General features: G+C 35.5%; 52 protein-coding genes, 1 tRNA gene, 1 pseudogene and 1 riboswitch (1 of these 55 running past the window's edge). Of the genes and pseudogenes, 51 read left to right on the top strand and 3 right to left on the bottom strand.

Translation table 11 applies throughout. The features are described from left to right. The 25 genes and pseudogenes from lpxK to DFR80_RS00145 form a co-directional block, all read left to right on the top strand. Window positions 1-354 carry the final stretch of a tetraacyldisaccharide 4'-kinase gene (gene lpxK, locus DFR80_RS00265; RefSeq protein ID WP_076546062.1) on the top strand. The gene continues 771 nt to the left of window position 1, outside the view, so 354 of the gene's 1,125 nt are visible here — the last part of the coding sequence; its start codon lies beyond the left edge, outside the window; its stop codon occupies window positions 352-354. 20 nt (window positions 355-374) lie between these two features. Further along, entirely contained in the window at window positions 375-1,127 is a 753-nt protein-coding gene (gene kdsB / locus DFR80_RS00260; protein WP_076546063.1) for a 3-deoxy-manno-octulosonate cytidylyltransferase, read from the top strand. 53 nt (window positions 1,128-1,180) lie between these two features. Then, entirely contained in the window at window positions 1,181-2,026 is an 846-nt protein-coding gene (kdsA, locus tag DFR80_RS00255; protein WP_114488866.1) for a 3-deoxy-8-phosphooctulonate synthase, read from the top strand. Between the two features lie 15 nt (window positions 2,027-2,041). Continuing rightward, window positions 2,042-3,031, top strand: coding sequence for an SIS domain-containing protein (locus tag DFR80_RS00250; protein ID WP_076546065.1), 990 nt, complete (start codon window positions 2,042-2,044; stop codon window positions 3,029-3,031). A 43-nt stretch (window positions 3,032-3,074) separates the two neighbouring features. Beyond that, window positions 3,075-3,944, top strand: a pseudogene (locus DFR80_RS00245) (lysophospholipid acyltransferase family protein); the annotation flags it as partial. A 40-nt stretch (window positions 3,945-3,984) separates the two neighbouring features. Next, window positions 3,985-5,304, top strand: a complete 1,320-nt coding sequence (locus DFR80_RS00240; protein WP_114488865.1) for a 3-deoxy-D-manno-octulosonic acid transferase — start codon at window positions 3,985-3,987, stop codon at window positions 5,302-5,304. Then, a complete protein-coding gene (gene waaF, locus DFR80_RS00235; protein ID WP_076546068.1) occupies window positions 5,291-6,346 on the top strand; it encodes a lipopolysaccharide heptosyltransferase II in 1,056 nt (351 codons plus the stop codon). The genes DFR80_RS00240 and waaF (DFR80_RS00235) overlap by 14 nt, the downstream gene beginning before the upstream one ends. 65 nt (window positions 6,347-6,411) lie before the next feature. Continuing rightward, the gene (gene waaF, locus DFR80_RS00230; RefSeq protein WP_114488864.1) at window positions 6,412-7,473 is read left to right on the top strand and encodes a lipopolysaccharide heptosyltransferase II; all 1,062 of its coding nucleotides are present in this window, start codon (window positions 6,412-6,414) and stop codon (window positions 7,471-7,473) included. Next, window positions 7,474-8,469 (top strand): glycosyltransferase, encoded by a 996-nt coding sequence (locus DFR80_RS00225; RefSeq protein WP_076546070.1) that lies wholly within the window; start codon window positions 7,474-7,476, stop codon window positions 8,467-8,469. Further along, the gene (locus DFR80_RS00220) at window positions 8,444-9,658 is read left to right on the top strand and encodes an O-antigen ligase (protein ID WP_076546071.1); all 1,215 of its coding nucleotides are present in this window, start codon (window positions 8,444-8,446) and stop codon (window positions 9,656-9,658) included. Before DFR80_RS00225 ends, DFR80_RS00220 begins: the two co-directional genes overlap by 26 nt. Further along, window positions 9,648-10,574, top strand: coding sequence for a glycosyltransferase (locus DFR80_RS00215; protein WP_114488863.1), 927 nt, complete (start codon window positions 9,648-9,650; stop codon window positions 10,572-10,574). The genes DFR80_RS00220 and DFR80_RS00215 overlap by 11 nt, the downstream gene beginning before the upstream one ends. Before the next feature lie 115 nt (window positions 10,575-10,689). Next, the gene (locus tag DFR80_RS00210; protein WP_199505738.1) at window positions 10,690-11,631 is read left to right on the top strand and encodes an NAD-dependent epimerase/dehydratase family protein; all 942 of its coding nucleotides are present in this window, start codon (window positions 10,690-10,692) and stop codon (window positions 11,629-11,631) included. 53 nt (window positions 11,632-11,684) lie between these two features. Then, complete coding sequence (locus tag DFR80_RS00205) at window positions 11,685-13,277, top strand: glycosyltransferase family 39 protein (protein ID WP_114488862.1); 1,593 nt, start codon at window positions 11,685-11,687, stop codon at window positions 13,275-13,277. 226 nt (window positions 13,278-13,503) lie between these two features. Next, window positions 13,504-15,114 carry a glycosyltransferase family 39 protein gene (locus DFR80_RS00200; protein WP_084566228.1) on the top strand — a complete coding sequence of 537 codons (1,611 nt, stop codon included), beginning with the start codon at window positions 13,504-13,506 and terminating at the stop codon, window positions 15,112-15,114. Between the two features lie 40 nt (window positions 15,115-15,154). Further along, entirely contained in the window at window positions 15,155-15,874 is a 720-nt protein-coding gene (locus DFR80_RS00195) for a glycosyltransferase family 2 protein (protein ID WP_108138257.1), read from the top strand. A gap of 3 nt (window positions 15,875-15,877) precedes the next feature. Continuing rightward, window positions 15,878-16,144 (top strand): lipid-A-disaccharide synthase N-terminal domain-containing protein, encoded by a 267-nt coding sequence (locus tag DFR80_RS00190; protein ID WP_076545770.1) that lies wholly within the window; start codon window positions 15,878-15,880, stop codon window positions 16,142-16,144. A 42-nt stretch (window positions 16,145-16,186) separates the two neighbouring features. Next, the gene (locus DFR80_RS00185; protein ID WP_076545771.1) at window positions 16,187-16,870 is read left to right on the top strand and encodes a response regulator transcription factor; all 684 of its coding nucleotides are present in this window, start codon (window positions 16,187-16,189) and stop codon (window positions 16,868-16,870) included. Then, window positions 16,860-18,248, top strand: coding sequence for a cell wall metabolism sensor histidine kinase WalK (locus DFR80_RS00180; RefSeq protein WP_147270166.1), 1,389 nt, complete (start codon window positions 16,860-16,862; stop codon window positions 18,246-18,248). Before DFR80_RS00185 ends, DFR80_RS00180 begins: the two co-directional genes overlap by 11 nt. A gap of 130 nt (window positions 18,249-18,378) precedes the next feature. Continuing rightward, the gene (locus tag DFR80_RS00175; protein WP_076545772.1) at window positions 18,379-20,499 is read left to right on the top strand and encodes an LssY C-terminal domain-containing protein; all 2,121 of its coding nucleotides are present in this window, start codon (window positions 18,379-18,381) and stop codon (window positions 20,497-20,499) included. Window positions 20,500-20,738: 239 nt separating this feature from the next. Beyond that, window positions 20,739-21,488, top strand: a complete 750-nt coding sequence (locus tag DFR80_RS00170) for an ABC transporter ATP-binding protein (RefSeq protein ID WP_076545773.1) — start codon at window positions 20,739-20,741, stop codon at window positions 21,486-21,488. Continuing rightward, window positions 21,460-22,383, top strand: coding sequence for an ABC transporter permease (locus tag DFR80_RS00165; protein ID WP_076545774.1), 924 nt, complete (start codon window positions 21,460-21,462; stop codon window positions 22,381-22,383). Before DFR80_RS00170 ends, DFR80_RS00165 begins: the two co-directional genes overlap by 29 nt. Then, window positions 22,384-23,196, top strand: coding sequence for an NEW3 domain-containing protein (locus tag DFR80_RS00160; RefSeq protein WP_108138249.1), 813 nt, complete (start codon window positions 22,384-22,386; stop codon window positions 23,194-23,196). It begins immediately after the preceding gene. 24 nt (window positions 23,197-23,220) lie between these two features. Further along, window positions 23,221-24,180, top strand: coding sequence for an ABC transporter permease (locus DFR80_RS00155; RefSeq protein ID WP_158537660.1), 960 nt, complete (start codon window positions 23,221-23,223; stop codon window positions 24,178-24,180). Window positions 24,181-24,231: 51 nt separating this feature from the next. After that, window positions 24,232-24,882, top strand: a complete 651-nt coding sequence (locus tag DFR80_RS00150) for a hypothetical protein (RefSeq protein ID WP_076545777.1) — start codon at window positions 24,232-24,234, stop codon at window positions 24,880-24,882. Between the two features lie 114 nt (window positions 24,883-24,996). After that, window positions 24,997-25,446: a PepSY domain-containing protein gene (locus DFR80_RS00145; protein WP_076545778.1), complete on the top strand. Its 450-nt coding sequence runs from the start codon at window positions 24,997-24,999 to the stop codon at window positions 25,444-25,446. Window positions 25,447-25,496: 50 nt separating this feature from the next. On the opposite strand, the gene DFR80_RS00140 is transcribed toward DFR80_RS00145, so the two are convergent. From DFR80_RS00140 to DFR80_RS00130, 3 genes are all read right to left on the bottom strand, one after another. Next, window positions 25,497-26,804, bottom strand: a complete 1,308-nt coding sequence (locus tag DFR80_RS00140) for a 3-deoxy-D-manno-octulosonic acid transferase (protein ID WP_076545779.1) — start codon at window positions 26,802-26,804, stop codon at window positions 25,497-25,499. 151 nt (window positions 26,805-26,955) lie between these two features. Then, complete coding sequence (locus DFR80_RS00135; RefSeq protein ID WP_076545780.1) at window positions 26,956-27,855, bottom strand: acetamidase/formamidase family protein; 900 nt, start codon at window positions 27,853-27,855, stop codon at window positions 26,956-26,958. 184 nt (window positions 27,856-28,039) lie between these two features. Next, a tRNA-Glu gene (locus DFR80_RS00130) sits at window positions 28,040-28,115 on the bottom strand. A 332-nt stretch (window positions 28,116-28,447) separates the two neighbouring features. Here DFR80_RS00130 and DFR80_RS00125 point away from each other — a divergent pair. The 26 genes from DFR80_RS00125 to DFR80_RS15160 all read left to right on the top strand — a co-directional run bounded on the left by DFR80_RS00125 (window position 28,448) and on the right by DFR80_RS15160 (window position 57,299). Next, window positions 28,448-29,722, top strand: a complete 1,275-nt coding sequence (locus DFR80_RS00125; RefSeq protein ID WP_108138245.1) for an L-serine ammonia-lyase, iron-sulfur-dependent, subunit alpha — start codon at window positions 28,448-28,450, stop codon at window positions 29,720-29,722. A gap of 107 nt (window positions 29,723-29,829) precedes the next feature. Then, window positions 29,830-31,176 carry an FAD-dependent oxidoreductase gene (locus DFR80_RS00120; RefSeq protein WP_108138243.1) on the top strand — a complete coding sequence of 449 codons (1,347 nt, stop codon included), beginning with the start codon at window positions 29,830-29,832 and terminating at the stop codon, window positions 31,174-31,176. Between the two features lie 88 nt (window positions 31,177-31,264). Next, the gene (locus DFR80_RS00115; RefSeq protein WP_076545783.1) at window positions 31,265-31,672 is read left to right on the top strand and encodes a DUF134 domain-containing protein; all 408 of its coding nucleotides are present in this window, start codon (window positions 31,265-31,267) and stop codon (window positions 31,670-31,672) included. A gap of 109 nt (window positions 31,673-31,781) precedes the next feature. After that, window positions 31,782-32,195, top strand: a complete 414-nt coding sequence (locus tag DFR80_RS00110; RefSeq protein WP_076545784.1) for an OsmC family protein — start codon at window positions 31,782-31,784, stop codon at window positions 32,193-32,195. A 224-nt stretch (window positions 32,196-32,419) separates the two neighbouring features. Next, window positions 32,420-33,892, top strand: a complete 1,473-nt coding sequence (locus DFR80_RS00105; protein ID WP_114488859.1) for a pyridoxal-phosphate dependent enzyme — start codon at window positions 32,420-32,422, stop codon at window positions 33,890-33,892. Window positions 33,893-33,917: 25 nt separating this feature from the next. Beyond that, the gene (locus tag DFR80_RS00100; protein WP_114488858.1) at window positions 33,918-35,165 is read left to right on the top strand and encodes a threonine synthase; all 1,248 of its coding nucleotides are present in this window, start codon (window positions 33,918-33,920) and stop codon (window positions 35,163-35,165) included. 1 nt (window position 35,166) lies between these two features. After that, complete coding sequence (locus DFR80_RS00095; RefSeq protein ID WP_076545787.1) at window positions 35,167-35,718, top strand: helix-turn-helix domain-containing protein; 552 nt, start codon at window positions 35,167-35,169, stop codon at window positions 35,716-35,718. Window positions 35,719-35,811: 93 nt separating this feature from the next. Beyond that, a complete protein-coding gene (locus DFR80_RS00090) occupies window positions 35,812-37,053 on the top strand; it encodes a YgeY family selenium metabolism-linked hydrolase (RefSeq protein ID WP_199505737.1) in 1,242 nt (413 codons plus the stop codon). A 42-nt stretch (window positions 37,054-37,095) separates the two neighbouring features. Continuing rightward, on the top strand, window positions 37,096-38,079 hold the full coding sequence (locus DFR80_RS00085) for an ornithine carbamoyltransferase (protein WP_076545788.1): 984 nt from the start codon (window positions 37,096-37,098) through the stop codon (window positions 38,077-38,079). Between the two features lie 231 nt (window positions 38,080-38,310). Continuing rightward, window positions 38,311-39,354 (top strand): DctP family TRAP transporter solute-binding subunit, encoded by a 1,044-nt coding sequence (locus tag DFR80_RS00080; RefSeq protein ID WP_114488857.1) that lies wholly within the window; start codon window positions 38,311-38,313, stop codon window positions 39,352-39,354. A 59-nt stretch (window positions 39,355-39,413) separates the two neighbouring features. Then, on the top strand, window positions 39,414-39,998 hold the full coding sequence (locus DFR80_RS00075) for a TRAP transporter small permease (protein ID WP_076545790.1): 585 nt from the start codon (window positions 39,414-39,416) through the stop codon (window positions 39,996-39,998). Further along, the gene (locus tag DFR80_RS00070; protein WP_199505736.1) at window positions 39,973-41,286 is read left to right on the top strand and encodes a TRAP transporter large permease; all 1,314 of its coding nucleotides are present in this window, start codon (window positions 39,973-39,975) and stop codon (window positions 41,284-41,286) included. Before DFR80_RS00075 ends, DFR80_RS00070 begins: the two co-directional genes overlap by 26 nt. Before the next feature lie 253 nt (window positions 41,287-41,539). Beyond that, window positions 41,540-42,886 (top strand): uracil-xanthine permease family protein, encoded by a 1,347-nt coding sequence (locus tag DFR80_RS00065; RefSeq protein WP_076545792.1) that lies wholly within the window; start codon window positions 41,540-41,542, stop codon window positions 42,884-42,886. A 367-nt stretch (window positions 42,887-43,253) separates the two neighbouring features. Then, window positions 43,254-45,545: a xanthine dehydrogenase family protein molybdopterin-binding subunit gene (locus DFR80_RS00060; protein ID WP_114488856.1), complete on the top strand. Its 2,292-nt coding sequence runs from the start codon at window positions 43,254-43,256 to the stop codon at window positions 45,543-45,545. A gap of 2 nt (window positions 45,546-45,547) precedes the next feature. Further along, a complete protein-coding gene (locus DFR80_RS00055; RefSeq protein ID WP_076545794.1) occupies window positions 45,548-46,423 on the top strand; it encodes a xanthine dehydrogenase family protein subunit M in 876 nt (291 codons plus the stop codon). Next, complete coding sequence (locus tag DFR80_RS00050) at window positions 46,416-46,889, top strand: (2Fe-2S)-binding protein (RefSeq protein ID WP_076545795.1); 474 nt, start codon at window positions 46,416-46,418, stop codon at window positions 46,887-46,889. Before DFR80_RS00055 ends, DFR80_RS00050 begins: the two co-directional genes overlap by 8 nt. Before the next feature lies 1 nt (window position 46,890). Then, window positions 46,891-48,255, top strand: coding sequence for an 8-oxoguanine deaminase (locus DFR80_RS00045; RefSeq protein ID WP_076545796.1), 1,365 nt, complete (start codon window positions 46,891-46,893; stop codon window positions 48,253-48,255). A 15-nt stretch (window positions 48,256-48,270) separates the two neighbouring features. Further along, window positions 48,271-49,602, top strand: a complete 1,332-nt coding sequence (gene ssnA, locus DFR80_RS00040; protein WP_076545797.1) for a putative aminohydrolase SsnA — start codon at window positions 48,271-48,273, stop codon at window positions 49,600-49,602. After that, a complete protein-coding gene (locus DFR80_RS00035) occupies window positions 49,559-50,455 on the top strand; it encodes a xanthine dehydrogenase family protein subunit M (protein WP_233493631.1) in 897 nt (298 codons plus the stop codon). The genes ssnA and DFR80_RS00035 overlap by 44 nt, the downstream gene beginning before the upstream one ends. After that, window positions 50,455-50,940 carry a (2Fe-2S)-binding protein gene (locus tag DFR80_RS00030; RefSeq protein ID WP_076545798.1) on the top strand — a complete coding sequence of 162 codons (486 nt, stop codon included), beginning with the start codon at window positions 50,455-50,457 and terminating at the stop codon, window positions 50,938-50,940. The genes DFR80_RS00035 and DFR80_RS00030 overlap by 1 nt, the downstream gene beginning before the upstream one ends. Then, window positions 50,933-52,279, top strand: a complete 1,347-nt coding sequence (locus DFR80_RS15535; RefSeq protein ID WP_084566210.1) for a xanthine dehydrogenase family protein molybdopterin-binding subunit — start codon at window positions 50,933-50,935, stop codon at window positions 52,277-52,279. Before DFR80_RS00030 ends, DFR80_RS15535 begins: the two co-directional genes overlap by 8 nt. Then, entirely contained in the window at window positions 52,279-53,274 is a 996-nt protein-coding gene (locus tag DFR80_RS15530) for a xanthine dehydrogenase family protein molybdopterin-binding subunit (protein ID WP_076545799.1), read from the top strand. Before DFR80_RS15535 ends, DFR80_RS15530 begins: the two co-directional genes overlap by 1 nt. Continuing rightward, the gene (locus DFR80_RS00015) at window positions 53,274-53,981 is read left to right on the top strand and encodes a nucleoside-triphosphatase (protein WP_076545800.1); all 708 of its coding nucleotides are present in this window, start codon (window positions 53,274-53,276) and stop codon (window positions 53,979-53,981) included. Before DFR80_RS15530 ends, DFR80_RS00015 begins: the two co-directional genes overlap by 1 nt. A 33-nt stretch (window positions 53,982-54,014) precedes the next feature. Continuing rightward, window positions 54,015-55,100, top strand: a complete 1,086-nt coding sequence (locus DFR80_RS00010) for a 4Fe-4S dicluster domain-containing protein (protein ID WP_076545801.1) — start codon at window positions 54,015-54,017, stop codon at window positions 55,098-55,100. A gap of 28 nt (window positions 55,101-55,128) precedes the next feature. Beyond that, the gene (gene ade / locus DFR80_RS00005) at window positions 55,129-56,877 is read left to right on the top strand and encodes an adenine deaminase (RefSeq protein ID WP_233493629.1); all 1,749 of its coding nucleotides are present in this window, start codon (window positions 55,129-55,131) and stop codon (window positions 56,875-56,877) included. A 147-nt stretch (window positions 56,878-57,024) separates the two neighbouring features. Continuing rightward, a riboswitch (purine riboswitch) is annotated at window positions 57,025-57,124 on the top strand. A gap of 13 nt (window positions 57,125-57,137) precedes the next feature. Further along, a complete protein-coding gene (locus tag DFR80_RS15160) occupies window positions 57,138-57,299 on the top strand; it encodes a hypothetical protein (RefSeq protein ID WP_158537659.1) in 162 nt (53 codons plus the stop codon). Window positions 57,300-57,671: the final 372 nt, after the last annotated feature.

The raw sequence follows: 57,671 nt of genomic DNA, 5'->3' as shown, positions 1-57,671 counted from the left end.
GAAAATCTCGACTTTTTAAAGGAGAAAAAGGTTTTTGCTTTTTCTGGAATTGGTAGCCCGGAAGCTTTTAAAAAGAGTATCGAAAGTGCAGGAGCAAGGGTAGTAAGTTACAGGATTTTTAAGGACCATTATAATTATCAAAAAGAAGATCTTTTAACTCTACTTGATCAGTATTCAGCTTCCCAGGCGGATCTAATTTTGACTACAGAAAAGGATGCTGTTAAATTATTTGATTTTGCAGATATGATTGGAGAGCTTCCATTTTATTTTTTAAAAATCTCTCTGGCAATAGAAAACAGGGAAGAATTACTGGAGATCATTAGAGCCCAAATTAAAAATGGCAGGGCTAAATAATAATTTGAGGTGGATTTGAAATGTCAAAATTAAAAACTGCTGCTCTGATACCTGCTCGCTATGCCTCTACTCGTTTTCCTGGTAAGGCGCTGGCAAAGATCAAGGGTAAAGCTATGATTGTAAGGGTTTATCAGGCAGTTGAAAAGTGTGAAATGATAGATCAGGTTTATGTGGCAACAGATGATTTGCGCATTAAAAATGCAGTTGAAACAGCAGGAGGTAAAGTTATTATGACTTCTGCCCGGCATCAGAGTGGGACTGATAGAATTGCTGAGGCAGCTGCTGAAATTGAAGCAGATTTAATTGTGAATATTCAGGGGGATGAACCTCTAATTAAAGCTGAAAGTATTGCCCGGGCTGTAGAGCCTTTTACAAAAGAAGATCAACTTAAAATGAGTACTTTGAAACGAGAAATTAGTGCTGATGAAGCCGCAAATCCAGATCTGGTTAAAGTAATAACTGATAAAGATGATTATGCAGTATACTTTTCGCGATCTCCCATTCCTTTTTATCGTAATGCCGGTGTAGATGAGCAGATCTATTATCAGCATATAGGCCTTTATGTTTACCGCAGAGATTTTCTGCTGCAGTATGCAGAGATGGAGCAAACTTTTTTAGAAAAGGCGGAGTCATTAGAACAACTTCGTGCTTTAGAGAATGGATTTAAGATTAAAGTTCTGGAAACTGATGCCAGGCTAATTGGTGTAGACAGAAGAGAAGATATCGAATTGGTCGAAAAAGAAATTGAGACTCGAAATAAAATTGAAAATTAATTTGAAATTAAAAATAGAGAATTAAATTTTCTGTAAGCAGATGGAGGTAAAAAATGTTTAAAAAAGTAAAGTTAGATGATGAGATAATCTTTGGTGATCAGGAAAAACCGTTTGTGCTTTTAGCGGGCCCCTGTGCCATTGAAGAAGAGGAGAGAGTTTTAAGAATTGCCGAGGGAATTAAAGAGATCACAGATAGACTTGGTATTCCCTATGTTTTTAAATCTTCTTTTGACAAAGCTAACCGTTCTTCAATTGAATCCTACCGGGGTCCCGGCCTGGAGAAGGGGTTAAGAATTTTAGAAAAAGTTAAAAAGCAGTTTGATCTTCCTGTGATTTCAGATATTCATTTACCTGAGCAGGCAGCAGCGGCAGCTGAAGTTCTCGATATTATGCAGATTCCTGCTTTTTTGTCCAGACAGACAGACATGCTGACGGCAGCCGGGAAAACAGGGAGTATAATTAATGTTAAAAAGGGACAATTTTTGGCTCCCTGGGACATAGATCAGGTTGTGGCTAAAATCGAAAGTACCGGTAATGAGCGGATTCTGTTAACAGAAAGAGGAGTTTCTTTTGGTTATAATAACTTAGTTGTTGATATGCGATCACTGCCAAGAATGCGAAAAACAGGCTACCCAGTTGTTTTTGATGCAACTCATGCTGTACAGCTTCCGGGAGGTGCAGGAGACAGTTCTGATGGAGAAAAAGAATATGTTCCCTATTTAATGAGAGCTGCTCTGGCGGCCGGAATTGATTCTTTATTTATGGAAGTTCATGATGAACCTGCGGTGGCTAAAAGTGATGGAGCAAATATGATTCCATTAGATCAGCTGGAAGGAATTTTAAAACAGGGGCTGGCAATTGATTCAGCAATGAAAAATTGTGAAGAAATAAATTTTTAAGTTAGGGTGAATAAAATGACTGTAAGCAATAGAGAAGAGAAATTTAAAACTGGACTTGCTGAAGCAAAAAATGCACTGCAGATAGAGGCAGATGCAGTTTTAAAATTAAAAAAGGAGCTTGACGGCAGTTTTAGAAAAGCAATGGAGCTGATTATAGACTCTCAGGGGAGAGTTGTTTTTTCTGGAGTTGGGAAAACAGGCCTGGTGGCCAAGAAACTGGCTGCTACTTTTTCCAGCACCGGTACTTCTGCTTTTTTTGTTCACGCTGGTGAAGCTCTTCATGGTGATCTGGGAATGATTAGAGCAGGTGATGTAGTAATTGCTGTATCTAACAGTGGTGAAACAGAAGAGGTGCTCTCCTTACTGCCTTCACTGCGTCGAATTGGTGTTACACTTATTGCCCTGACTGGAGATAGCAGTTCCACTCTGGCTGAACATGCAGATTTAGTTTTGCTGGCAGATGTAATTACAGAAGCCTGTCCCCATAATCTAGCTCCAACTGCGAGTACAACAGCTGCTCTGGCACTGGGAGATGCACTGGCAATCGCTTTATCTTCTTATTATGGTTTTACTCCGGAAGATTTTGCTCTTTATCATCCAGGTGGTTCTCTGGGAAGAAAATTGTTAACCAAGGTTAAGGATGTAATCAAAATCAGAGAGCAGAATCCTGTGGTTAAAATTGAAACTACAGTCCGAGAAGCATTATTTAGAATGACCGAGAGCCGGATGGGTTCAACTTCCATTGTTGATCAGGATGGAAAGCTTAGAGGAATAATTACTGATGGTGATATTAGACGTCTGTTAGAGAAATCTGCTGATTTTATTGATCGACCGGTTAAAGATTATATGACAGTTGATCCGATTTCGATTTCACCGGATAAATTGGCAGCAGAGGCACTGCAGATTATGGAATCTAAAGAGATTAATGATCTGCCTGTTGTAGAAGCTGGAAAGCCAGTTGCTATGTTGAATTTCCAGGATCTTTTACGAGCAAAAGTTTTTTAAATTTGAATTCTGATCACAAAATTATAATGAACAAAAGAGGCTAAATATGAAGGATAAAATTAGTATTTTTTTCTACAATATTTTTAGATTTTTATTAAAAAAAATGCCACCTGCTTTCGGAAAATTTTTAGGGAAATTGATTGCCGGTCTGGCTTATTTAATTACTCCTGGTCGGCGGAAACATTCGCAGCAGAATTTGATAAGGGCACTGGGGTTGGATAAAGAGGAAGCCAGAAAAATGATTAAAAAAGTTTATAAAAATCTGGGTTATGATTTTGCTGAATTTTTGCTGGAAGATACTTTTAGCAATCAAGATGTTGAACAGATGGTTGATTTTGATGGGCTTGAGTATTTAGATCAGGCACTTGCTGAAGGAAATGGGGTTATTATTTATACAGCTCATTTAGGAAACTGGGAGCTGCTGGGAGCAGTACTGGCTCTTAAAGGTTATCAAGTGCATTCAATTGCTCAGGAACAAAATAATTCTCTTTTTAACGAAAGGATTAATCAAATTCGCCGCAATGTTGGAGTCGGAATTATTCCTAAAGGTCTGTCAATTAGAAAGGCATTTAAAGTTTTGAAAGCCAATGAGATATTGGCAATACTGGGAGATCAGCATGCACGAAGTGATGGCTGGGAACTTGAATTTTTTAATCGACCTGCTTTAACTTTTCCCGGGGCTGTTAAATTTTCTCAGAGAACGGGAGCACCAATTGTTCCTCTTTTTTTTCACCGCCAGGGATGGCTGAAACATAAACTTAAATGTTATCCACCACGCAAAATCAAGGCTGAAGCTTCGGAAGCAGAATTAAAGGCTGAACTAAAGTCGCTGCTCGAGTTGACTGAAGAAGAAATAAAAAAAGAGCCGGCTGACTGGATGTGGCTGCATAAACGCTGGAAAACATATAATTAAAATTTTGAGGCTAATTTTTAGCTCAATGAGGGGGAGAAATATGTATTTTATTTATAATTTATTATTGTCTGTACTGACAGTTTTTTTACTTCCCTATTATTATTTCAAAAGCAAAAAAAGTGGAGAAAAACTTAATTTAAGAGAGCGTTTTGCTTTTTATGATCAGAATTTGGATCTTTTATTTCCGGCTCCTCAAGTTATCTGGATTCAGGCTGCTTCAGCTGGAGAAACACTTGCGGCACAAAAGTTGACGGCTGAGATTAGAGAGGAATATCCAGAGGCAAGAATTATTTTTTCGACAATGACAGCCAGTGGCAAAAACCTGGCTAAAAAGAAAATCGAGGGAGCTGATTTAATTATTTATCTTCCCTTTGATTTAAACTGGGTTGTAAAAAAAGCAGTTGGAATTTTTAAACCTGATCTATTTATTATGATTGAAACAGAACTCTGGCCTAATTTAATTAGAGCTCTGGATGATGGTGGATGTCAGATTATGCTGGTAAGTGGTCGAATAAGTGATGATTCTTTTAGCCAGTATAAATATCTGGGAACTGTTTTAGATGATATGTTAAAAAGAGTTGATCTATTCAGCATGCAGCACCAGGAAGCTGCAGAAAAAATTAAAGAGCTGGGTGCAGCAGAAGACCATATTTGTATTAATGGTAATTTAAAATATGATATTGATTTAAATCCCCCTTCGAAAGAAGAATATTTTCAAAAAACGAAGATGTTTAATATAACTGATCAGACAAAAGTTCTTATTGCAGGTAGTACCCATCAGGGAGAGGAAGAGATAATTCTCGATCTTTATCAGCAGCTTAAAACAGATTTTAAACATTTAAAGCTCTTACTGGCACCTCGCTATGTCGAAAGAAGAGAAGAAATTCTGGAGCTCTGTCGGAAAAGAGAAATAGCTGCAGCTTTATATTCGGATCTCAAACGAAATGTGATCCAGCTGTCAGAAGACACGGATATTATTATTGTTGATACTATGGGCGAACTGGCACAGCTTTATTTTTATGCAGATTTAGTTTTTATTGGAGGTTCTCTAATTGACAGGGGAGGACATAATGTAATCGAAGCAGCTGCCAGGGCTAAAGTTGTGTTATTTGGTCAGAGCATGTATAATTTCAAAGAAGAAAGAGACTTTCTTTTAGAAAATGAAGTTGGATTTGAAATTGAGGATGCAGCAGATTTTTTTGAAAAGACTTACCAGCTGCTGGCCAATGACCAGTACCGAAAACAGAGAGCAGAAAAAGCAGCGGAATTAATTGATCAAAATCGTGGTGCGGTAAAAAAACAACTGCAGCTGGTGGATGTGCTGTTAAAGCAGGGAGAAGATTATTATGATAGAAAATAGGGTAGAAAAGATTTTGATTGTCAGATTGAGTGCGATCGGAGATGTTATTCATTCTTTGCCTACAGCTTATGCTTTAAGGCAAAAACATCCTAATGCTCAGATAGACTGGCTTGTTGAAGAGCAATCATATCCACTGGTTAAATTAAATCCGTATCTAGATAATGTAATTATTTTACCACGCAAACGCTGGAAAAAATTAATTAACAAAGATTTCATAAAAGGAGTCAGATCATTCTTTTCTTTTTTTAAAAAATTAAGGGCTGAAAAATATGATATTACTTTAGATTTACAGGGCCTTTTTAAGAGTGCAATAAGTTCTTTTCTTGTAAATCCCAATTTGCGTATGGGGCCATCTGATGGGAGAGAATTAAGTACTTTATTTTATCAGGCAAAGATAGATCTTCCAGAAAAAAAGGGGCATCGTATTTATAAATATCTTCATTTTGCTGGAGCTCTTGAGGCAGAAATGAATGAGATAAACTATGGACTTAAGTTAACTCCGGTTATAAAAAGTAGAGTAAGTCGACTTTTTGAAGAAAATAAAATTGATGCTAAAAATAAAATTGTAGTTCTTAATCCTTTTACTAACTGGGAGTCTAAAAATTGGTTTTTGGAAAGTTATTTTAAGCTGGCTAATGAACTTATTAAAAAAGGATATTATGTTATATTTACAGGCAGCAGAGATGATAAGGACGCTATAGATAGTTTTGGAGCAGTTGAGCAAGATAAATATAGTAATCTGGCTGGTAAAACTGATCTGCAGGAATTAGCAGAAGTCTACAGAAGAGCAGCTTTATATATAGGTGGAGATACGGGCCCAACCCATCTTGCAGCTGCGGTTGGAATACCGGTGATAGCACTGATGGGACCTACTGATCCGGAGACTAATGGTCCTTTTGGTGAAGGCCATACAGTTATTCAGGATAATAGTCTGGAATGCATTCGCTGTTGGGACAGGCACTGCAGTCGCAATATGCAGTGTATGAAATCAATTAGTGTAGAACAGGTTTTGAGGATTGCTAAAAAGAAATTAAGTGATTAACATTAAAATGATCTGTTCAATTCCACTTTAAAATTGGATTGTATATTATACGGGGAATGGTTATTATGAAAACTAGTAAAAGAATAATAGTTATGGATCTTTTATATCTGGGTGATCTATTATTTGCCCACCCTTTTTTTGAAGGTTTGAGGAAACTTTTTCCAGAGGCCAGGATTGATCTGGTGGCAAATAGTAATTTTTCTGAGTTAATGAGAGTTAATCCAAATCTTGACCATGTTTACAGTTATAATAAGAGCTGGAGAGCTGCCAGATCATATAAATTTGCTAAAAAATTGAGAATGAATAATTATCAGCTGGGAATTAACATTCAGGGTAACTGGAGAACTGCGCTGCTTTTAAAATTAATTTCACCTGAAAAAAGTATTGGCTATGGTGGCAGGGGTAGAGGATTATTTTTAGATGAGGTAGTAGAAAAAGATAATTCTTCTCACATGATAGAATTATATCTTAAATTTTTAAATCAAATGCAGCAGAGTCAATTGCTGGCGAAGAACTTTGAAATTCAGAAACATAAATTTGATTCTAAGGAAGATTATTTTCCGGTTTTGAGAATTGATGAAACTTATAATCAGAGTGCTGCTCGAAAAATAAAGAATATTGGTCTGAGTGATAAATTTATTGTTTTAAATACCGGAGGCAGCTGGAAAACAAAACGCTGGCCCGAAGAATATTTTGCAGAAGTTGCCAATCTGCTGATTGAAAGAGGCTATAAGATTCTTTTTGTTGGTGGCCCTTCTGATACTGAAAGAGTTAGTTATATAATAAATAAAATTGAAAATAGGAACATGATTTATAATTTAAGTGGGAAAACGTCTCTGCTTGAACTTGCTGCAATTTTAAAAAGAGCCTCGCTGGTGATCAGTGGTGATACCGGACCGGTTCATGTAGCAGCTGCAGTCGGAACCAATACAGCAGCAATTTTTGGCCCTTCTGATGAAACAAAATATGCTCCCCGTGGTAAAGCTAAGAATATATTAATTAAGAATGCCGGGCTCAACTGCCGTCCCTGTGGAGAACACGAATGTCCGCTGGATCATTTTAAATGTATGCGGGAACTGAGTCCAGATCTGGTAGTGGACAGAATTGAAAATGAAGGAATGATATAATTGGAGATAGTACAAATCTGTAATGGAGATATACCTCCTAGAAAGTATGGTGGAACCCAGAGAGTAGTTGCCTGGCTAACAAAGGGTTTATTAGAATTAGGACATAAAGTGACTTTATTAATTGATGGTAAAACTTCTATAGAACATGAAAATTTAAGAGTAATAAAGTTGCCTAAATCTATCAAAAAAATTTTGAAAAAGTCAGGAGAAAATGGTGTTTATAAATATTTACCAGAAGATTATGATATTGTTCATTTCCATTATAATCCAAGTGAAGAGCCAGAATTTCCTTACGTAATAACTTTTCATTGGTTGGGTAAATCTAGAGATAAGTTTGATGATGAAATTTTAGAAAATACTATTTTTGTTAGTAATAAACATGCTCTTAATAATAATCGTTTTACATATATTCATCATGGAGTTGACCCTTTAGAATTTGATTTTAAGGAAAAGAAAAGTGATCGATTTTTATTTTTATCTAAAGTAAGTTATCCTCCTAAAAATGTTAAACTTGCTATAAAACTTGCTAAGGATATGAAATTCAACTTAGATATTGCAGGTGGTTGGAGATTTAGTATTTCAAGATATCTAAAGTTTCATGGGATGGTAGGAGGAACAAAGAAATATAATTTGTTATCAAGGAGTAAAGCAATGATTTTTCCAACTTTATGTGAAGAACCATTCGGTTTGGTCACAATAGAAGCCTTAGCGAGTGGAACTCCAGTAATCACCAGTGAAAATGGAGCTATGCCAGAAATTATAAAAAATGGCATTAATGGTTTTAGATGCACCAATTATCAAGATTATAAAAAGGCTGTAAATAAAATCTCAAAAATTAATCCAGTAGACTGCCGAAAAATTGTTGAAGAAAAATTCAATTATTTGCTGATGGCTAAAAATTATCTTGAACAGTATGAATCTGTTCTTTCAAATAATGGATTAAAGAAAAATATTGGAGGAAAAAATAGAAATGAGTATCAAAAAAACTTTAGATAATACTATCTTTTTTTTATATACTACTTTATTATTTTTGTTTACATTTTCAATTGCAATTAGAAATCTACTAATTGGATTGTTATTTATTTTTTCAGTTATAAGAATATTGGTTTATAGAGAATTTAATCTAAAAAATAATGAATTTAATTTTTATGTTCTATTGTTTTTAACATTTACATTTTTATCTTTTTTTGTAGCCCGAGATATTAATTTGTCTTTAGATAGATTTGTCAGCCCGATTTTGAGATATTTATTTTTCTTTTATATTTCATTTATTATAGTTAATGATAGAGAAAAAATAGCAAAGAATTTAAATATTTTTATATATGGTAATTTAACTTTTGCAGTATTAGGAATCTTAATAAAGTTACTTAATGGGGGAAATCATATATCAGGTAATGGGACAGGTACTGTTGCAGCCTTTAATATTTTAATATTTTCAGCTCTATTATTCAATAATGAAAACAATAATTATAAAAAAATATTTTATTTAATCGGAATCGGTTCATTTACTTATATTTTGTTTCAAACAAATTCACGCGGAGCTGTTTTAGGATTTTTTGCTTCACTTTTTGTTTTCATAGGTTTTATGGTTTATTATAATATTAAATCAGCTAAAATTAAATATTTTATTACAATCTTATTAATTATTTTGGTAATGATAACTCCTTATTTATTACCTGATAAGCTAATAAATAAATTTGATAATTTAAAAAATATTAGTGCTAATAATAGTTTGAAAACGAGAGTTGTTATGTGGGAATCATCAATATATATGATAAAAAATAACCCAATTTTAGGGGTAGGTGTCGGTAATTTTCAGCCAAATTATTTAGATTATATAGATAATGTTTCCGATGAAAATTTAACTGCTGGTTCCAGAAAACATGACCATCCTCACAATATGTTTTTGTTTATTGCTGCAGAGCAGGGCATTCCATCTTTACTTTTATTTTTAATAATGATTTTTATTTCATTAAAGATTAGTTTATATAATATTTATAGATATCCAAAGTTTTCATTTGAGAATTTAATTGGGATAACTTCACTGTCAGTATTTATAGTTTTTATAGTACATAGTATGGTTGATAGTACAGCAAGATATGGACATGTAGGCTTTTATATTTTATTTATATTAATTGTAAATTATATTATATTTGAGGAGATGAGTAAGACAAGTGAAAATTAGCGGTTTTTCTATGGTTCGGAATGCAACAAAATTATATTATCCGATTCAAAAGGCTATTGAATCAATTTTACCTATTTGTGATGAATTTGTAATTGCAATTGGTGAAGGGGATAAAGATGATAATACACGAGAATTAGTCTCAAATATTGGCAGTGATAAGATTAGGATAATAGATACTGTCTGGGATATTGAAAATCAGAGAAACGGAATGGTACATTCTGAACAATCTAATATAGCTTTAGATGCTTGTTCCGGTGACTGGTGTTTTTATATTCAGGCTGATGAGGTTGTTCATGAAAAATATTTACCAGTAATAAAAGATCGATGTTTAGAATTAAAAGATGATAATGAGGTTGAAGGTTTAGTTTTTGATTATCGACATTTTTGGGGGGATTATGATCATTATCAAATTAGTCATGGATGGTATAAAAGGGAAGTTAGAGTAATAAAAAATAATATTGGTGTTAGGTCTAATAAAAGTGCCCAGGGCTTTAAGAGATATGGAGAAAGAGTTAAAGCAGCTCATTCAAATGCAGAAATTTTTCATTATGGCTGGGTTAGACCACCTAAATATATGGAAAACAAAAGAAGAGCTTTCCATACTATTCACTGGGGGAAAGATCAATCTAATAACTTTCATGATCAGGAACCACAGGAGTTTGATTATGGCCCTTTAGATCGGCTTCCAGTTTATAACGGAACTCATCCAGAAGTTATGCAGGACTGGATTGCTAAAATGAACTGGCAGGATAAATTACAGTATTCTGGTGAGCCAAAAAATAATCGAGTTAAACATAAACACGAAAAAATAAAAAATCGTATTCTAACTTCAATTGAACAAAAACTGGAAAGAAAATTTGGAGGTAAAATTTATTTAAGTGGACACAGAAATTACCAATTACTTGGTAATAAATAAGCATTTATATTTAATTATATAAATGACTAAATTAAAAATTTTAATTATTATCAATAACAAGTATTTAATTGACTAATTATAAACGTTTTCAGATGGAATAATGAGGTGATCAATTTTGAAACATTTAATAACTGGATCAGCAGGATTTATAGGTTCAAATTTAGCTAAAAAATTACTAGCAGAAGGCGAAGAGGTAATAGGGATAGATTGTTTTACAGATTATTATGCAAGAGAATTAAAGGAAAATAATATAAAAGAAATTTTAAATAATCCTAATTATACTTTTCTAGAAAAAGATCTTTTAAAAACAGATTTAAAAGAATTAATAAAAGATGTGGATTATATTTATCATCAGGCAGCTCAGGCTGGAGTTCGTTCTAGCTGGGGTGAGGATTTTGAAATATATAACCAGAATAACATTCTTTTAACTCAAAAACTTTTAGAGGCAGCAAAAGAGAGCAGACAATTAAAGAAATTTGTCTATGCTTCTTCATCTTCGGTTTATGGAGATACTGATCAGATACCTATGACAGAAAAACAGAGGCTGCAGCCGGTTTCACCTTATGGCGTCTCAAAACTTGCTGGAGAAAATCTCTGCTATTTATATTATAAAAATTTTAATGTACCTACAGTATCATTAAGATATTTTACTGTTTTTGGTGAAGGCCAGAGACCTGATATGGCTTTTCATATATTTATTAAGGCTTTTCTGCAGGGAGAAATCATTAATGTTTTCGGTGATGGTGAGCAAAGTCGAAATTTTACCTATGTAGGTGATATTGCTCGAGCTAATATTTTGGCAGCTCAAAATTCTCCGGCTGGTGAAATTATAAATGTTGGAGGAACTAATACTGTTAAATTAAATCAGAGTCTTGAATTAATGAAACAGATAATTGGCAGTGACACCAAAATTATTTATTCGAAAAAAGTTAAAGGAGATGTAAAACATACTGCTGCAGATATTAGTAAAGCCGATCAACTATTAGGTTATTCTCCCGAAGTCACCTTTAAAGAAGCTTTAGAAAGGGAGGTTAACTGGCTTAAGAAAATTTATTAATTTAAAAGTTATCTCTAAATTAAACCAGGTATTTAAAGAAAGGGGGAAATTAGATGTCTTTATTTAACAATGATTTAAGAAATACTTATATTTATCTGCTAATATTAATTATTTTCAGTATTCTGCTGTTTGTTCCCTCAACTTTAAATCGTGATCTTCATTATCGTGATGAATTAAGATATACAGAGGTTGCTAGAGAGATGGAGAATAGTGGTAATTATTTTGTTCCCCGGCTTGGTGGCAGAATTTATACAGATAAACCTCCTTTTTATTTCTGGTTTTTAATTTTTTCTAAAGAAATTTTTGGTGAGTATTCTGCCCCGGCAATGGTCAGTCCCAGTATTATTTCTGCTGTAATAATACTATTGTTAACTTTTTTGTTTGCTAGATCTATATTGGACGAAAAATATGCTTTTTTAGCAAGTATAATTTTAGCTACAACTGTACTTTTTTTTAGTTTATCTATATTTGTCAGAATGGATTTATTAATGATGGTTTTTATAACTGCTGCTTTGGTTACCTTTTTTATGGCATATCAAAATCAGAATAATTATTTTTATCTTTTTGCTTATTTGTTTATCGCTATTGCAACTGCGATCAAAGGACCAGCTGGATTTTTGATTCCCTTAGCAACTATTTTCGGGTTTGTTATCTGGGATCAAAGCTTAGAAAAATTGCAGGAAATGAAATTGATGCAGGGATTAGGTATCTTTTTTTCTGTAATTTTATTATGGTTAATACCTGCCTTTATTTTTGGCGGCAAAGAGTATATTTATGAATTGTTAGTTCTGCAGACTTTTGGTAGAGCGGTTAATTCTTTTGCTCACAGTGAACCTTTTTATTATTATTTTACCACACTTCCATTAACCCTCTTACCCTGGACCTTTATGTTAATTTCAAGTCTCTTTTATATAATTAAACATTATAGAAATATTAATACAGAACTTAAATTTATATTAAGCTGGTTTTTCTGGCCCCTGCTATTATTTTCTTTTTTTAGTGGTAAATTAGTATTTTATCTGCTGCCAATTTATCCCGCAGCTGCAATTTTGATTGCCTACTTATGTCGGCAGGTTATAGTTAATCAGGAGAATAAAAAATTTATAGTGATTCCAGTTTTACTAACTATTATAATTATTATAGCTGGCAGTTTTTTTATTCCTGATAATATTGAAGGTTATAATATTGGCAGTTTATTAAAACCAGCACTGATATCAATAGGTTTTATTTTGTTGATTGCTTTAGTTTTATATTTTAAAAAAAATTATTTGGCATTAGTTTATCTTTTAGCAATAGCAATGCTCTTTTTTTCACTTAATTTAAATCTGATAATAGTTCCCATAGCAAGTCAGAATTATAGTAAAAGACCAATTGCTGAAGAGTTGAAAGGGTTTCGAGAACAAAAAAACGTCGAAAATATTGCTGCTTTTAGATATGGGCAGCCGGAAACTCTAGCAGTTTATACTAATTTTTTTATTAAGGACCTGGGTACTGAAAAGGCACTCATTGGTTATCTTCAAGAAAAACAAGAAGCTGTTATTTTAATTAGTGAAGATGATTTTGAAAAAGTAAGTGCTATTTTTACTCAACAAGATGTTATCTATCATTCAAATGGATATAATCTGATTTATCATTCAATCGAATAAGAATAAACATTACTAGATTGGTTAAAAGCTCTTGATTTAAAAGTAATTAAGGGTTAAGGTGTTTGGAATTTTAAAACTCCATTTTTTTCTAGATTTGTCTTTGTTTTTTAATATATTTTTAATATATTAAAAATATAATTGAGTTATCAAATTAAGTGTGGTGATCAGCAAGAGATGTATTTACTAATTATAAACAAAATTATTAAATTATAAGGGGGTAAGTTCAATTAAAACAATAAATAATCATAAAAATATTTATATATATATATTATTAATTATTATTTGTGGGGCAGCTCTCTATTTGCCAGCTACTTTCTATAGAGATTTGCACTGGGAAGAAGAAATGAAATATGTTGAAGTTGCTAAGGAAATGTATGATACTGGAAACTGGCTGGTTCCACATTTAGGGGGGGAGTTTTATTCTCATAAACCTCCATTTTATTTTTACTTTTTAAATTTTAGCCGACTTATGGCCGGGGGTTATTCTGTAACCGCAATGGTTATGATGAGTTTAATTCCGGGTATTTTAATTGCAATAGTCACTTTCTTCTGGGGAAGCCTGAATTTTAATAAGAAATATGGATTTTTGTCGGCTTTGATTTTAATGATTACTTTTTACTTTTTTGCTCTTTCAATAACAGTTCGAATGGATCATTTAATGGGATTTTTCATTATTTCTGCTTTATTTTCTTTTTATCTCGGTTATTCTTCAGAATCAAAAAGAAAAGATAGATTCTATTATTTGGTTTACTTATTTATGGGCCTGGCAACATGGATTAAGGGACCGGCTGGTTTTTTAATTCCTTTAGTTGTTATTCCTGCCTTTTTGTTAATTCAAAAAGATCTGGCGGAATTTAAAAATTTAAAATTAAAAAAAGGCATCTTAATTTTTGTAGGTGTAATTTTATTATGGCTTGTACCCGCTTTAATTAGAGGGGGAAAAGAATATGCATATCAATTATTAGTTGTCCAAACTTTTGGTAGAACTGTTAATTCCTTTGCTCACCAGAAAGCATTTTATTATTATTTAACAACTTTTTCTTTTACCTTTTTACCGTGGTCTTTCTTTCTTTATTCAGCTTTTATTTACTGTTTTAAGAATAGGGGAAGGTTACCTCAATTTATAAAGTTTTTACTTAGCTGGTTTGCTGTTACTTTTATTTTATTTTCTTTAATAAGTGGAAAGCTTGACATATATCTTTTACCAATCTATCCAGCTGGAGCTCTTTTGGTTGCTTATTTATTTAAAGAGATTTCAAATCGACGAGCATCCAAATATTATATTATAATTCCAGCATTGATTACTTTTGCATTTTTCACCATCGGAAGTTTTTTTATACCCCAGGAAACACAGGGAATAGCTTTAAAAAGTCTTTTGATGCCAACAATTATAAGCTGGATTCTGGGAGGAATAGTCGGGATAATTCTACTATTTAAAAAGAAATATAGTTATATTTCGTATCTCGTTATTATTATATTTGCAGTTTTTTTACTCAACTTTTCTTTTTCAGTAGCTCAACCTTTCAGTCAGACTTATACTCTTAAAGAGACAGCTAAAGAAATGCAGCAGTTAAAAACTAGAGGAATTAATAATATTGCTACTTATAAATATGATGGTGATTCCGATTCTCTTGGTATTTATCTTGACTTTTGGCCGGAAGTGATTAAGGACCGGGTTGGCTTTCTAAATTATCTTAAGCAGGATAAATTTGCAGTTATGATGGAACTTGACGATTGGCAGCGAATCAGGGGCGATTTGAATCAAAATATAAAAAACAAATTTGAAGTATCACAATTTAATCAAAGTTATATAATTATTACTAATTATAGTAACTGATTTAACTTTAAAAACGTATATAAATTAAGGGTGGTGGAAAATGCAGAATTATAAATATGATTTTTCAATAGTGGTACCCATTTATAATGAAATCAAAAATTTATCTCCTCTAACAGATAGTATAATTAATGAATTAAATGAACAAGAATATAATTATCAAATAATTTATGTAGATGATGGAAGTCAGGATGGCAGCAGTCAAAAAATAGATTTGCTGCAGGAAAAAATAAATAGACTTTCAGCAATACATTTTACTAAAAATAATGGTCAGACTGCTGCTTTCTTAGCTGGTTTTAAAGAAGCGGAAGGAGAATATATAATTACTTTAGATGCAGATCTCCAGGTCAGTCCTGCTGATATACCTAAACTGATTCCCTTTTTAAATGATTATGATATGGTAATCGGGATGCGGACCAACCGGAATGATGGTTTGATTAAAAAAATTTCTTCAGTGGTTGGTAATGGGGTTCGGAACTTTATTACCGGTGAAAAGATTACTGATACAGGTTGCCCACTAAAAGTTTTTAAAAATGAGATTCATAAAGAATTTTATCCTTTTAAAGGTATGCACAGATTTTATCCTACTTTAGCCAGAATTAATGGATATGAAGTAAAACAGGTTCCGGTTAACCATTATCCCCGAAAATATGGTCAGTCTAAATATGGGATTAATAACAGAATGTGGAGAGGATTATTTGATACACTAGTTATGCGGTGGATGAAGAAAAGAATTATTAATTATAATATAAAGAGGGATTAATCTATGATATGGATAATAATTGGATTTGTTGGTCAGGCGATGTTTACCTTACGTTTTATTATTCAATGGATTGCTTCAGAAAAAGCAAAAAAAAGTATAGTTCCAAATGCTTTCTGGTATTTTAGTATTGCAGGAAGTCTTACTTTGTTAGTTTATGCAATTCATCGGCGAGATCCAGTTTTTATTGTGGGACAGTCAACCGGTTCTTTTATTTATCTACGAAATTTATATTTAATTAAAAAGAACAGAAAGAGCACAAGTAATCAGTGATTTAAAGTTATTTTACATATTTATTTAAAGAGGTGCTGATAAATGAGAATTTTAGTTGTAGAAGATGAAAAGGATTTATCAGATGTAATTAAAAAAGGGCTTGAGGAAGAAGGCTTTGTTGTTGATACAGTAAGTGATGGCCAGCAGGCTGTTAATTTTGCCTGGGATTATGAATACGATATAATAATATTAGATTTAATGCTACCAGTTAAAAATGGAATGGAAGCTTTAAAAGAAATCAGAGAGTACGGTATTAATACAGCGATCTTAATATTAACAGCAAAGGATATGGTAGAAGATAAGATAAAGGGATTAAACAGCGGTGCAGATGATTATCTAACCAAACCTTTTGCTTTTGGTGAGCTGGTTGCAAGAGTTAGAGCATTACTTAGAAGAGGTATTGAAGAGAATAATAATCAACTTATGACCGGAGATCTTGTAATTGATACGGTAAACCATAAAGTCTTACGCGGAGGAATTGAAATACCTTTAACAGTTAAGGAATATGCTGTTCTGGAATATCTGACGAGGAACAGAGGCCAGGTACTGTCTCGAACCCAGATAGAAGAACATGTCTGGGATTATCGATATGGAAATACATCTAACATTGTTGATGTATATATACGTTATTTGAGACAAAAAATTGATAATGATTTCGAGCCAAAATTAATTGAAACGGTTCATGGTAGAGGCTATAGGATAAAGGTAATTGAAAATGAAACTTAGATTAAAAATAAAGACAAGATTAACTTTATGGTATATAATTATTTTAACAATGACTTTAATTGCCTTTAGCAGTTTTATATTTTTAAATGTAGAACAATATATATATAACCAGGTAGAAATTAGGCTAAAAAATCAGGGAGAGCAAATCATTAGAGAAATTGAGAATAATGATCTTAGAGAGGAAAACATCGAAATCAGTCCAATCATTAATGAAGTAAAAGAAAATGCTGATAAAGATTATTTAATAGCTTATTATGCTGCGAATAAGAATTTGGTATTAACCAATAAACAAAACTATATTTTACCAGACAAATTGAAGACTGATAATATTTTTTCTGTCATTAAATTAGAAAATGATAATATTGATGAAGATTGGGCGTTAATAACTTTACCGATAAGCAGTCAAAGTACTTCGGGCTGGATTAGGGTAGCAGAACGGCTGGATTCGGAAGAAAAAATATTAGATAAATTAATATTAATTTCAATACTGGGTATATCAATTTTTTTAATAGCAGCTATTACTGGCGGCTACTTTTTGGCTGGGAAGGCTCTTTCCCCAATAGAGAAAATTAATACTACTGCCAGAGAAATAAGTTCCAGTAGTTTGGGGCAAAGAATTGAAGAAAAAAATACTGACGATGAAGTGGGCAGTCTGATTGTAACTTTAAATCAGCTTTTTGCAAGGCTGGAGAAGGCCTTTGAAAGAGAAAAACAGTTTACTTCAGATGCTTCTCATGAACTAAGGACTCCAATAACTGTAATCAGAGCTCAATCGGAAAAGATTCTGAGAAGAAATGATTTAAAAGAAGAATGTGAAGAAACCCTGAAAATCATAAAAAAGCAGTCTGATTATATGGGGCATTTAATTGAACAGCTCTTACTGCTTGCAAGAAGTGATAGTGGAAAGCAGATTATTGAAAAAGAAGAGTTTGATATTAATGAATTAGTGAAAATTGTGGCGGGAGAGTTTAGCGCAGTTGCTGAAAATAAAAATATAAAAATAATTACTGAACAGTCGAGCGAAAGCATAAGTGTTTTAGCAGATCAAAGTATGATTATTCAACTACTTCTTAACTTAATTGATAATGCTATTAAATATACACCAAAAGGTGGAGAAGTTAAGATAATTACTGAAAAAAATGATGGAAATTTAATAATTAAAATTAAAGATACCGGTAGGGGTATTCCTGAAGAAGATCAAGATAATATATTTGAGAGATTTTATCGGGTTGATAAGTCACGGTCTCGTAAAAAGGGGGGCACTGGTCTGGGGCTTGCTATTTGTGAATGGATAGTGGAGTCTCACGAAGGAAGTATTAATTTTGAGAGTAGTGCTGGTATAGGAACAACCTTTATAATTAAGCTCCCTGTAGTTTAAAAATTTATATTATTTTGCTACCTGGACTTTAAAAATAAGCTTTTTATTTGTTTTCAATAAGCTATATATCTATCTTCAGAATGAATATAATTCTTCATGAAATTAAATTTATTAAAGAGGGGATTTCGCTATGAGTAATTATTATAATTATCTAATATCATTAATTCAAAATTTCTCTATTTTTGGTTATCTATTAATAGCTATTCTGGCTTTTTTTGAATCTTTTGCTTTTATAGGTTTAATAGTACCGGGAAGTATAGCTGTTATTATTGGAGGATTTTTAGCAGCTCACGGCAGTTTGAATATTATCATTTTATATCTTTTAGTCTTTCTGGCTGCTGTTTTGGGAGATAATTATAGTTTTCGTTTAGGAAGAAATAAAAAAGTCCCCTTTAATCAGGATGGTAAAATATTTAATCAGGAACTTTTTATAAAAGGCCGAAAGTTTTTTGAACATTATGGAGCTAAAAGTGTTTTTCTGGGGCGATTCGTTGGCTGGGTAAGACCTATTATCCCATTTATAGCCGGTTTTTTTGAGCTAGATGCTAAAGTTTTTTTGCTGTGGAATATTTTAAGCAGCATATTATGGGCAGCATCTCATATTGCTCTTGGCTACTTTTTTGGTAGAACCTGGCAGCTTGTTGCCCTCTGGTCTACAAGGTTTACAATTTTCTTTACAGGATTAATTGTTTTTGTGATTTTAATATATTTACTCAAACATTTTGCTTTGAGTAGAGGAAAGGAACTTTTAACTTTACTTGTTTCAATAGGTGAATCGATAAAAAGGGCTGTGATCGAAAATAAAGAAGTAAAAGAATTTGTTGAGCAGCATAAGGCATTCTTTTCATTTCTAAGAAAAAGATTTGATAGGAATAATTTTTTTGGTCTTCCAGTTACTCTTTTTGTTTTGTCTTTAATCTATGTAATGGCTCTTTTAGGAGGTATTATTGAAGATTTTCTAACTACTGATTTAATTATTAGTGTGGATCATAGAATAGCAAATCTTTTGACGATTTTTAGAAATGAAACTCTTACAGATATATTTTTCTGGATTACTTTTCTCGGGAAATGGCAGGTTATATTAGTTTTTACATTTAGTATAATTTTAATTTTATGGCTCTGGAATAAAAAATCATATATAATTCCAATCCTGATTAGCATTACAGGTAGTGTGTTATTTACCTATATCGGTAAATTACTTTTTCATAGACCAAGGCCGGTTGTTGCAATTTATCAAGAAAGTTCTTTTTCTTTTCCCAGTGGTCATGCTACAATTTCAGTTGCGTTTTATGGTTTTTTAACTTATTTTTTAGTGAAGGAAATTTCTAGCTGGAAAAATAAGATAAATATATTTTTTACAGGTTTGATATTAATTATAGCTATTGGTTTCAGTAGACTTTATCTGGGTGTACACTTTTTAAGTGATGTCTGGGCTGGATATTTAGTTGGAGCTCTGTGGTTGATTATAGCAATAAGTGTTTCAGAATATTTAACTCTTAATCAAAAAAATATTTTCCATAAATTTAAAGATGTAGAATTGTCCGGACTGGTAAAACAAATAATTTCAGTTATAATAATAATTTTAGCAGTTGGCTCATATACATTTTTTTCCTTAGAATATCAAATTCCATATAGAACAACTCCCCCACAGAAGCCACTAATTGTTAGTAAAGCTCTCAATGTTTTTGAAGGCAGTAGGCTTAAATATACAGAGTCACTTTTAGGAGAAAAAGGAGAACCGATAAGTTTTATTATCGTGGCTAATAATGAAAAACAATTAATCAGAACTTTTCAAAGTGCTGGCTGGAATACAGCCGATGAAATCAACATATATACTTTATATAAAGCTGCAAAAGCGGCTTTATTAAAAAAACCATATCCCAGTGCACCGGTTACACCTGATTTCTGGAATTCAAAGGTTAATGATCTTGCTTTTGAAAAACCAGATTCTAGTGATAATATTAGAGTTCGTCATCATGCTCGATTCTGGGAGACTAATTTTATAACCAATGATGGAGAGAAAATATATGTAGGTACGGCAAGTTTTGATAGTGGAATTAAGTGGGGTATAACTCATAAGATTGATCCTGATATTGATAGTGAGAGGGAATATCTTTTTGATGATTTAGAGACTACTTCTCTGATCAAATCTGCAGAAAAATATCAATTTGTCGCGCCTAAACTGGGAAGTAATTTTGTAGGAGATCCTTTTTTCACGGATGGCAAAGCATATATATTGGTAGTTGAATAAATAGAGTTCAGTTAAAATATTTAATTAACTCAAAGTTTTATTAAAAAATAAATAATTTTTGATAATTATTAAAGGCATTGTTCAGCTGAGATAACTCCAGCTGGGCGGTGCCTTTTTTTATCTCTGTTACTTTAAAGATTAAAAAAATCTCATTTTTAATTAATAAATCTCTAATATCTAAGTTGTAAAATTTAAATCAGAGCAAGAGATAATAATAATCTTAAAAAGTGGTGATAAAAATGTTGGTAATAAATAGTTTAACTAAAAATTACGATGGTTTTACAGCTGTTGATAATTTAAGTTTTAAAGTAGGAGAGGGTGAAATATTTGGCTTCCTGGGACATAATGGAGCAGGGAAAACAACAACAATTTCTATGCTGGTCTCATTAATCAGACCAAGCAGTGGAAGTGCTGAGATTGCTGGTTATGATGTTGTAAAAGATAATCTTAAAGTAAGAAGCATGCTTGGTTATTTACCAGAAAATGTTAACTTATACAGCAACTTAACAGCTTTTGAAAATCTCTATTTTTTTGGTAGTTTATCTGGGGTTGAAAATGTTGAGAAAAGGATAAATGAGGTTCTTAAGGATTTAGAGATGCACTCCTGGAAAGATACAAAAGTCAGGGAATTTTCTAAAGGAATGAGACAGCGTATCGGTATAGCTCAGGCCTTACTGCATAAACCCAGGATATTATTCTTAGATGAACCAACATCAGGTTTGGATCCACAGGGGACCAAAAGCATCCGTGATCTGCTCTTATATATAAATAATAAGTGGAATACGACTATATTTCTAAATACCCATCTTTTATCAGAAGTGAAAAAAATCTGCAGTAGTATTGGAATAATAAGTCACGGGCAATTGCTGATGACAGATTCTTTAATAAATATTAAGAAAAAATTTGGTAGTGAAAAATCTCTTGAGGATATATATTTCCGGATTGAGGGGGATCAAAATAATGGGGAAAATACTGTCTATAGCATCTAAAGAAATAAAAACTGCATTTAAAGATAAGGCTTTTCTTGCAGTTGCTTTACTTTTCCTTCTGCTTTCTATTCTATCAGTGTATATAGGGTCAGCAACCAAAAATGCTGAAATCACAGCATATCAGGATATTGTTAACTTATTGAAATCACAGGGAGCTACTTCTATTCCAGCAGAGCCGAAGATATTCCCCTTATCAATTTTGAAAAATATTATAAATTATGTTGCGGTAATAGGCTCAATTGTTGCTATATTTCTTGGGTTCAATTCTTTTAGTGAAGAAAGAGAGGAGGGGACAATTAAGCTTTTACTTTCAAGACCAATTTACAGAGATCAGCTGATAAATGGTAAACTTTTTGGAGGAGCGTTCGTAATTGCAGGTCTATTAATAATAACTTTAGTTTTTAATTGTTTCCTTTTTACAGTGGTATCTGGAATGAATATTAATTTTGCTGAATTTAGTCGTTTAACTGTTTTTTTTGTTTTTGCTTTTTATTATATGATAAGTTTTTATCTTGCCTCATTATTTGTTTCTCTCAAGAGTCAAAACAGTACTTTTGCGTTTTTATTAATGCTAATTATCTGGATGGGAGTAAGTTATGTTATTCCACAGCTGGCTGAAAGCCAAAAAAATTATGTTTATGTACTGAATAATATAAGTCAAACCATGAATCAAATGCCGCAGGATACACTGATCTCTAAGACAATAGAGATATTTTCTCCTACAGTACAATTTAAAAATATAGGTCGTGACCTTCTGCAGGTAGTTCCAGAACATGCTCAACTTTCTCTTTTTACATTATTGAAGCTTAATCTGCGATCTATTATATATCTTCTAGTTCCTGGGCTTTTTATGCTTTTTGGTTCATACAATAGTTTTTTAAAAGAAGGTAATTAAATGAAAAGAATATTAACTGTATTAATAATTTGGATAGTCTTGGCAGCAGGATTTAGTTCAGGAGCAGCAGCTCAGACTTTTGCTACCAGTCCTATTTATCTCAGCAAAGAGGCAGCGGGGGGGCAGCAGGTTGATTATACTTTTCTAATTAAAAATAATGACCAGAGAGAACATAATTATTCTTTTCAGATATTAAATCTTCAAAAAGAATATATCAGCAGTCTGGATTATAAGTCATTTTCAGAAACCAATTTTAGTTTAACTGCAGGGAATAGTAAAAAAATAGACTTGAAATTAAAAATACCAGAAAACTCAAAAGCTGATCATCTTTCATTCCGGGCAGTTTTGAAAAAAGAGGGTAATATTACTAAATCTCTACCACTTAACATTAAAATTAATAAAGATTATCAGCTCACAATCGCAGATTATCCTCGAGATTTGAATTTGATCAGTGGTGAAAATCAAAGTTTTTCAGTTACAGTTGGAAACATAGGAACAGAGACTCTAAAAAATATTAAACTTAAATTTGAGCTGCCGAAAAAGTGGTTAATAGAAAATATTAAACCCAAACAAATGGATCTTAAAGCTGGAGAAAAAGGATCATTTAATGTGGATATATTTGTTCCTTCATCACAGGCAGCTGCTAACAAAGAGATTTCAGTAATTGCCTATAATCAGCATTCTCAGACAAAAATTTTAATTGGCTCAATTACTGTTAAAAAGAATCCAAATTACTTTTTGGTAATCCTGATTCTGCTGATTATTATGATAATGGGAACAATATATTATTTTCGCAGATTTGGAAGAAGATAAATATTTTAAATGGAGGTGAACTTAATGAGTGAAATGATAGTGATTGCTAGAAAGGAGATTAAAGATTCTTTAAATAATAAATTTTTTCTTTCCATACTTATTTTGCTGCTTATTTTAACTATAGTATCAATAGTTTTGGGGACCTTACAGGTCCACTCCCAGATAGCACAGTACAATAGGTCTATTGAGTTTTTAAAGTCAATGGGTAAAACTAATTTACCACCAATGCCCAGCCTTAATCCTCTCTCAGTATCAAAGAGCTTTGTAAATTATGTTGCTATGATTGGTGCTTTATTAGCAATAGTCCTCGGTAATTATGCAGTAAGCAAAGAGAGGAAAAATGGTACATTTAAACTGATACTATCCAGATCAATTTATAGGGACCAGCTTATTAATGGAAAGTTGGGTGGGAATCTGCTGCTCTTAGCTTTAATTAACTTTGCTATTGCAGCTGTAACAATTATTTTTCTTACTGCTTTGGGGGGAGTTAGTCTTAGTCAGGCGGATTTAATAAGATTAATCTTTTTCTTTGCCGCTTCATTTTTATATATGGCCTTGTTTTTTATAATTTCTTTGTTTGTAACTCTGCTTCTACCATATAAAAACTATGCCCTGCTTACAGTAATAATTATCTGGCTTGTATTTGCTTTTATATTCCCTCAAATTGGCGATACCATGGATATGGATAACCAACTTCCTGGTGGATTTTTCGCAAGTATGGGACTCAACAGAGCTCAGGAGAAACAGATAGTCAATAAATTTAAATTCTATGAAACACTTAGAAATGGAATAGAAGAACTTTCTCCAACCAAACATTTTGAAAGAATTAGTTTTGCTCTCTTAGGAGTTAAACCTGGTTTTAAAAATAATACTGCCTGGGAAATAGTTAATCTAAAGTGGCTAAATCTGGCAGGTTTATTAGTGCCTAATATAATTTTAAGTATGCTGTCTTATCTGGTTTTTTTGCGCAGAGAAAATCTTTAAATAGATAATATATTAAAAAGTTAAAAATAATAACTATGGAGGTAAAAGATTATGATGAAAGTAAAAAAGAGTAATTGGCTCACATTGACTTTGCTATTATTAGCAGCATTAATAGTTTTTTTTGGAGGTGCTAGTAAAATATATGCGGCTGGAAATAATTTGGACAGTGATAAAGATGGAATTCCCAATGATGTAGAAAAAGTATATGGAACTAATCCTTATGCTGCTGATAGTGATGGTGATGGAATGAATGATAAAGATGATAATAATCCTGTTCAATTGAGTAATCCTATTAAAGAAAGCGGCAGCCGAGATTTACAAATAAGGGTAAAGGATGCAAGGGTAGAAGATAATTTTGATACTAATCATTCGGATCTTCCTGACCATCTGCAAATAACATTATTAAATAAAGGGAAAAAATCTTTGAGCAATATAGAACTCTATTATACAATAACTGATAAAAAAACAGGTGCCGAAGAATCGTATTATCAGAAACTTAATTCAGAAATTGCTGCAGAAAGTGAATTAACTCTTCATTTTGACAATAAAATTGCTAAAGATCATTATTCTGCAAATATGAATGGATTATATGGAAGTTCAACTAATGGTTTGATTTTTGATGTTTATCTGCATGTGAAAGGCTATAAAACTCTTAATTTTAAGATAGAAAAGGATGCAGGTGCTGCAGAAGTCGCTGACTAAAAATCAATATGAATATTAAAATACTTTAATCTATAATTAACATTTGTTTAATTTTTAAAGTATAAAATGAAATTGTAGTAAAAAAGAAATTAAAAAAAGGAAAGGATGAAAAATATGTTGAAGAAAATAATAGCAACATCAATGTTAGCTGTATTTGTTTTTGGTTTTGTGGGAGGTATATTTACTTTATCCGAAAATAGGGTTCAGGCAGCTGATCAGAAATCTAATATTTTTAATATGGAAAAGGCTATTAAGGTTGTAAAAGAGAAATATACTAATGCCCAGGTTAAATCAGTTGACAAAGAATTGGAAAATGGTAAAACATTTTTTGAAGTAGAATTTACTGATTCAAATGGAAATCATGAGGTAAGTATTGATGCAGATACTGGTAAAATATTAAAATCTTTTGAAGATGAGAAAAATAATTATCAGAATGAAAGTGGAGAACATCATAATGAAGGTAATGAGACAGAAGACTATGATAATCAGGATAATGAATCAGAAGAACATGGAGAAGATGATGACAGCGGCAGTAATCAGGATGACGACTATGAAAGCGAATAATGTAGAAAAAAGTTATTTTTGAAAATAGCTAATATATAACTTATAAGCTGTCAGTCTTGATGCTGACAGCTTTTCTGTTTGATTATTTTTAAAGTATGGTTAAGAATTCTTTTAGAAGCACCTCTATTATTTAGAATTACTTTTCTGGCTTTTTCTCCCCTGTTCTTTAAATTGTTTTTATTATTTAAATAATAGTTAAGTTCTTTTTTTAAACTCTGCCAGGTATTTACCTGTATTCCGGCATCATTTTTAATTAAAAGATCTCTGCTGTCTTTAAAATTAGACATATCCGGACCGAAAAACACCAGTTTTCCCTGGGCGGCAGGCTCCAGTACATTATGCCCCCCTTTTCCCATCATACTGCCTCCTACAAAAACTAGATCAGCAATACTGTATATTTGTGCCAGTTCCCCGATAGTATTTAAAATAAGAGCTTCAATTTTTTTAGAATTGTTATTCTTAAGCTCTGTTTTTTTTACAGCATCAATATTATTTGTTTTAAAAATTTCATTGATTTCAGCTGCTCTTTCAATATCACGGGGAGCAACAATAAAATATAAATTAGGAAATTCCTTTTTTAGCTCCTGATAAATCTGGATTAAATGTTTTTCTTCATCAGGATGAGTACTACCAGCAACAAAAACTAAATTATCTTTATTTATTTTAAACAATTTTCGATATTTTTCTTTTTTGTTTTCAGAAATTAGAGAATAATTCTGATCAAATTTTGTATTTCCCAGGTTAAATACTTTTTTTTCATTAGCTCCAAGTTCTATAACTCTATTTTTATCCTGTTCAGACTGCATGGCCAGACAGTCAATATTATTAAGCATATCCGGCATAATTGAGCCTAAATAATTATATTTTTTGTAACTACTATCACTTATTCTACCATTGGCATAGATTATTTTATGCCCTCGCTTGTTTGCAATCTTGATAAAGTTTGGCCAGAGTTCAGTTTCAATAATCATAATCAGATCAGGATTAATTATATTTAAAGCCTTATTAACAGCAAACGGTAGATCAAAGGGAAAATAGACTATAGCATCAGCATCCTCAATGATTTTGTGGGCCATATTCTGGCCGGTATAAGTGGTAGTAGAAAAAATTAATTTGTATTCGGGTAGTTCTTTTTTTAGTTCTTTTACAACAGGACTGGCGGCCACAGTTTCCCCGACAGAAACTGCGTGAATCCAGATGACTTTATTATTGGTGGCTAGACTTTTTATTTTATTTGCATAAAAGCCAAAAAGTTCTTTGGTATTTTTTTTGTTTGTATTAGTAAGCTCTTTATAGATTAAGATAGGAGAATAGATTATGAAAATTAAAACAAGTAATAAATTATAGATTATGTACATGATTAAAACCCCTTAAAATTAAATGCTATCTGAATTATATCAGAACTAAAAAATAATGACAAATAGCTGAAATTTGAGCTTGCTAGCTTTTCGGCAATAATAAAGGCTGACCTAAAAAAGCCAGCCATTGTTTAAATTATAAAAATTGTAATTAATACTTTAAACCATATTTTTCTAACACCCTTTTTTCTACTCTCATGCGGGCAGTTTTTTGAGGATCAACAACCTGACTAATCTGGAGATCACAAATAATACTCATCAGCATTGCAAGCTCATTATTACTCAGTGGAAGTCTTTCGTTCAAAAATTGAAACATATTGTTGCTCGCTTTTTTGGCAGCGGCATCCAGATCTGTACCCGAAGCAATAGTATAAAAAGCTGGTTCAGTTTCAACTATTGGATCACTTAATTCCTTATTTTTTATTAGATCAACTTTGACAGTAACTTCACCAGCAATTTCAATACCTGTTACAACAACTTCGCCATCACCCATGGCTGCATGCAGATCTCCTATTGCCAGCATTGCTCCAGGAACTCTAACCGGAAGATAAAGAATTGCATTTTCCTTAATTACTTTGGTGTCCATATTTCCTCCATGGGAGGCTGGTGTACCACAGGGAACAGCTTTCTCGTCTTTGCCAGGTGAAGTACCAATTACTCCAATCATTGGATCGAGATCAATATTAATTTTTTCGTTAAAAATAGCCTTATTATTTTCGATAGGAATAATTTTAGTCTCCGAATCAGTAATAAATTCTTCCAGAAATCCCATTTCCGGAGAGGTAATCATAACTCCCTGATCCTTTACTTTGATTTTTTTGATTTCTATTTTCAGTGTGTCTCCAGGTTCAGCACCTTCAATTTTTAGAGGTCCAGTTGCTGGATTAATTGTCTCCCAGTCTGTCGACTCAAAAAGTACTTCCTCACTTTGAATCTGATTACTAAAACAGTCCTGTGTCTCAAAAATTACTGTTTCACCTGGCTGACAGCTGGCAGCCTCCTTATTGTGGGCAGACATTGAATAGATATGCTTGTCGGCTGATATTTTCATTCTATCCCTCCAGATTTTAATTAAATATATTTAAAATTGAGAATATTTATTATAAATTATAACATAGAATTTTTCTACTGTCAGCTAATCGACAAAAACTGACAGGTTCACGGTGCGTGTACATAAACAAACATAAACGAGCATAAACAAAAAAGACAGCCAATTGGCTGTCTTAGATTCAAAATGGTACCCTCAAGGGGATTCGAACCCCTGCCGCCAGGATGAAAACCTGGTGTCCTGGACCCCTAGACGATGAGGGCAAATTTTTATATAATTTTGTTGACTGCAATAAATATAATAGCATAAGAACTAACTGGCGTCAAGAATTTTGCTGAAGAAATATAATTTAAAATTTTCTCTCTATTCCTTACTGTTCTGTCAGTGTTTTGGGCCTGTTTTTCCTTGAAACAATTAATCTTTTTGACATTTGTTCATAATAATTAATTTTATGACAAGGAAGTAGCAGTTAAATCTAGAATAGTATAGTTAAGAGTAGGAATTATTCTTTATAAAGGAAATGCTCTGTTTATAAATTTAAAGAGATTATTATTACTGGTTAGTTTTAAAGAAAATATTAAGCTGAGGTGATCAAATGTCAGAACTGCTGGACCTTTTTGCAGAAAAAGAGCTTGTTCTAGCTCAGGGATGTACTGAACCGGGAGCGGTGGCTTTTGCAGTGGCTGCTGCAGCCGAACACAGTCGGGGTGAGCTAAAGAAAATCAAGATTAAGATTGATGGTTTTGTTTATAAAAATGGTATGTCAACCGGCCTGCCGGGGATTAATAAGTATTATGGAAATAAAACAGCAGCCGCTTTAGGTTATTTTGCCGATAAACCCTTAGCAAGAAAACTGACAATATTAGCTGATCTAGAAGATAAACTGGATCAGGCCCTGGGGATTATTGAGCGAGTAGAATTTGAGGTTCTGGAAGAAAAGATGCCCGTTTATGTGGAAGCAATTATTGAAGCTGATAATCAGGTTTGCTCTCTGATTAAAGGCAGTCATGATGATTTAAAAAAGATTACAGTTGATGGTAAAATAGTTTATCAAAATCAGAGTAAAATTTCTGCTGACCAGCAGTTAAAAAATCTTAATGCTCAATTAAAGACGATGAATATTTATCAGTTAATTGAGCTAGTAGAAAAAGAATTTTCAGATAGGCAGCTTCAGTTATTAAAAGATGGCTTGAAACTAAACTCGGTAATCGCCCGAGCTGGTAGAGAGGGAGTTGGTTCGGAAGTTGGGGTTAAATATAGAAAACGAACTGATTTTAATGAGCTAAATGAAATTGCAGCTAAAGCTGCTGATGGTACAGGAGCCAGAATGGCCGGAGCAGCTTCTCCAGCCCTGGCATCTTCAGGTAGTGGTAACCAGGGCATTTTTATTTCGCTGGTTACCTATCACAGTGCCCGACATTATTTTAATATCTCAGATAAAGAAATTTTTAAGGCAACAATGATTGCTCATCTGGTTGGTCATTATGCCAAAATTTACCTGGGGCGTCTTTCTGCACTCTGTGGGCTTTTTTATGCTGCAGCACCGGGAGTGTTGGCAGCTTTACTTTATCTGGCCGGTAAAGAAGATAAAATAGAAGAGGCGATCAATAATTTAATCAGTGATACAAGTGGAGTTTACTGTGATGGAGCCAAGGGGAGCTGTGCTTTAAAGTCGCTTACAGCAGCTGAACTTGCATTGAGGCATTTTGATTTGATTATGCAGGATCTGAACTGTCATCTTCCTTCAGGATTTATTAACTGTTCTTTAAGTAAAACATTTGAAAACCTGGCTGCTATTTCAAGACCTTCAGAAAATACAGTTAATAATACACTATTTAAGGTTGTTGAGAAAAATGCCTGTGAAATTTGAAAAACATTTATTCCAGACAGTTAAGTATTTTTCTGGCTGAAGACATTGATTAAATTAAGTAAATGCTTTACTGAATTATAATAAATTTTTAACAGGAGGAATTTAAGATGAAAATAGCTGTTATTGGTGCTGTTGCAGCAGGTACAAGTGCTGCAGCTAAAGCAAGGAGAACAGATAAAGAAGCAGAAATTGTAGTTTTTGAAAAGGGAACGGATATTTCTTATGCTGGCTGTGGACTTCCCTATTATATCTCTGGCGTAACACCTTCCCGTTCTGAAATAGTAATGAATACAGTGGAAGATTTTAAGGAAAAATATAATGTCGAAGTTAGGCTCCAACACGAGGTTACTCAAATTGAAACAGATGGCAAAAAATTAAAATATAAGAATTTAAACACAGGAGAAACGGGTGAGTATAAATATGATAAATTAATTATTGCTACCGGTGCTTCTCCAATTAAACCCCCATTTGAAGGTCTGGATCTGGAAAATATTTTTACTCTTCGCTCTGTTGAGAGTGCCGACCAGATAAAAGTGGCTTTAAGTCGAAAAGAAACTCAAAAGGTTGTAATTATTGGTGCCGGCCTGATTGGTCTTGAGATGGCAGAATCTTTTAGGGAGCTGGGGATGGATGTTACAATTGTTGAACTGGAAGATCAGGTGCTGCCTCCTTATAGTAAAGAAATGGCCGAGATTGTAGCAGAACATTTAAAGGAAAAGGAAGTTGAACTGATTTTAGATGATGGAGTGGATCATTTTGAGGGTGAAGACAGGGTAGAGAAAGTTGTAACTGCTTCTGGCAAAAAAATTGAAACTGATCTTGTCTTACTTTCGATTGGAGTTAAGGCCAATTCAGAGCTGGCAGAAAAAGCTGGAGTTGAAATCGGTAAAACAGGAGCTATTAAAGTTAATGAGAGATTAGAAACAAATCTTAAAGATATTTATGCTGCAGGTGACTGTGCGGAATCAACTGATCTGCTGACCAATAAAGATGTCTGGGTTCCTCTTGGTTCTACTGCAAATAAGCAGGGAAGAACAGCTGGCGAAAATGCAGCCGGTGGAGATTATAAACATTATGGTATTTTAAAAACAGGAATTACAAAAATATTCGACCTGACAGTGGCAAAAACTGGTTTGGATCTGGAGGAGGCAGAAAAAGAAGAAATCGATGCTGTGGCTGTCAAAATTAAAGCTCATAATCATGCAAGCTATTATCCGGGTACTGCTCCAATTCATCTGCGAGGAATTTTTGATAGAGAAAATGGAGTTATTGTTGGAGCAGAGGTAATCGGCGGTGAAGGTTCTGATAAAAGAATTGATGTGCTGGCTACAGCAATTTACAATAGAATGACTGCAGGAGAACTGTTTCAGGTTGATCTTGCCTATGCTCCTCCTTATTCCGGTCCTAAAGATGCAGTAGCAATACTGGGAATGGTTGCAGAAAAGAAGATATAACTTTTGTTCTTTGTTCACCAATCTGTTATAATAAATATAATAGAGTATTTTACTAAACTTTAAATAAATGTAACAGGAGTGAAAAAGTATGGCCCGTCCAACCAAAGATCGGATAATTGAAAAATTACCTGAAATAAAATTTTTTAAACCAGCGGGAGTCCCCGGACATCAGCTGGAAATAGTAGAGATGACTATGGAAGAAGTGGAAGCCCTGCGCCTAAAAGATGTTAAAGGTTTAACTCAGGCAGAAGCAGCAGAACTGATGAATGTTTCTCGCCCAACTTTTCAGCGGGTATTAACTTCAGCCAGAAAAAAGGCTGCTGAGGCTTTAACCTGTGGTAAGGCAATTAAATTTGCTGGGGGAGATTATCGTCTGGTGAGACCGGGCCACTGTCCGGAATGCGGCAAAAAAATGAGAAGAGGTAGAACTCATCAGCACGGGAAAAATATGTCTAAAGAGAAGTGCCCGGAATGTGATGAGGATCAGGAGGCTTAAAATCCTGAATCTATTAGTGCTTGTTTTAATAATCAAGAGATTATAAATTTAATTGAGTAAATTGCTCTAAGGAGAAGTTGAGTGCACAAAAAGGAGGATTAATTCGATTATGAAAATTAATGTAGACTGGCAGGGAGAAATGGAATTTAAAAATCAACTGCCATCAGGTCATGAATTAACAGTTGATGCAGCAGCAGAAAGTGGAGGGCATAATAAGGGGCCTCGCCCAATGGAATTACTGCTCAGTGGACTGGCTGGCTGTACTGGAATTGATGTTGTTTTGATACTTAAAAAGATGAAAACTGAATTAGAAGACTTTGCAATGGAGGTTGATGCTGAAAGGGCAGAAGAACCTCCGAGGCGATTTACTAAAATTCATATTAAATATAAGTTTAAAGGGAAAAAATTAGATGAACGCAGGGTGGAAAGAGCAATTAATCTTTCGGAAAAAAAATACTGCTCGGCCAGCAACTCTTTAAATGCAGAAATCACTTCAAGTTATGAAATTGAGTCTACAGATTAGATTATGTTAATATATGTTAAATGAAGAAGAATTAATAATTTTAAGTAAATATATTACAGAAAAATGATTGAAATTATTGAATACCCGGATATCCGGGTATTTTTTTTATTTTATCTACAAATTATTGCAGGATTAATTTAAATCTCATTGAATATATAAAGTGAGATTTAAATTTTTAAACATATAATTTTCTAAATACTCTTAATATAAAAGGGAGGATAATGATGATTAATTTAGAAGTCAATGAAAAACAGTTAGAAAAAGCAATTGAACGAGCAAGAGAAAAAAATATAATTCTGCCAACTTTTGAGCAGATGAAAAATCCGGAATTAATTCCGGCTAAAATCAAAGAAAAATTGAAAGATATTGGTCTCTGGGATGTAAACAGTTATAATTTATTCCGCATTAGCTGGAAAAATGAGCCTAAAAAAGATGGGGGTCTTTATGATGGGGTAAATTATATTGAATTCCCTTCCGAATTGACTGGTGTTGATGCCAGGATTTTTGCGGTTGTGGGTAAATGGTTCCCCACTGGTGCACATAAGGTAGGTGCAACTTATGGCTGTCTTGCTCCGCAATTGGTGACCGGACAGTTTGATCCAACCTCCAGTCATGCAGTCTGGCCTTCAACTGGTAATTACTGTCGAGGTGGAGCCTATAATTCTCAGCTTTTGGCCTGTGATTCGATTGCAATTTTGCCAGAAGGCATGAGTAAGGAAAGATTTGATTGGCTGCAGAAGGTAGCAGGTGAGGTAATCCCGACTCCCGGTACGGAAAGTAATGTAAAAGAAATTTTTGATAAAGTCTGGGAACTGCGGGAGACAAGAGATAATATCACAGTGTTTAATCAGTTTGAAGAATTTGGCAACCATCTCTGGCATTATGAAGTTACTGGTTCAGCAATGGAAGAAGTAATTAGAGATGAAATGAGAGATAATGATAATTATTTTGGTTTTTTTGCAACTTCTGGTTCTGCAGGTACCCTGGGAGCCGGAGATCATCTTAAAGATCAGTTCCCTCAGAGCAAAATAGCAGTTGGAGAAGCACTGCAATGTCCAACCATTTTAAGTAATGGTTTTGGTGCTCATAGAATTGAAGGTATTGGAGATAAACATATACCCTGGATTCATAATGTAAAAAATACAGATATGGCAATTGCTATTGATGATGAGCGCACAATGTCTCTGCTGCGTTTATTTAATGAGACAGCTGGAAGAGAGTATTTGATAGAACAGGGAGTTTCAGAAGATTTTGTTGAGAAACTTGAACTTTTAGGGATTTCAGGAATTGCTAATTTAGTTGGGGCTATTAAGATGGCTAAATTTTATGAACTGGATCAGAATCAAATACTGATGACTGTGCTGACTGACTCATTAGAACTCTATACATCCCGTCTGGAAGAAATGAGGGAAGAAAGAGGAGAATATACAAGAGAAAATGCAATTAAAGATTATCACCGTTATCTGAGAGGGATTAATACAGAATATACTCTGGAAATGGGTCTGGAAGAAAGAAGACGGGTGCATAACCTGAAATATTATACCTGGATTGAACAGCAGGGTAGAGATTCTGAAGAACTCAATGCTCAGTGGTATGATTATGACAATTACTGGGGTGGAATTCACTCTCAGGCAGAAGAGATTGACAAATTAATAGAAGAATTTAATCACAAAACAGGTTTATTAGAAGAGCTGTAGAATAATAGTAATTGAGGTGAAGCAGATGAAATATGTAACAGGGCTGCACTGTATTAAGTGTGGTAAAGAGTATGAAGCAGATCCTGAGCGTTATCTCTGTGACGATTGTGAAGATGGGATCTTAGATGTAGATTATGATTATCAAAAAATTAAGGCTGAATGGTCAAAAGAAGATTTAAAAGCAAATCCAGATCAGCGCATCTGGCGTTTTGAACCACTTCTGCCGATTAAGCCGGAGACGGAAAAGCCTAAGCTTGCTGTTGGAGATACACCAGTTTACAATTCTCCAGTTTTGGCTGAAGAGTTTGGAATTAAAAAATTGATTATTAAAGATGATGGCTTAAACCCAACTGCATCTTTAAAAGATAGAGCCTCAGCAATGGCTGTTGTTAAGGCACAGGAGGCGGATGCAAAAACAGTTGCCTGTTCTTCGACCGGTAATGCAGCATCCTCTCTGGCTGGTAATATAGCTTCTATGGGGGGAAGAATGAATGCGGTTATTTTTGTGCCTGACCGTGCTCCTGCAGGAAAGCTGGCCCAGCTGTTAATTTATGGAGCTGATGTAGTTTCAGTTAAAGGTTCCTATGAAGAAGCCTTTTATCTTTCAGCAGAAGCCATTAAAAAGTGGGGCTGGTATAATCGTAATGCTGCCATTAATCCTTATCTGGTAGAAGGTAAAAAAACCGTTTCTTTAGAGCTGGCTGAGCAGCTGGAATGGGATATGCCGGACTGGCTTGTGTTTTCTGTTGGTGATGGCTGTACTATCGCGGGAGCTTATAAAGGTTTATATGATCTAAAACAGATTGGCTTTATTGACAGGATACCCAGGTTACTGGGGGTTCAGGCAGAAGGTTGTGCTCCAATCACTGAAGCTTTTAGGACCGGAGAGGAACTGGAGGTTACAGCTGAGAACACAATAGCAGATAGTATTGCAGTTGGTAAACCCCGAAACTGGTTAAAGGCGGTTAGAGCAATTAGAGACTCAGCGGGAGAAATGATTAATGTTAGTGATGATCAAATTTTAGCTATGATGAGAAATTTAGGTAAAAAGACAGGCATTTTTGGTGAGCCTGCAGGAGTTGCTGGAATGGCGGGACTCAAAAAAGCTGCAGCAGAGGGAATTATTAAGCGAGATCAGAGTGCAGCTGTTGTAATTACTGGGAATGGTTTAAAGGATGTTAAAAATGCCCGTCGTGCAGCCGGTGATCCTATTGAAGTTGAGCCGGATCTGGAAAAATTGACTGCTATTTTTGTCGAACAGGGTGTGACTTAAGATGAGTGATAATATAAGACTTGGACAGAGAATTAGAAAAAAACGTCAGGCTAGAGGTATGAGTTTAAATGATGTAGCAGAGAAGATAAAGAAGACTTCAAGTTATTTAAGTCAGGTAGAAAGGGGGCTTGCCGAACCTTCTATTACTGCTCTGCGGGAGATTGCCAGAGCACTGGAAGTTCCGATTTTCTACTTTTTGATTGAGGAAGAGAATCATAATGCAGTGGTGCGCAAAGATGAACGCAGGATTTTGAATTTTCCCGGTTCACATCTGACCTTTGAACTGCTTTCTCCAGATTTAAATAGAGATATGGAAGTTATCGAGGCAACACTGGAGCCAGGTGCTGAGACAACAGACGAACCTTTAAATCATCTGGGAGAGGAATGTACGATTGTTATGCAGGGGAAGATGTTTATTCAGATTGGTGATCAGGAGTATGAGTTGGAAAAAGGTGACAGCATATACTATAAGGCGAGCTTGCCTCATAAAATTAAGAGTATCGGTGAAGAAGATCTTCATTTCATATCAGCGATTACTCCCCCAAACTTCTAAGTTGTATTAATTAGAAATGAAATAGCATTTGGGTACTTATTATAAATATAATTGACCGGTAATAAATATTAAATTAATGGAGGTGCCAGTTAAGTGATAGAATTTGATCAAATAATGGAAAAAGCTGAAAGCTATCGTTCAGAAATTAGTGCGTTTTTAAGAGATATGATCAGAATTCCGAGTGAAAGCTGTGAGGAAAAAGAGGTAGTTTTAAGAATAAAGGAAGAGATGGAAAAGGTAGGCTTTGATAAGATAGAAATTGACGAAATGGGTAATATCCTTGGTTATATAGGTAATGGAAGCCATGTAATTGCCATGGATGCTCATATTGACACTGTTGGTGTCGGAGATGATTCTCTCTGGGATTATGACCCTTATGAAGGTTATGAAGATGATGAAATAATTGTAGGACGGGGAGCCAGCGATCAGGAGGGTGGAATGGCTTCAATGGTCTATGCCGGAAAGATAATTAAAGATTTAGGCTTAGAAGATGACTATACCCTGATTATTACCGGTACAGTACAGGAAGAAGATTGTGACGGCCTCTGCTGGCATTATATTATAGAAGAAGATGAAATCAAACCCGAATTTGTTGTAATTACCGAACCTTCATCCTGTAATATTTATCGCGGCCACCGGGGCAGAATGGAAATCAAAGTTAGTACTCATGGTGTTAGCTGTCACGGATCAGCTCCAGAAAGAGGAGATAATGCGATCTACAAGATGGCACCAATTATCAATGAATTAAAAGCCCTGCATCCGAATTTAACACCACATGATTTTCTGGGTAAAGGAAGTCTGACTGTTTCCGAAATATTTTACAGCTCACCTTCTCGCTGTGCAGTTGCAGATGGCTGCAGTATCTCAATTGACCGCCGCCTGACTGCAGGAGAAAGCTGGCAGTTTGCTGTCCAGCAGGTTAAAAACTTACCGGCAGTTAATGATGCAGATGCAGAAGTAGAGATGTATAAATATGAAAGACCTTCCTATACCGGTCTGGTATATCCAATTGATTCTTATTTTCCTACCTGGTTGATTGAAGAAGATCATCCTGTCTGTCAGACGACAGTTGAAGCCTATAAAGAATTGTTTAAAGAAGATCCTCTAGTTGATAAATGGACATTTTCCACGAATGGAGTTTCAATAATGGGACGTCATGGTATTCCCTGTATTGGTTTTGGACCCGGTCACGAAGATCAGGCTCATGCACCAAACGAAAAAACATGGAAATCAGAACTGGTTAAGGCGGCTGCAATTTATGCTGTGATTCCAAAGTTATTTGTGGAAAAGTATGCCGATCAGATGCCGGAAGAAACAGAAAATCTTTTAGCTTAGTTTTTAAGGGTGCCGAACAAAAATCAAAGGAGGAATTATAAAATGGAAACTCAATTAAAAGGAAAAGATTTTATTACACTACAGGAATGGACTAAAGATGAAATTGACACTTTACTGGATGTTTCATTTGATTTAAAAAGAAAATTTGCTATGGGTGAACCCACACCATATTTAAGAGATAAAACAGCTTTTTTAATGTTTTTTGAACAGTCAACCAGAACCAGAAACTCAATGGAAGCGGGGCTGGCTCAGCTTGGTGGGCATGCTAACTTTTTAGATACCAGCACTATGCAGGTTTCTCACGGGGAAGTGGCTAAAGATACCGGTATTATTCTGGGAAGTTATGGACATGCCATTGCCTGCCGTAACTGTGTCTGGGAAATTGGTAATAAATATCTGCGCTCTCTGGCTAATCATGCAAAAGTTCCGGTGATGAACTTACAGTGTGACCTTTATCATCCAATGCAGGGGATTGCCGATTTAATGACCATTAAAGAAAAGAAAAAAGAAACTAGAAATTTAAAGGTTTCAATTATCTGGGCCTATGCCACCAGTCATAAAAAGCCTATTTCTGTACCTTTAACTCAGGCTTTACTTTTCCCACGTTATGGTATGGATGTGACCTTAGCCTATCCTGAGGGATATGAGATGCCGGATTGGGTTATCGAACAGGCTCGAGAAAATGCTGAAAAGCATAATGGAACTTTTAAAATTACTCATGATCAGGATGAAGCTTATCGTGATGCTGATATAGTTATTCCGAAAAACTGGGGCAGCTGGGTTACAAATCAGGATGATGCAGTAATTGATGATCTTTTAGAATCAAATAAACACTGGAAGTGTACAGAAGAGAGAATGGCACTTGCTGATGATGATGTAATGTATATGCATGCTTTACCTGCTGACCGGGGTAATGAAGTTGAGGATTCTGTAATTGACGGTGAACATTCAATTGTATTTACTGAGGCTGAAAATAGATTACACACTGCAAAAGCTGTAATGACCCTAACAATGGGTGGTAAGTAAAATAATTTAAAGTACCGGGTACCTGAGGATTATTTCTTTTAAGTATCTGGAGGAGGGAAATACACTTCTAAATATCCTGTGCTATTTATTTAAGGAGGTGCTGTGAAAAAAATTAAAGTAAGAGTATTTGGGCTCTAATTATTGGTCTGATAGGAAGGACTGTCCAGTAGATAATGAGAAGTTTAGCAGTTGTTTAATTGAGTCTTTGATTAAAACTTAGGAGGAGTTTAAATGAAAAAAACATTAATTATTACTTTAATTTTAGTAATGGCGATCACAGCATCCCTAACAGCAATGGCTCAGGATACAAAAGTATTGAAACTCAGCCACTTAAACCCACAGCAGCCAAAAGAAGTTGCTACAGCAGCTATGGCAGAAGTATTTAAATCAATGGTTGAGAGTGGCACCAATGGCAGTATAGAAGTAGAAATTTATCCAAATGGTGTTTTAGGAAATGAAAGAGAAAGTATGGAACAGGTTCAAAGTGGAGTTACTCAAAGTTATATAGCATCTGGTGGAGGAATGGCAACCTTCTATCCAATGTTTTCTATAGTAAATATCCCTTTCTCTATTTCTAATTATTCTGTAGCTTATGAAGTATATGACGGTGAATTTGGTCAGCAAATGTCAGCAGATATTGAAGAAAAAACAGGTTTTAAAGTACTTGGCTTTGGTGAATCGGGAGGGTTTTTCCAGCTGACAAATAGTGAACGTCCGATTAAAACCCCGGCTGATATGGAAGGTTTAAAATTTAGAACAATGACTATTCCAATTCATATGGAATTTATGCGTTCACTTGGTGCTTCACCTACTCCAATTGCCTGGGCAGAACTTTATACAGCTCTCCAGACCGGAGTAGTTGATGGTCAGCATAACCCAATCCCAATTATCAAAATTGGTAAATTGGAAGAAGTGCAGAAGTACTTAACTCTGACCAATCATATGTATACACCTTATGTCTGGGTTTTAAACTCTGACTTCTATTCCTCCTTAACTTCTGAAGAACAGGTTGTGGTTGACGAGGCGGCAAGAGTGGCTAACCTGGCTGGCCGTGGTGTTAACAGATTAATTGAAGCTTCTGATGAGGGTCTTCCTTATTTAGCAGAAGAGATGGAAGTATATAAACCTACAGCTGAAGAAATGCAGATGTTTAAAGATGCTGCAATTCCTGCTTCAATGGAATTTATTGAAGAAGAGTATGGTGAAGAAGGAGCTCAACTTGCTCAGGATTATCTTGATGCAATTGAAGCTGCTCAGGAGAAATTTGGAATGTAAATTAAAATTTAAAAGGGACAGAGTCTCTGTCCCTTTTATCAAGCTGAGGGGTGAGGGAATTGGGAAAGACTAGTATTTTTGATAAACTCGAAAACTTTGGAGATTGGCTGGGGAAAATAACTTTATTTATAGTCATAATTCTAACAGGGATTCTTGTTATTACAGTATTAACCGGAGTTTTTTTCCGCTATATAATTCGCGATTCTTTAAGCTGGACAGAAGAACTGGCCCGGTATTTAATGATCTGGGCAGCTCTACTTGCAGTCAGTGTTGGAATAAAAGACAAAGAGCACGTCGGTATTCAGCTTTTAATTAAACAGTTTCCTCCAATTATAACAAAGTTAATTACCTTTGTTGTTTATGTTATCACCATTGTTTTTTTAACAGTTTTAACTTTTAAGGGTTATCAGGTAGCAGTTAAGGCACAAAATCAGCTTTCACTTGCCCTAAATATTTCGATGTTCTGGCCTTTGATGAGTATTCCTGTTTCTGGTTTTCTGGCAATTATTCAGCAGTTTATTCAGTTGCTTTTGATCTTTAAACCGGGAATGAAAATCTCTGATATTTTAGGAGAAACAGAAGTAGATGAAGCATTACGAGAAGTAAAAGAAGTGCAGATTGAAACAGAAAAAGGTCAGGAGTGATAAAATGCTTGGAACTATAGCTATTACATTTATAGTCTTATTGTTTGCCGGGATGCCAATTGGTTTTACAATCGGTAGTGTGGCTCTGTATGCAATTTATCAGATGGATATGCCGGTTATGTTTAACATGGTACCTCAGAGGTTTTTTGCCGGTCTGGATATGTTTACTCTGATGGCTATGCCATTTTTTATTCTGGCCGGTCAGATAATGAACAAATCTGGAATCACTCACCGACTTGTTAATTTTGCCAATGTTTTAGTAGGGCATCTGAGGGGAGGACTGGCTCACGCCAATATTATTGCCAGTATTTTCTTTGCCGGGATGACTGGAGCAGCTGTTTCTGATACAGCAGCAATTGGTACAATGCTGATTCCGGCAATGGTTGAAGATGGTTATGATAAAGATTTTAGTGCTGCAGTCACTGCTTCTTCTTCAATTATTGGGCCAACAATTCCTCCCAGTAATATGATGGTGATTTATGGTTCTCTAATGGGGGTTTCTATAGCAGGGTTATTTGCTGCTGGTTTTTTACCGGGTCTTTTACTTGGTGGAATGTTAATGATTTTATCCGGATTTATTTCTAAAAAAAGAGGCTATCCTAAAAAAGACAAACGTTCTTCAATTAAAGAGATGGTAGTAGCTTTCTGGGATGCTATTTTAGCTCTTTTAATGCCAGTAATTATTCTTGGTGGTATTTTATCTGGAGTATTTACTCCAACAGAGGCTGCTTCAATTGCTGTTGCTTATGCTTTTATTGTTGGTAAATTTGTTTTTAAGTCTTTAAAGCTAAAAGATATTCCAGAGTTGCTAGAACAGACTGCAAGAACTACAGGAGTAGTATTTTTAATTATTGCTGCTGCTTCAATTCTGGGCTGGATCCTGGCGTCGGAGAGAGTGCCAGAACAAATAGCAAATATGTTTATGCAGATTAGTAATAATAAATATGTAATTTTACTTTTGATTAATTTATTAATGCTAGTTGTTGGGATGTTTATGGATATTGCTGCAGCTTTAGTAATTTTAGGACCAATATTACACCCTCTAGCTGTTAGCCTTGGGGTTCCAGCAATTCAGTTTGGAATTATTATGGTTTTATCACTAAATGTTGCTTTAATGACACCTCCAGTTGGTGCCTGCCTTTTTGTAGTTAGTGGAATTACCAAACTGTCACTTGAACAGATTTCAAAAGCTATCTGGCCCTTTATTGTAGTTGAAATTATTACCTTATTTGCGATTACCTTTATCGAACCTATTTCAATGTTTTTACCGAGATTATTGGGCTTTTAAATAAAAGAATAGAATATTTCTAATTTTAGCTTAAATACTGCCGAAAGTTAAGTTATAATCTTTTAACTTTTAGAGAACTTACTGAAGCTTTAAGTAGTATTTTTGCAGAAATAGTTTTCTAAAAATTTAGAATAATCAGGAGGTGTATACAGCTATAATAATTATAAATTAGAAAAAAATGCTTAATTGAAGAAGGTAAATTATTTTGTTGGGATAATATAATATTAAGACAAAAATAAAAAGGAGAGATTATATGCAGAATAGTATTGAGAAGCAGGAGAATTATGTTGAAGAAGAACCTTTTTATGGCTTAGATGATAATCCGCCTTTAGTTGAAACTTTGTTATTAGGTTTACAGCATATGCTTGCTATGTTTGTTGGTATTATTACCCCACCTTTAATTATTGCCGGAGTTGCTGGTTTAAATGCTGCAGAAACTGGATTCTTTGTCAGTATGGCATTAATGGTTTCTGGAGTTACAACATATATTCAGGTTACAAAGGTAGGTCCTGTTGGGTCAGGATTGCTGGCTGTTCATGGGACTTCGTTTACCTTTGTGCCAATGGCGATTGCTGCAGCAAGTGAAGGGGGTCTCCCTTTAGTACTGGGCATGGGACTCATTACTGCTCCGGTTGAGATGATATTGAGCAGATTTATCAGACAGACCAGAAAAATATTTCCTCCAGTTGTAACCGGGACAGTAGTTATGCTGATTGGTCTTGGTTTAATGGAAGTTGGTATAACAGATTTTGGTGGTGGAGCAGGAGCAGAAAACTTTGGTGCACCTCAAAATTTAATTTTAGGCCTGTTTGTTTTAACGATTATTATTATAGCTAATCGTTTTGGTAAAGGTCTAATTAAAGTTGGAGCAGTTGCTATTGGTCTGATCATAGGTTATATAGTTTCTATTCCTCTAGGTTTAGTTGATATGGCTGAAGTAGCAAATGCCGGCTGGTTTACTATTCCCAGACCCTTTAAATATGGTTTATCATTTCAGTGGAGCCATCTTCTACCCTGGGTTATGGCTTATATTATTACGACTGTAGAATCTATTGGAGATTTAACTGCAGTAGCTGAGGTTTCAGGTGAAGATGTTGCCAGTGAAGAACATATAGAAAGACTCAGTGGTGGAATCATGGCTGATGGTGTTGGTAGTGCAATCGCAGCTGTATTTAATTCTCTCCCTAACTCAACTTTCAGCCAGAACATTGGTGTTATTCAAATTACAAAGGTTGGTAGTAAAGTTGTCGGTATAGCAGTTGCCGGAATTTTATTCTTACTCGGTCTGGTTCCTAAAATTGGGGCTCTGGTTAGTGTAATGCCAAATCCCGTTTTAGGAGGAGCGACAATTGCCCTGTTTGGTATGGTAGCTACTTCTGGAATGAAGATTGTAACCAAGGGTGGATTGACTGATAGAAAGATTTTTATTTTATCTATAGCCCTAAGTTTCGGTCTTGGTGTGACATTTAGACCGGATGTTGTTGCTCAGCTGCCAGCTGTTATTTCAACTGTTTTATCCTCAGGAATTACAGTGGGTGCCATACTTGCAATTGCTTTAAACTTATTACTTCCTGAGAAAGATGAGAAAAAAATCTGTTAATAAAAAGAAAAAATTATGTTAAAAATCTGTTAATTTAAAATATTTTGTTATATAATATAAATAAGAATTAAATATTGTAAATTAGATTTCATGGACTTTCCCCATTTTAACATTTCTCTCAACTGAGATTGAGATAAATGCCGTAACCATACTTGATTTACAGGTTTAGTACTGGCAGTCGAATGCTGTCCGGGCTGGATACTGGTTTTAATCAGGGTTTAGGTTGGCAAAAATGGTGAAAGTCCATCTGTGTTCAGGATGAAGTTTTTCTAATTGAAGATTGTTTTAGATTAAGAAAAATTTTAGCAGTTTAAAGTACAGCCAGACAGAATAAATTTTATTAAATCTTAATTATGGAGGTGCAGTAATGGCTTTTAAACATGTTAATAAAGGTGTCAAAAGAGTTGATGCCTATGAGAAAGTTACCGGTAAGGCCAAATTTGGAGCAGATTTAGAATTTGCTAATATGCTTCAGGCAAAAGTTTTAAGAACTGAATATCCTCATGCTAAAATTCTTAATATTGATACTTCTGAGGCAGAGAAAATGCCCGGGGTAAAAGGAGTATTTACCGCCAGAGACATTCCCAATAATCTTTTTGGAGTAATTGTTCAGGATCAGCAAGTGCTGGCTGAGGAAAAAGTTGTGCTGGCAGGAGATGGTGTAGCAATGGTGGCAGCGGAAAGTGAAAAAGAAGCTGCGGCAGCTATAGAAAAGATAAGAGTTGATTATGAAGAACTGGAAGGGGTATTTGATCCTCTAGATGCCCGACAAGAAGGAGCTCTAAAATTACACCCGGAAAAAGATGATAATCAGGTGATTCATCACCCACTGAGGAAGGGAGATGTAGCTCAGGGTTTTGCAGAGGCAGATGTAATCTTAGAAAGAGAGTATACAACTCAGTTTATTGAACATTCATATCTGGAGCCAGAAGCAGTTGTGGTTGTCCCTAACGAAGAGAATCATCTGGTTTCTGTTTATGGTTCTATTCAGAATCCCTATGCAACCCGAAACGCGGTTTCTTCCGTTCTGGAAGTTGAACTGGCTGAGGTTAGAGTTATTCAAAATCATATTGGTGGTTCATTTGGAGGTAAGGATGAGGTTGTTTCAGCAATGGCTGCCCGGGCAGCAGTTATGGCCCTTGCTACCGGCAGGCCAGTAAAGATGGTTAATTCGCGTGAAGAATCATTTACTGAAAGTTATAAGCGTCATCCTTATCATTTAACATATAAGCTGGGAGCTACAAAAGAGGGAAAGCTAACAGCTATGGAAATTGAAGCTGTTGCAGATAGTGGTGGTTATGCCTGTCAGACTCCCTTTGTAACCTGGCGCAGTGTGGTTCAGGCGACAGGCCCTTATGAAGTTGCAAATGTAAAGACTGATACCTATGGCTATTATACCAATAATCCTTATACAGGGGCTATGCGTGGTTATGGTTCACCCCAGGTGATTTTTGCTCAGGAGTCACTGATGGATGAACTGGCTGAAGAACTTGAGATTTCACCTGTGGAACTGAGAAAGAAAAATATGTATCAGCAGGGCTCAGTTACAGCAAGTGGTCAGAAACTGGACAGACATACTGTTTCTTTAAATGAAGTAATGAATAAAGCAATGGAAGCTATTGATTATAAGAAAAAGTATGAGCAATATTCAAAGAAACAGCCCGGTGATAAAAAACGTGGAATTGGCCTTTCTATTTCCTTTAGAGGCTGCAGCCTGGGGGCAGAAGCAATTGATGCAGCGGCTTCTGTGATTCAGATTAATAAAGACGGAAGTGTAGCAGTTTATAGTGGTCTGGCAGAAAATGGCCAGGGTCTAAAAACTATTTTTTCTCAGATAGCTGCTGAAATCCTGGGTGTGCCAATGAATGAGGTTGAGTTTAAAGAACTGGATACGAGTTTTACTCCAGACAGCGGCTCAACAGTTGCTTCTCGTGCTACCTTAATTGGTGGAAATGCGGTTAAAGATGCTGCTGAAAAATTAAAACAGAGAATAATTGATTTTTCTGCTGATAAATATGATTTAAGTGCAGAAGAACTGGCATTAAAAGATGGTTTTTTATATGATGGCCAGGGTAACAGACTGGCTACTTTTGCTGATTTGACAGGCGAAATGGGCAATAGCGGTATTTTGATGTCAGCTTATGGCTGGTACAAATCTCCTCCAATTTCCTGGGATGAAGAAAAAGGTTGTGGTAACCCTTACTTTACCTATGTTTATGGCTGTCAGATAGCTGAGGTTGAAGTTGATACTGGAACTGGAGAATTAAGTGTAATCAATATGGCTGCAGCTCATGATGTTGGGCGGGCAATTAACCCCGAAAATGTTAAAGGTCAGATTTATGGTGGTGTAATGATGGGGCTTGGTTATGGAATTATGGAAGAACTGGAATTAAAAGATGGAGTTATCCAGGGAACTAATTTTCATGATTATATGATACCGACCATTAAAGATATGCCTGATATTAAACCTGTGATTGTAGAAAATCCTGATCCAGATGGCCCTTTTGGCGCTAAATCGATTGGAGAACCAACATTAGAACTTGGAAGTGCAGCAATAGCAAATGCAGTAGCTCATGCCTCAGGTAAGAGAATTAGGTCTCTTCCCCTTAACTTAGAGCGGGTTTTAATCGGTCGTGCTCTGCATAAGGGAGGTAAATAATAATGGTAGAATATCAATTACTTAGAGCGCATAGTTTGGATGAATTATTAGAAATACTGGACGAAAAAGAGAATGTACAAATTTTAGCTGGTGGAACTGATTTAATGGTTGATCTTCACCATCAGGATGATAAATTTGAAAAAATAGATTATCTGCTCGATATTACAGCTGTTAATGAACTTAAAGGAATTAAACTCGGAAATAAAAAGGGCGAAATTGGGGCACTTACTACACATGCTGAACTGGTAAACAGTCCTGCAATAAACGAAAAACTGCCTTTTATTGCGGCAGCAGCCAGCAGTATTGGTTCAACTCAGATTAGGAACAGAGCTACAATTGGTGGTAATCTGGCTAATGCAGCTGCCTGTGCTGATTCTTTTTCACCATTAATTGCGCTGGAGGCAGAAGTTGTGCTGAGGTCAAAAGGAGGAGCCCGAAAAATTTTACTGGAGGACTTTGTGGAGTGGCCATATCAGACAATAATAAAAGCTGATGAAGTATTAGAAAAAATTATTTTTGCGATGCCAGAAGGTGAATATTACAGCAGCTACCAAAAAATTGGACGCCGCAAAGCTTTAAGTATTTCGAGGATTTCTTTGACTCTTTTAGCTGAGGTAGAAAATGGATCGGTAAAAAAAGCCCAGGTTGCATCTGGTGCTGCAACTCCTTTTCCTGTTCCTTTTAGAAAGGTTAATAAATATTTAAATGGGAAAAACTTTGCAGCAATTAATCCGGTTGAAGCCGGCAATATTGCAGCCGATGAGATGGTAGGTATTACCGGGGAAAGATGGTCAACCCCTTATAAACGGCCTGCTCTAGGGAAACTGGTGGAAAGAGCAGTTGAAGATTTACTTGAGGAGGCAGGATATAATGGCTAAGTTAGATGTAGAATTGAAAGTTAATGGCGAAGATTATAAATTGCAGGTAGGTAGTCAGGAGAGACTGCTGGATACAATTAGGGAACAGTTAAAACTGACTGGAACTAAAGAGGGCTGCAGTGTTGGGGAATGTGGTGCCTGTACGGTGATTGTCGATGATCAGGCAGTTAATTCCTGTATGGTGCTGACAGCTCAGGTTGATGGCAGTAAAATTATTACAGTTGAAGGTTTGGAGTCAAAAAGTGGACTTCACCCCCTGCAGAAAGCTTTTATTGAAAAACAAGCTGTCCAGTGTGGTTTCTGTACTCCGGGAATGCTGATGTCAGCACTGGCTTTATTAAATACCAATCCTGAGCCGAGTAAAGAAGAGATTAAAACAGCTCTGGAAGGTAATCTATGTCGCTGTACAGGTTATCAACAGATAATTGATGCAGTTGAGATGGCTGCCGAGGAATGGGGTGGTTGAGTTGAGCAGAATTTTAATCAAAAATGTTAAAGAAATCATTACAATGAATAAAAATCGGGAGCGGCTTAAAAATGCTGACCTTTTGATTGAAAATGGAAAAATTACCAGAATGGGTAGAGGTATTGAAATTGAAGAAGAAATTGATCGAATTATTAATGGTCGCGATTACTTTTTATTTCCCGGTCTGATTAATCTGCATCATCATTTTTATCAGGCCTTAACCCGTAATCTTCCTGACGCTCAGGAATCAGAACTTTTTGACTGGTTAAAATATCTTTATCCTATCTGGTCCCGGGTTAATCCGGATGCAGTTTACTATTCAACCCTGCTGGCAGCAGGAGAGCTTTTAAAAACTGGCTGTACAACTACCAGTGATCATTTTTATGTTTTTCCAAAATCTCAACCTGATAATTTGATTGATAACCAGTTTGAAGCTGCTAAAGAAATAGGAATTCGCTTCCATGGAACTCGAGGTAGTATGTCTTTAAGTGAAAAAGATGGAGGTCTTCCTCCAGATTCAGTTGTTCAGACTGATGCCGAAATTCTTAAGGATTCCAGAAGAGTAATCGAAAAATATCATGACAGATCTCCTTTTGCTATGCAGCGGGTAGCTTTAGCTCCCTGTTCGCCTTTTTCGGTGACTGAAGAGCTGATGATAGAGTCTGTTGAGCTGGCCCGGGACTATGGCGTTAAGGCCCATACTCATCTGGCTGAAACCAGAGATGAAGAAGAGTTTGTTTTAGAAAAAACAGGTCTTAGACCACTGGCTTATATGGAGAAACTGGGATGGGTTGGCAGTGATATCTGGTATGCCCACGGGGTTCATCTAAATAGTGATGAGCTGGCCCGGATGGCTGAAACTGGAACTGGAGTTTCCCACTGTCCGGTTTCTAATATGAAGCTTTCTTCTGGAGCTGCAAAGGTACCGGAGATGATAAAAAAAGGAGTACCCGTTGGTCTGGGAGTTGACGGCAGTGCCAGCAATGATTCTTCAAATATGATTTTAGAGATGAAGGCTGCCTTTTTGATGCACCGGCTGGTCCACGGGATGAAATCAATTACAGCCGAAGATGTGCTGGCTTTAGCCACCAATGGTGGTCGTGATGTTTTATCTCAGCCGGAAATTGGAAGTCTGGAAGTTGGTAAAGCAGCAGATATGTTTCTGGTTAATTCTAAAAGGCTTGGTTTTGCCGGTGGCTTATATGATCCAGTTTCAGCTATTGTCAATACAGGAGATACTCAGATTGTTGACTATACAATTGTCAATGGAGAGATAGTAGTTGAGGACGGTGAGTTGACTCGAGTTAATGAGGAAGAGATTATAACAAAAGCTAATTCTATTTCTGCTGAGATGGTTAATGGCTAAGAAAGGAGTGGTTTTTTGCTCTTATTAACAAATGGAACAGTGATTACTCATGACCAGGAAAATCGGATTATCAAAAATGGAGCAGTTTTAATAGATGGGGGAGAAATTAAGGCTTTAGGAGAAACTGAGCTTTTAAAATCAAAGTATTCGGAAGCTGAAGTTAAGGATGTAGAGGGTAAAGTAATTATGCCGGGTATGATTAATACCCACATGCATATTTACAGTACTTTTGCCCGGGGGATGGACTTAAAAACAGATCAACCTCCCCGTCATTTTTTAGAAATTTTAGAGAAGATGTGGTGGAGAGTTGACAGTACTCTAAAGGCAGATGATATTTATTTCAGCGCCCTTTATGCATTTTTGACAGGTTTAAAGCAGGGGGTTACTTCTGTTTTTGACCACCATGCAAGCTATGGCCAGGTTAGATACAGCCTCGATTTGATTGCTAAAGCAGTGGAAGAACTCGGGATTAGAGCAGATCTCTGTTACGAAATTTCAGACCGCAATGGTCCAGAGCAGTCTCAGGATTCGATTGCAGAAAGCGAGAACTTTTTGCGCAAGATTAGGGAAAAAAATTTAGATCATTTAAATGGAAGAATTGGACTGCATGCTTCTTTCACCTTAGAGGACGAGACTTTAGAGCAAGTTTCGGCTCTGGCAGATGACCTGGACAGTTCTTTTCATATTCATGTTGCTGAGGGTCAGACTGATTTAGAAGACAGCAGACTTAGAGGTTATAATGGAGCTGTCAGAAGGCTTGATCAGTATAATATCTGGCGGCCGGGAACAATGGCTATCCACGGTGTGCATCTGCAGGAAGGTGAGCTGGAGATTTTAAGAGATAATGATTGTTATCTGATTAATAATCCGGAATCTAATATGGGTAATGCAGTTGGAGCAGCTCCGTTAAAAGAGGCACTTGATAAAGGCTTGAAAGTTGGACTGGGAACTGATGGTTATACAACTGACATGTTTGAGAGTATCAAGTTTGCTAATTTAATTCTCAAACATCAGAATCGGGATCCTCGTCTGGGCTGGACTGAAATTCCTCAAATGGTATTTAAGACTAATGCAGAGCTGGCAACAGAAACTTTTGGGCCCCGTCTGGGAGTTTTAGAAGCAGGAGCAGCTGCAGATATTATTGTGGTGGATTATAAATCACCGACTGAGATAAATAGTGATAATACCTATGCGCATATTTTATTTGGAATCAATGGTGGAATGGTTGATACGACAATTGTAAAAGGAAGAATTTTAATGGAAAATCGGGAGGTGCAGGTAGTTGATGATGAGAAAATCACCCATGAAACAGGAGAGCAGGCAGACGATTTCTGGCGTAGATTTTAAAGAATATTTTCAGCCAGAAAGTATTCAAAAAGCTCTAGAAATTAGGGCAGAATATGGGGATCAAATTGAAGTAGCTGCAGGTTCGACAGATTTACTGGTTGCAAATTACGAAAAATTGCACGAAATTAAATACTGGCTGGATCTGGTTAAGCTGGATCAACTGAAAAAAATTGAGGTTATAGATAATGAGCTTCATATTGGAGCAATGGTAACTCATTTACAGCTGATGAAGTCAGACTTAATTAAGAAAAATCTGGCAGTGCTGGCTGCAGCAGCTGAAGATGTTGGTTCACCGCAGATCAGAAGTCGAGGAACAATTGGTGGTAATATATGTACTTCTTCTCCGGCAGGCGATCTCTTAGCTCCACTGTTAAGTTATGGAGCCAGTTTTAAACTGCAGAGTACAGAAGGAGAACGAATTGTAAAAGCAGAAGAATTTTTTACAGGACCAAAAAGAAATTCAATGGAAACAGACGAACTTTTAACTGAAATTATAATTCCACTTACAGATAATAAAAGAGAAGGTTCCTGGATTAAAGTTGGACGGAGGAAAGCACTTGTTATTTCTACTTTAACTCTGGCTGTTGTACTGGAATTTGAAGGAGAAAAAATTGTTAAGGCAGGTATTGCAATGGGTTCAGTGGCTCCAACCCCGGTCAGACTGAAGGGAATAGAAGCCGTAATGGTAGATCAGAAACTTACAGATCTGGATTATAAAGCTCTGGGTAGAGAAGTTAAAGCAAGTATTAATCCGATTGATGATTTAAGAGGAACTAAAGAATACAGAGAAGATGTTGCAGTTGATGTGATGGTTAGAGCTTTAAAAGAGATAGAAAGGAAGGTGAGCAGCTGATGCAGATTACTTTAACAGTTAATGGAGAGCAAAGAGAGTTGGAAGTTACTCCCTATACCAGGCTGCTCGACTTATTAAGAGAAGATCTCGGTTTGACAGGAGTCAAGGAGGGCTGTGGCAAGGGCGAATGTGGTGCCTGCACAGTTATCATGAATGGAGAATTAACTGCTTCCTGTCTGGTACCTGCACCTCAGGCAGATCAGGCTGAGATTATAACAGTAGAGGGTTTGGGCACCAGGGATAATCTACATCCAATTCAGGAATCATTTGTAGAAGCAGGTGCAGTACAGTGTGGTTATTGTATTCCAGGAATGGTGCTGGCTGGTAAAAGACTTCTGGATGAAAATCCCAAACCAACAGAAAAAGAAGTTCGCTATGGACTTTCCGGTAATATTTGTCGCTGTACAGGTTATGCTAAGATTATCGATGCCGTAATGCTGGCAGCAGATAAACTTGCTGTTGAAGGAAGTGATAGTAATGACTGATCAAAGTAAGAGAATTAAAGATTATTTTTGCAAGCATACAACCCGCTGTACAATAGAGGGAGTAAAAAAGAGTAAGCGTTTTGTCGGCCATGATGTCCTTAAAGCAGATGCCTGGGATAAGGTAACAGGTGATGCAGTATATCCTGATGACATCAGTTTCGATGATATGCTATACATTAAAATTAAACGGGCAGTTCACCCACATGCAATTTTAAAAGATATTGATATTTCTCGAGCCAAAAAGGTTCAGGGAGTAGTTGATATCATAGTTGCCGAAGATATTCCTGATGTCAGACAGTTTGGTTTAATTATTCGTGATCAACCGGTTTTAATTGCCCCAGGAGAAAAGATGCGCTATATGGGAGATGCTCTGGCAATTGTAGTTGCCGAAACTAAAGAAGCAGCCAAAAAGGCCAGGGATTTAATTAAAGTTAAAGTTGAAGAATTAGAAGTGATCACTGATCCGTTTAGAGCTATGGAAGATGATGCTCCAAATATTCATCCTGATGGTAATATTGTAATAACTCACCATTTAAATCGTGGTGATGTTGATACAGCTTTTAAAGATTCAGCAATAGTAGAAGAAAATCGCTATCAGACTCAGTTTATTGATCAGCTGCCGATGCAGAATGAAGCTGGGGTTGCTCTTTATGATGAACGCCATGGGGTTGTTGATATCTGGGCTGCAACTCAGTGGCTGCATGATACTCAGGCTGATGTGGCTCAGTCTCTAAGATTATCAAAAGATCAGGTTAGAATTATTCAGCCTACTATTGGTGGAGCCTTTGGAAAAAAAGAAGATGTTTCGGTTCATATTCATCTGGCAATTGCGGCCATGAGGACAGGAAGACCGGTCAAACTCTGTTTTACCAGAGAAGAATCAATGATTACCCAGTCGAAACGGCATCCAATTACAATTATAAATAAAACAGGTGTAGACAGGGATGGTTACTTAACTGCCTGGGAAACTAAATTTATTGGGGATACGGGAGCCTATGCCTCAAGTGGACCTGCAGTTGTGCATAAAGGAATGTACCATGCTACAGGACCATATAACTGTCCCAATTTACGTGGAGTTTCTCATGCGGTTTATACAAATAACACCTATGCCGGTGCAATGCGTGGTTTTGGTACTGCCCAGGGAGCTTTTGCTTATGAACAGCAGATGGATATCCTGGCTCATAAATTAAATATGGATCCAGCTGAATTTAGACTCAAAAATATTTACAAAAAAGATTCAATTACTCCTAACGGTCAGCAGCTAACTCACAGTGTAAATGCTGAAGAAACAATTAAACGAGTGATGGAGCTCAGTGACTGGAAAGGAGGCAGAAAATAATGAAAAAATTTGGACGCGGAATGGCAACAATTATGTTTGGATTTGGTTATGGCGAGGGTTTTCCTGATCATTCAATTGCTTCGATTGAAATTAAAGAAGATGAGAGAATAGTTATTAGAACAGCGGCAGCAGATGTCGGACAGGGAGTTATTACAACAGTAATTCAAATTGCTGCTGAAATTTTAAGGATCAATCCTAATTATTTCGAAGTTGTTCAGGGTGATACCCATAAAACAAAAAATTCTGGCTCAACTTCTGCCACCAGACAGACTTATTTTACCGGGAATGCAGTTAAAAAAGCTGCCGAAGATATGCTGGCTAATCTTTATCACTATGGAAGTCTTGAATTTCGCAGCAATCATCCCGAAATTGCAATTGAAGATGGAAAAATCTATATGTATGATGATCCTGATGACTATATAACTTACTGGGAAATGGCTGAAAGAGTTAAAGAAAGAGGCGAAAAACTGGAAGCAGAGGGGAGCTTTTTCCCGGTGACTTATAGTCCTGATGAGAATGGTCAGGCTGATAAAGTTTATGTTGCCTATACTTTTCTTTCTCAGGTGATTGATATTGAAATAGATACTGATACCGGTATAATTGATCTTTTAGATGTTTATTCTGCTATTGATTTAGGAAAAGCAATTAATCCTAAAAATGTGGAAGGACAGATTGAAGGTGGAACTGTACAGGGGCTGGGAATGGGAATGATGGAAGATCAGGTTATCCGTAATGGTAAAACCTTAAATGCAGGCATGACTGATTATCTTGTGCCGACAAGTGTTGATGTACCTAAATTTAAACACTATCTGGTTGAAGAAGAAGATTCCGAAGGCCCATTTGGAGCAAAGGGTGTAGGAGAGCCGACTTTGATTGCGGCAGCACCAGCTCTGGCAAATGCAGTTTATGATGCAATCGGTGTTAGATTTTTTGATCTACCAATTAGTCCTTCTAAAATTAAAAAGGCTTTAAAAGAAAAGGAAGAAAATAGCTGATGACTAATAATTATCTAATTACTGGAGAAAAAGGGGTTGGCAAATCATCACTGCTGACCCAGCTGCTCCAGCAGGTGGATCTAAAAATAGCAGGTTTTGCAGTTGCCAGAATTAGGGCCAAAAATGGAAAGCCATTAGTATTTAAACTAAATCAAGCCTCAGAATTGATGGAAAAAGGGGCTGCTGCTTTAATTAAAACTGCAGAAACTGATTTTTCAGCAGCGGAGCTTGTAGCCCGGGATCAGCAGGAGGCAAAAAGCTGTCAGGAAACCTTTGCACTTTTTGAAGGTGCTCCAAAAACGTTAAATCTTTCAGCTGCAGCAGGTGATTCACTTAAGCTTTTAAGACATCAAAAAATTTTCGCCTATCGTGAAGTTACTTCTGATAATTTTAATATCCAGACTGATGTTTTTAATAACTTAGGTTTTGAACTCCTGGACCAGTCGGGTGAGATTGTTGTAATGGATGAATTGGGGCGATTTGAACTGAAAGCAGAAAAATTTCAGAAAAAAGTATTTTCTTTGCTTGATTCAGAAAAAATTGTCATCGGAGTTATAAAAAATGAATCAAACCCATTTCTGGATAGAATTCGCCAGAGAGATGATCTAAAAATTTATGAATTAACAGCATCAAACCAGGAGCAGAGAAGAAAAATTTTAGTTGATATTTTAGAAAATTTAAAAAATAATAATCAAGATAAGCTTTAACATTAAATAAAAATAAATAGGAGAGTGGAAAAAATGGCTGATATAAGTGTTAAACTATTTGATCTGACTTTAAAAAATCCGGTGATGCCGGCAGCTGGCCCACCAATCAAAGATGCAGAAATGGCTAAAAAAGCTAAAGATGGAGGAACAGGAGCAATTGTAACTAAAACAATTTCTACTGAAGCAGCAGAAGTGCCAAGGCCTAATATGGCACAGACCCGCGGTGGATTTATGAATACAGAACTCTGGTCAGAAATGGGACCCGATCACTGGCTCAAAAATGAATATCCTCAAATTAAAGAATTAGGTTTACCGGTAATAGTCGGGCTTGGCTACAGTGCAGAACAGATTAATGAGCTGGTAAAAAAGACGGAGCCTTATGCAGATGCTTTTGAGCTATCTACACATTATTTAGGCAGTGATACTTCACCAGTTGTAAAAAGTATTAAGGCAGCTAAAAAAGCTACTGATAAGCCTGTTATGGTCAAGTTAAGTCCACAGATTGATATTCCTAAATTTGCAAAAGCTGCCGAAGAGGCAGGAGCCGATGGTCTTGTTTTGATCAATTCTTTTGGCCCAACACTTGATTTTAATATTGAAAGCGGAAAACCACTAATGGGTAGTGAAGATGGTTACGGATGGCTTTCGGGTGAAGCAATTTTCCCACTTGCCTTAAGAGCTGTTTTTCAGGCTGTAAAAACGGTTGATATTCCGGTTCTTGCAGTTGGTGGAATTTCCACTGGAGAAGATGCAGTTAAAATGATAATGGCAGGAGCCAGTGCGGTTCAGACCTGTACAGCTGCTATACTTAAAGGCCCTAAAATTTATGGTAAAATTGCTAAAGAAATTAATGATTACCTGGAAGAACATGATTATGATAATTTGGATCAGATTAGAGGTCTGGCTCAAAAAGCAGCACCAGAAAAAGCCAATTACAGGACGAAAGTTCCAGAGATTATTAGAGAAAGTTGTACCGGTTGTCGCCTCTGTATTACCAGCTGTGTTTATGATGCAAATTATCTAGACGATGACAATAAAATTGTAATTGATGCAGCTAAATGTGCTGGCTGTGGACTATGTGTAACTCGCTGTAATTTTGATGCCTTAAAACTGGCTTAATAAAGAAAGAGAAAGGGGGGAGCTTATCTTGAAACAGGAAATATTAAGGCAGGCTCGCGGTCTGGTAAAGGCAGATAAAGTGTTTAAAAATGCAGTAATCGTAGACGTTTTTAATGAAAGATTGATTGAAAACGATATTGCAGTTGCAGATGGGATTATTATTGGAATTGGTGATTATGAAGGAAAAGAAGAAATTGATTTAGGAGGGAGAATTGTTACTCCTGGTTTGATTGATGCTCATCTGCACATTGAGTCTTCGATGACCAATGTAGATGAATTTGCCCGAGTGATTATTCCCAGAGGAACTACTACAATTGTTGCTGATCCTCATGAAATTGCAAATGTTGCTGGTCTGACAGGAATTAAATATTTACTTAAAGCTGGAAATGCTCAACCCTGGAATTTTAATTTAATGCTTCCTTCCTGTGTTCCGGCATCAAAATTTGAAAATTCTGGTGCAGAATTATCGGCAGCAGATTTAAAGACTTTAATTGACGAAAAAGGAATTTTTGGTCTGGGAGAGGTAATGGACTTTCCCTCAGTAATTAATGGTGAGTCTGGAATCTGGGATAAGATTGAAATGGCTGCTGATTTATTTAAGGATGGTCATTCGCCAGGGCTTTCAGAAAAAGATTTGAATGCTTATTTACTGGCAGATATTGAAGCTGATCATGAAGCTACAACAGCTGCTGAAGCAATTGAAAAAGTGGCTAAGGGAATGTATATCATGATTAGAGAGGGATCGGTAACCAGAGATCTAGTTAGTCTGCTGCCAGCGGTCAACAGCAGTAATTCTTCTCGTTTTATGTTTGCAACAGATGACAGACATCCAGGAGATTTAATAAAAGAAGGACAGATTGACTTTGCAGTTAGAAAAGCAATACAGTATGGGCTCTCACCTTTGAGGGCGGTTAAGCTGGCAACCATTAATGCTGCTCAGGCACTGGGAATTAAAAAAATCGGTGCTGTTGCTCCAGGATACAGAGCAGATTTGCTGGTTTTCGATAATTTAAGAGAATTTGCTGTAAAAAAAGTTTACAAAGATGGCCGCCTGGTGGCTGAAGATGGTACTCTGTTAAAGTCAATTGATGATAAGATTTCACTTGATAAAGACGATTTTATGAATAAAGATATTGAAGAAAAAATTTTCAATTCGGTTAGAATTGGCAATATTTCAGAAAGTGATTTTCGTCTGCCTGCAGCTAAGAAATATCGGGTAATAGAATTAATTAAAGATCAGGTAGTAACAGGAAAATCAATTTATCACACAGAGGCAGAATATGATGACGAACCACCTGCAATTGAATTAATTGGACACAATTTGGTTAAGTTGGCGGTTGTAGAAAGACATCATCGAACTGGCAATGTTGGTCTGGGACTTTTGCGTAATTTTGGCCTGCGTCGGGGAGCAATTGCGACTTCTATTGGTCATGATGCTCATAATATTGTTGTGGCAGGGTTGGGAGCTAGAGACATGGAACTTGCAGTGCGTGAGATTGAAAAAATGCAGGGGGGATTGGTAATAGTTGTGAATGGAAAAGTAGAAGCGACCCTCCCACTACCAGTTGCAGGGTTAATGGCTGTTAAGTCGGTTAAAGAAGTAGCAAATCGTTTAGAGAAGATGCGTGAAATTGCAAATAGCCTTGGTGTCAATCGTGATGGGCCATTTATGACTTTATCTTTTATGGCATTAACGGTTATTCCTGAGTTGAAATTAACTGATCAGGGACTATTTGATGTTAGTAAATTTGAAAATGTTGAGTTAATTATAGAATGATTTAAAGCCTGTTTAAAATAATCTATTTATGTATTTTTATGGTCTGAATTCAAAACTTTATTGACAAGCTGCTTAAGTTTATCTATAATAATAGATGGAATTAAAGTCAGATCATTATTTTTAAAATATATAAATATTTCAGCTTAAAATTAAATTTTAAATAGGCCTCGTATAATTGTGATGATATGGTTCACAAGTTTCTAGTGTCAGCCGATAACTGACAACTATGAGGGAAATAAATTAATCTAACTGCTTTTTAATTGGAAAAAGTTTATTTAATTGTAGAGATGTTTTTAGGTAGAAAGCAGGAGATTAGTTTATACATGGAGCCCATGTTTTATCTTTCGGATTTAACCCGGGAAGGTAGATTCCTCTTAGTTGAGGTATCTATTTTCTCGGGTTTTTTGTTATTATTTATATAATGGCCTAATGCTGAGCCGACCACGCGTCTTATAATGAAGGGCAGTGTGACGGCCTCGATGGCCTAATGCTGAGCCGACCACGCGTCTTATAATGAAGGCTCAGTGAAGAAAGGTGGTGAAAACTTTAATTTTAGTTTTTAGATATCTAGAAAAATAGGTGTTTGCAAAATAGGCAAAGAAAATAGTGAAAAACTGTAAGTGATGGGTTTAGTTCAATTTTTAGATTTAAAAAAATTGAATAAGGAAATGTTCTAATAAAATTAGACATGACAAAATGAACCTATGAATACAGGTTTTAAAAAAGATATTAAAAGATTTAAATTCTAAGCAATTAGTGATCTTAAAGATTTAATATTTTCTGGTTTACCCATT

It is taken from the genome of Halanaerobium sp. ST460_2HS_T2 (assembly GCF_003337665.1).
In the GTDB taxonomy this organism is placed as follows: Bacteria; Bacillota; Halanaerobiia; order Halanaerobiales; family Halanaerobiaceae; genus Halanaerobium; species Halanaerobium kushneri.
This window is presented reverse-complemented; position numbering and strand designations above follow the sequence as displayed.

Excerpts from the sequence above, each read along its gene's own strand:
- DFR80_RS00150 (WP_076545777.1), top strand. The coding sequence starts at position 24,232 with ATGATGAAAGTAAAAAAGAGTAATTGGCTCACATTGACTTTGCTATTA.
- DFR80_RS00240 (WP_114488865.1), top strand. The coding sequence starts at position 3,985 with ATGTATTTTATTTATAATTTATTATTGTCTGTACTGACAGTTTTTTTA.
- waaF (WP_114488864.1), top strand. The coding sequence starts at position 6,412 with ATGAAAACTAGTAAAAGAATAATAGTTATGGATCTTTTATATCTGGGT.
- DFR80_RS00115 (WP_076545783.1), top strand. The coding sequence starts at position 31,265 with ATGGCCCGTCCAACCAAAGATCGGATAATTGAAAAATTACCTGAAATA.
- DFR80_RS00190 (WP_076545770.1), top strand. The coding sequence starts at position 15,878 with ATGATATGGATAATAATTGGATTTGTTGGTCAGGCGATGTTTACCTTA.
- DFR80_RS00060 (WP_114488856.1), top strand. The coding sequence starts at position 43,254 with ATGGCTTTTAAACATGTTAATAAAGGTGTCAAAAGAGTTGATGCCTAT.
- DFR80_RS00105 (WP_114488859.1), top strand. The coding sequence starts at position 32,420 with ATGATTAATTTAGAAGTCAATGAAAAACAGTTAGAAAAAGCAATTGAA.
- DFR80_RS00140 (WP_076545779.1), bottom strand. The coding sequence starts at position 26,804 with ATGTACATAATCTATAATTTATTACTTGTTTTAATTTTCATAATCTAT.
- DFR80_RS00135 (WP_076545780.1), bottom strand. The coding sequence starts at position 27,855 with ATGAAAATATCAGCCGACAAGCATATCTATTCAATGTCTGCCCACAAT.
- DFR80_RS00160 (WP_108138249.1), top strand. The coding sequence starts at position 22,384 with ATGAAAAGAATATTAACTGTATTAATAATTTGGATAGTCTTGGCAGCA.
- DFR80_RS00220 (WP_076546071.1), top strand. The coding sequence starts at position 8,444 with ATGAGTATCAAAAAAACTTTAGATAATACTATCTTTTTTTTATATACT.
- DFR80_RS00205 (WP_114488862.1), top strand. The coding sequence starts at position 11,685 with ATGTCTTTATTTAACAATGATTTAAGAAATACTTATATTTATCTGCTA.
- DFR80_RS15535 (WP_084566210.1), top strand. The coding sequence starts at position 50,933 with ATGACTGATCAAAGTAAGAGAATTAAAGATTATTTTTGCAAGCATACA.
- DFR80_RS00100 (WP_114488858.1), top strand. The coding sequence starts at position 33,918 with ATGAAATATGTAACAGGGCTGCACTGTATTAAGTGTGGTAAAGAGTAT.
- DFR80_RS00250 (WP_076546065.1), top strand. The coding sequence starts at position 2,042 with ATGACTGTAAGCAATAGAGAAGAGAAATTTAAAACTGGACTTGCTGAA.
- DFR80_RS00065 (WP_076545792.1), top strand. The coding sequence starts at position 41,540 with ATGCAGAATAGTATTGAGAAGCAGGAGAATTATGTTGAAGAAGAACCT.
- DFR80_RS00155 (WP_158537660.1), top strand. The coding sequence starts at position 23,221 with ATGAGTGAAATGATAGTGATTGCTAGAAAGGAGATTAAAGATTCTTTA.
- DFR80_RS15530 (WP_076545799.1), top strand. The coding sequence starts at position 52,279 with ATGAAAAAATTTGGACGCGGAATGGCAACAATTATGTTTGGATTTGGT.
- DFR80_RS00055 (WP_076545794.1), top strand. The coding sequence starts at position 45,548 with ATGGTAGAATATCAATTACTTAGAGCGCATAGTTTGGATGAATTATTA.
- DFR80_RS00035 (WP_233493631.1), top strand. The coding sequence starts at position 49,559 with ATGAAACAGGAGAGCAGGCAGACGATTTCTGGCGTAGATTTTAAAGAA.
- DFR80_RS00195 (WP_108138257.1), top strand. The coding sequence starts at position 15,155 with ATGCAGAATTATAAATATGATTTTTCAATAGTGGTACCCATTTATAAT.
- DFR80_RS00080 (WP_114488857.1), top strand. The coding sequence starts at position 38,311 with ATGAAAAAAACATTAATTATTACTTTAATTTTAGTAATGGCGATCACA.
- DFR80_RS00120 (WP_108138243.1), top strand. The coding sequence starts at position 29,830 with ATGAAAATAGCTGTTATTGGTGCTGTTGCAGCAGGTACAAGTGCTGCA.
- DFR80_RS00175 (WP_076545772.1), top strand. The coding sequence starts at position 18,379 with ATGAGTAATTATTATAATTATCTAATATCATTAATTCAAAATTTCTCT.
- DFR80_RS00165 (WP_076545774.1), top strand. The coding sequence starts at position 21,460 with ATGGGGAAAATACTGTCTATAGCATCTAAAGAAATAAAAACTGCATTT.
- DFR80_RS00145 (WP_076545778.1), top strand. The coding sequence starts at position 24,997 with ATGTTGAAGAAAATAATAGCAACATCAATGTTAGCTGTATTTGTTTTT.
- DFR80_RS00095 (WP_076545787.1), top strand. The coding sequence starts at position 35,167 with ATGAGTGATAATATAAGACTTGGACAGAGAATTAGAAAAAAACGTCAG.
- DFR80_RS00110 (WP_076545784.1), top strand. The coding sequence starts at position 31,782 with ATGAAAATTAATGTAGACTGGCAGGGAGAAATGGAATTTAAAAATCAA.
- DFR80_RS00030 (WP_076545798.1), top strand. The coding sequence starts at position 50,455 with ATGCAGATTACTTTAACAGTTAATGGAGAGCAAAGAGAGTTGGAAGTT.
- DFR80_RS00125 (WP_108138245.1), top strand. The coding sequence starts at position 28,448 with ATGTCAGAACTGCTGGACCTTTTTGCAGAAAAAGAGCTTGTTCTAGCT.
- kdsA (WP_114488866.1), top strand. The coding sequence starts at position 1,181 with ATGTTTAAAAAAGTAAAGTTAGATGATGAGATAATCTTTGGTGATCAG.
- DFR80_RS00010 (WP_076545801.1), top strand. The coding sequence starts at position 54,015 with ATGGCTGATATAAGTGTTAAACTATTTGATCTGACTTTAAAAAATCCG.
- DFR80_RS00050 (WP_076545795.1), top strand. The coding sequence starts at position 46,416 with ATGGCTAAGTTAGATGTAGAATTGAAAGTTAATGGCGAAGATTATAAA.
- DFR80_RS00180 (WP_147270166.1), top strand. The coding sequence starts at position 16,860 with ATGAAACTTAGATTAAAAATAAAGACAAGATTAACTTTATGGTATATA.
- DFR80_RS00085 (WP_076545788.1), top strand. The coding sequence starts at position 37,096 with ATGGAAACTCAATTAAAAGGAAAAGATTTTATTACACTACAGGAATGG.
- waaF (WP_076546068.1), top strand. The coding sequence starts at position 5,291 with ATGATAGAAAATAGGGTAGAAAAGATTTTGATTGTCAGATTGAGTGCG.
- kdsB (WP_076546063.1), top strand. The coding sequence starts at position 375 with ATGTCAAAATTAAAAACTGCTGCTCTGATACCTGCTCGCTATGCCTCT.
- DFR80_RS00170 (WP_076545773.1), top strand. The coding sequence starts at position 20,739 with ATGTTGGTAATAAATAGTTTAACTAAAAATTACGATGGTTTTACAGCT.
- DFR80_RS00185 (WP_076545771.1), top strand. The coding sequence starts at position 16,187 with ATGAGAATTTTAGTTGTAGAAGATGAAAAGGATTTATCAGATGTAATT.
- DFR80_RS00015 (WP_076545800.1), top strand. The coding sequence starts at position 53,274 with ATGACTAATAATTATCTAATTACTGGAGAAAAAGGGGTTGGCAAATCA.